The organism is Nocardioides luteus (assembly GCF_014648595.1).
GTDB classification, from domain to species: Bacteria; Actinomycetota; Actinomycetes; order Propionibacteriales; family Nocardioidaceae; genus Nocardioides; species Nocardioides luteus.
In genome coordinates this window covers 110,979-167,771 of record NZ_BMRK01000008.1, presented here as the reverse complement: position 1 = coordinate 167,771, position 56,793 = coordinate 110,979, and the positions used below count along the sequence as shown (strand labels likewise).

Annotated in this window: 54 protein-coding genes, 1 tRNA gene and 1 riboswitch (2 of these 56 running past the window's edge); of the genes, 35 read left to right on the top strand and 20 right to left on the bottom strand. The window is 69.7% G+C overall.

Features of this window, described 5'->3' with window-relative positions:
• Together mshA and IEY81_RS12355 are read left to right on the top strand one after the other, a co-directional pair.
• A protein-coding gene (gene mshA / locus IEY81_RS12360; protein ID WP_189118775.1) for a D-inositol-3-phosphate glycosyltransferase crosses the window boundary here: on the top strand, positions 1-640 show its 3' portion. The gene continues 617 nt to the left of window position 1, outside the view; only the last 640 of its 1,257 coding nucleotides appear in the window; the start codon falls outside the window, past its left edge; it ends in the stop codon at positions 638-640.
• Entirely contained in the window at positions 637-1,173 is a 537-nt protein-coding gene (locus IEY81_RS12355) for a type III secretion system chaperone family protein (RefSeq protein WP_189118774.1), read from the top strand. The genes mshA and IEY81_RS12355 overlap by 4 nt, the downstream gene beginning before the upstream one ends.
• Positions 1,174-1,194: 21 nt before the next feature.
• Here the strand turns inward: IEY81_RS12355 and IEY81_RS12350 are convergent, their stop codons facing one another.
• On the bottom strand, positions 1,195-2,097 hold the full coding sequence (locus IEY81_RS12350) for a DMT family transporter (protein WP_189118773.1): 903 nt from the start codon (positions 2,095-2,097) through the stop codon (positions 1,195-1,197).
• A gap of 240 nt (positions 2,098-2,337) precedes the next feature.
• Entirely contained in the window at positions 2,338-3,321 is a 984-nt protein-coding gene (locus tag IEY81_RS12345; RefSeq protein WP_189118772.1) for a GlxA family transcriptional regulator, read from the bottom strand.
• Positions 3,322-3,392: 71 nt separating this feature from the next.
• Here IEY81_RS12345 and IEY81_RS12340 point away from each other — a divergent pair, with 71 nt between their 5' ends.
• Positions 3,393-4,706, top strand: coding sequence for an MFS transporter (locus IEY81_RS12340; RefSeq protein WP_229787769.1), 1,314 nt, complete (start codon positions 3,393-3,395; stop codon positions 4,704-4,706).
• Positions 4,707-4,710: 4 nt separating this feature from the next.
• Here the strand turns inward: IEY81_RS12340 and IEY81_RS12335 are convergent, their stop codons facing one another.
• The 3 genes from IEY81_RS12335 to IEY81_RS12325 all read right to left on the bottom strand — a co-directional run bounded on the left by IEY81_RS12335 (position 4,711) and on the right by IEY81_RS12325 (position 8,000).
• The gene (locus IEY81_RS12335; RefSeq protein WP_189118771.1) at positions 4,711-6,048 is read right to left on the bottom strand and encodes a hypothetical protein; all 1,338 of its coding nucleotides are present in this window, start codon (positions 6,046-6,048) and stop codon (positions 4,711-4,713) included.
• A gap of 49 nt (positions 6,049-6,097) precedes the next feature.
• Entirely contained in the window at positions 6,098-6,775 is a 678-nt protein-coding gene (locus IEY81_RS12330) for a response regulator (RefSeq protein ID WP_189118770.1), read from the bottom strand.
• 67 nt (positions 6,776-6,842) lie between these two features.
• On the bottom strand, positions 6,843-8,000 hold the full coding sequence (locus tag IEY81_RS12325; RefSeq protein WP_189118769.1) for a sensor histidine kinase: 1,158 nt from the start codon (positions 7,998-8,000) through the stop codon (positions 6,843-6,845).
• 121 nt (positions 8,001-8,121) lie between these two features.
• Between IEY81_RS12325 and phoU the strand changes: the two genes are divergently transcribed.
• Positions 8,122-8,772 (top strand): phosphate signaling complex protein PhoU, encoded by a 651-nt coding sequence (phoU, locus tag IEY81_RS12320; RefSeq protein WP_189118768.1) that lies wholly within the window; start codon positions 8,122-8,124, stop codon positions 8,770-8,772.
• Positions 8,773-8,962: 190 nt separating this feature from the next.
• Here the strand turns inward: phoU and IEY81_RS12315 are convergent, their stop codons facing one another.
• From IEY81_RS12315 to IEY81_RS12305, 3 genes are read right to left on the bottom strand one after another with little or no spacing between them, the layout of a single operon-like run.
• Entirely contained in the window at positions 8,963-9,703 is a 741-nt protein-coding gene (locus tag IEY81_RS12315; RefSeq protein ID WP_189118767.1) for a phosphoglyceromutase, read from the bottom strand.
• Positions 9,703-10,509: a copper chaperone PCu(A)C gene (locus IEY81_RS12310; protein ID WP_189118766.1), complete on the bottom strand. Its 807-nt coding sequence runs from the start codon at positions 10,507-10,509 to the stop codon at positions 9,703-9,705. Before IEY81_RS12310 ends, IEY81_RS12315 begins: the two co-directional genes overlap by 1 nt.
• Before the next feature lie 43 nt (positions 10,510-10,552).
• Positions 10,553-11,398 carry a UbiA family prenyltransferase gene (locus IEY81_RS12305; RefSeq protein WP_189118765.1) on the bottom strand — a complete coding sequence of 282 codons (846 nt, stop codon included), beginning with the start codon at positions 11,396-11,398 and terminating at the stop codon, positions 10,553-10,555.
• Between the two features lie 234 nt (positions 11,399-11,632).
• Here IEY81_RS12305 and IEY81_RS12300 point away from each other — a divergent pair, with 234 nt between their 5' ends.
• Positions 11,633-12,118, top strand: coding sequence for a CarD family transcriptional regulator (locus IEY81_RS12300; RefSeq protein WP_008360791.1), 486 nt, complete (start codon positions 11,633-11,635; stop codon positions 12,116-12,118).
• A gap of 79 nt (positions 12,119-12,197) precedes the next feature.
• Positions 12,198-12,812 carry a 2-C-methyl-D-erythritol 4-phosphate cytidylyltransferase gene (locus IEY81_RS12295; RefSeq protein ID WP_229787767.1) on the top strand — a complete coding sequence of 205 codons (615 nt, stop codon included), beginning with the start codon at positions 12,198-12,200 and terminating at the stop codon, positions 12,810-12,812.
• A gap of 18 nt (positions 12,813-12,830) precedes the next feature.
• On the opposite strand, the gene IEY81_RS12290 is transcribed toward IEY81_RS12295, so the two are convergent.
• Complete coding sequence (locus tag IEY81_RS12290) at positions 12,831-13,523, bottom strand: IspD/TarI family cytidylyltransferase (protein WP_189118763.1); 693 nt, start codon at positions 13,521-13,523, stop codon at positions 12,831-12,833.
• A 185-nt stretch (positions 13,524-13,708) separates the two neighbouring features.
• Here IEY81_RS12290 and nirD point away from each other — a divergent pair, with 185 nt between their 5' ends.
• The 6 genes from nirD to IEY81_RS12260 all read left to right on the top strand — a co-directional run bounded on the left by nirD (position 13,709) and on the right by IEY81_RS12260 (position 20,449).
• Complete coding sequence (gene nirD, locus IEY81_RS12285; protein ID WP_189118762.1) at positions 13,709-14,068, top strand: nitrite reductase small subunit NirD; 360 nt, start codon at positions 13,709-13,711, stop codon at positions 14,066-14,068.
• Positions 14,069-14,119: 51 nt separating this feature from the next.
• The gene (gene ispF / locus IEY81_RS12280; RefSeq protein WP_189118761.1) at positions 14,120-14,602 is read left to right on the top strand and encodes a 2-C-methyl-D-erythritol 2,4-cyclodiphosphate synthase; all 483 of its coding nucleotides are present in this window, start codon (positions 14,120-14,122) and stop codon (positions 14,600-14,602) included.
• Positions 14,603-14,632: 30 nt separating this feature from the next.
• Positions 14,633-16,030 carry a cysteine--tRNA ligase gene (gene cysS / locus IEY81_RS12275; protein ID WP_189118760.1) on the top strand — a complete coding sequence of 466 codons (1,398 nt, stop codon included), beginning with the start codon at positions 14,633-14,635 and terminating at the stop codon, positions 16,028-16,030.
• The gene (rlmB, locus tag IEY81_RS12270; protein WP_189118759.1) at positions 16,030-16,983 is read left to right on the top strand and encodes a 23S rRNA (guanosine(2251)-2'-O)-methyltransferase RlmB; all 954 of its coding nucleotides are present in this window, start codon (positions 16,030-16,032) and stop codon (positions 16,981-16,983) included. The genes cysS and rlmB overlap by 1 nt, the downstream gene beginning before the upstream one ends.
• Positions 16,984-17,033: 50 nt before the next feature.
• Positions 17,034-18,560 carry a metallophosphoesterase gene (locus IEY81_RS12265; RefSeq protein ID WP_189118758.1) on the top strand — a complete coding sequence of 509 codons (1,527 nt, stop codon included), beginning with the start codon at positions 17,034-17,036 and terminating at the stop codon, positions 18,558-18,560.
• Positions 18,561-18,658: 98 nt separating this feature from the next.
• Positions 18,659-20,449: a hypothetical protein gene (locus tag IEY81_RS12260; RefSeq protein ID WP_189118757.1), complete on the top strand. Its 1,791-nt coding sequence runs from the start codon at positions 18,659-18,661 to the stop codon at positions 20,447-20,449.
• Here IEY81_RS12260 and IEY81_RS12255 read toward each other — a convergent pair.
• Entirely contained in the window at positions 20,446-21,975 is a 1,530-nt protein-coding gene (locus IEY81_RS12255) for an alanine/glycine:cation symporter family protein (protein ID WP_189118756.1), read from the bottom strand. The two genes, IEY81_RS12260 and IEY81_RS12255, sit on opposite strands and share 4 nt — an antisense overlap.
• A gap of 159 nt (positions 21,976-22,134) precedes the next feature.
• Between IEY81_RS12255 and IEY81_RS12250 the strand changes: the two genes are divergently transcribed.
• Positions 22,135-22,210, top strand: a tRNA-Thr gene (locus IEY81_RS12250).
• A 10-nt stretch (positions 22,211-22,220) separates the two neighbouring features.
• Here the strand turns inward: IEY81_RS12250 and pdxY are convergent.
• From pdxY to IEY81_RS12230, 4 genes are all read right to left on the bottom strand, one after another.
• Positions 22,221-23,069, bottom strand: a complete 849-nt coding sequence (pdxY, locus tag IEY81_RS12245) for a pyridoxal kinase PdxY (RefSeq protein WP_189118755.1) — start codon at positions 23,067-23,069, stop codon at positions 22,221-22,223.
• A 35-nt stretch (positions 23,070-23,104) separates the two neighbouring features.
• Positions 23,105-23,698, bottom strand: a complete 594-nt coding sequence (locus tag IEY81_RS12240) for a rhomboid family intramembrane serine protease (RefSeq protein ID WP_189118754.1) — start codon at positions 23,696-23,698, stop codon at positions 23,105-23,107.
• 13 nt (positions 23,699-23,711) lie between these two features.
• Complete coding sequence (locus IEY81_RS12235) at positions 23,712-24,263, bottom strand: hypothetical protein (protein WP_189118753.1); 552 nt, start codon at positions 24,261-24,263, stop codon at positions 23,712-23,714.
• Between the two features lie 79 nt (positions 24,264-24,342).
• Entirely contained in the window at positions 24,343-25,032 is a 690-nt protein-coding gene (locus tag IEY81_RS12230; protein ID WP_189118752.1) for a uracil-DNA glycosylase, read from the bottom strand.
• A 76-nt stretch (positions 25,033-25,108) separates the two neighbouring features.
• Between IEY81_RS12230 and IEY81_RS12225 the strand changes: the two genes are divergently transcribed.
• Entirely contained in the window at positions 25,109-26,101 is a 993-nt protein-coding gene (locus tag IEY81_RS12225; protein ID WP_189118751.1) for an LLM class F420-dependent oxidoreductase, read from the top strand.
• A gap of 66 nt (positions 26,102-26,167) precedes the next feature.
• Positions 26,168-27,718: an FMN-binding glutamate synthase family protein gene (locus tag IEY81_RS12220; RefSeq protein ID WP_189118750.1), complete on the top strand. Its 1,551-nt coding sequence runs from the start codon at positions 26,168-26,170 to the stop codon at positions 27,716-27,718.
• A 3-nt stretch (positions 27,719-27,721) separates the two neighbouring features.
• Here IEY81_RS12220 and IEY81_RS12215 read toward each other — a convergent pair whose 3' ends face one another.
• Entirely contained in the window at positions 27,722-28,744 is a 1,023-nt protein-coding gene (locus IEY81_RS12215; protein ID WP_189118749.1) for a Gfo/Idh/MocA family protein, read from the bottom strand.
• 21 nt (positions 28,745-28,765) lie between these two features.
• Positions 28,766-30,193, bottom strand: coding sequence for an alpha,alpha-trehalose-phosphate synthase (UDP-forming) (locus IEY81_RS12210; protein ID WP_373292228.1), 1,428 nt, complete (start codon positions 30,191-30,193; stop codon positions 28,766-28,768).
• 168 nt (positions 30,194-30,361) lie between these two features.
• Between IEY81_RS12210 and IEY81_RS12205 the strand changes: the two genes are divergently transcribed.
• The 7 genes from IEY81_RS12205 (at position 30,362) to thrC (ending at position 37,716) form a co-directional block, all read left to right on the top strand.
• The gene (locus tag IEY81_RS12205) at positions 30,362-30,658 is read left to right on the top strand and encodes a DUF3263 domain-containing protein (RefSeq protein WP_091046051.1); all 297 of its coding nucleotides are present in this window, start codon (positions 30,362-30,364) and stop codon (positions 30,656-30,658) included.
• On the top strand, positions 30,659-31,192 hold the full coding sequence (locus IEY81_RS12200) for a LytR C-terminal domain-containing protein (RefSeq protein WP_189118748.1): 534 nt from the start codon (positions 30,659-30,661) through the stop codon (positions 31,190-31,192).
• 92 nt (positions 31,193-31,284) lie between these two features.
• Positions 31,285-32,133, top strand: coding sequence for a trehalose-phosphatase (gene otsB, locus IEY81_RS12195; protein WP_189118747.1), 849 nt, complete (start codon positions 31,285-31,287; stop codon positions 32,131-32,133).
• A gap of 224 nt (positions 32,134-32,357) precedes the next feature.
• Positions 32,358-34,682, top strand: coding sequence for an endopeptidase La (lon, locus tag IEY81_RS12190; RefSeq protein ID WP_189118746.1), 2,325 nt, complete (start codon positions 32,358-32,360; stop codon positions 34,680-34,682).
• Positions 34,683-34,750: 68 nt separating this feature from the next.
• Positions 34,751-35,302, top strand: coding sequence for an isochorismatase family protein (locus IEY81_RS12185; protein WP_189118745.1), 552 nt, complete (start codon positions 34,751-34,753; stop codon positions 35,300-35,302).
• Positions 35,299-36,210, top strand: a complete 912-nt coding sequence (locus IEY81_RS12180; RefSeq protein ID WP_189118744.1) for a GlxA family transcriptional regulator — start codon at positions 35,299-35,301, stop codon at positions 36,208-36,210. Before IEY81_RS12185 ends, IEY81_RS12180 begins: the two co-directional genes overlap by 4 nt.
• 84 nt (positions 36,211-36,294) lie before the next feature.
• Positions 36,295-36,433, top strand: a riboswitch (SAM riboswitch).
• Between the two features lie 11 nt (positions 36,434-36,444).
• A complete protein-coding gene (gene thrC, locus IEY81_RS12175) occupies positions 36,445-37,716 on the top strand; it encodes a threonine synthase (protein ID WP_189118743.1) in 1,272 nt (423 codons plus the stop codon).
• A gap of 230 nt (positions 37,717-37,946) precedes the next feature.
• On the opposite strand, the gene IEY81_RS12170 is transcribed toward thrC, so the two are convergent.
• The 4 genes from IEY81_RS12170 to IEY81_RS12155 form a co-directional block, all read right to left on the bottom strand.
• Complete coding sequence (locus tag IEY81_RS12170) at positions 37,947-39,188, bottom strand: type II toxin-antitoxin system HipA family toxin (protein WP_189118742.1); 1,242 nt, start codon at positions 39,186-39,188, stop codon at positions 37,947-37,949.
• On the bottom strand, positions 39,188-39,430 hold the full coding sequence (locus tag IEY81_RS12165; protein ID WP_189118741.1) for a helix-turn-helix transcriptional regulator: 243 nt from the start codon (positions 39,428-39,430) through the stop codon (positions 39,188-39,190). The genes IEY81_RS12170 and IEY81_RS12165 overlap by 1 nt, the downstream gene beginning before the upstream one ends.
• Before the next feature lie 92 nt (positions 39,431-39,522).
• Entirely contained in the window at positions 39,523-41,094 is a 1,572-nt protein-coding gene (locus tag IEY81_RS12160) for an AMP-binding protein (RefSeq protein WP_189118740.1), read from the bottom strand.
• Positions 41,095-41,217: 123 nt separating this feature from the next.
• The gene (locus tag IEY81_RS12155; RefSeq protein WP_189118739.1) at positions 41,218-42,786 is read right to left on the bottom strand and encodes an AMP-binding protein; all 1,569 of its coding nucleotides are present in this window, start codon (positions 42,784-42,786) and stop codon (positions 41,218-41,220) included.
• Between the two features lie 77 nt (positions 42,787-42,863).
• Here IEY81_RS12155 and IEY81_RS12150 point away from each other — a divergent pair, with 77 nt between their 5' ends.
• The 13 genes from IEY81_RS12150 to IEY81_RS12090 form a co-directional block, all read left to right on the top strand.
• Positions 42,864-43,397: a GNAT family N-acetyltransferase gene (locus IEY81_RS12150; protein WP_189118738.1), complete on the top strand. Its 534-nt coding sequence runs from the start codon at positions 42,864-42,866 to the stop codon at positions 43,395-43,397.
• Between the two features lie 125 nt (positions 43,398-43,522).
• Positions 43,523-44,203: a hypothetical protein gene (locus IEY81_RS12145; protein ID WP_189118737.1), complete on the top strand. Its 681-nt coding sequence runs from the start codon at positions 43,523-43,525 to the stop codon at positions 44,201-44,203.
• A 217-nt stretch (positions 44,204-44,420) separates the two neighbouring features.
• A complete protein-coding gene (groL, locus tag IEY81_RS12140; protein ID WP_189118736.1) occupies positions 44,421-46,055 on the top strand; it encodes a chaperonin GroEL in 1,635 nt (544 codons plus the stop codon).
• A gap of 189 nt (positions 46,056-46,244) precedes the next feature.
• Positions 46,245-47,303, top strand: a complete 1,059-nt coding sequence (locus tag IEY81_RS12135; protein WP_189118735.1) for an alpha/beta hydrolase family protein — start codon at positions 46,245-46,247, stop codon at positions 47,301-47,303.
• A 285-nt stretch (positions 47,304-47,588) separates the two neighbouring features.
• Entirely contained in the window at positions 47,589-48,158 is a 570-nt protein-coding gene (locus tag IEY81_RS12130) for a hypothetical protein (protein ID WP_189118734.1), read from the top strand.
• A gap of 10 nt (positions 48,159-48,168) precedes the next feature.
• The gene (locus IEY81_RS12125) at positions 48,169-48,903 is read left to right on the top strand and encodes a nucleotidyltransferase family protein (RefSeq protein WP_189118733.1); all 735 of its coding nucleotides are present in this window, start codon (positions 48,169-48,171) and stop codon (positions 48,901-48,903) included.
• Positions 48,904-48,976: 73 nt separating this feature from the next.
• A complete protein-coding gene (locus tag IEY81_RS12120) occupies positions 48,977-49,855 on the top strand; it encodes an AAA family ATPase (protein WP_189118732.1) in 879 nt (292 codons plus the stop codon).
• A 76-nt stretch (positions 49,856-49,931) separates the two neighbouring features.
• The gene (locus tag IEY81_RS12115; protein ID WP_189118731.1) at positions 49,932-51,044 is read left to right on the top strand and encodes a vWA domain-containing protein; all 1,113 of its coding nucleotides are present in this window, start codon (positions 49,932-49,934) and stop codon (positions 51,042-51,044) included.
• The gene (locus IEY81_RS12110; protein ID WP_189118730.1) at positions 51,037-52,167 is read left to right on the top strand and encodes an XdhC family protein; all 1,131 of its coding nucleotides are present in this window, start codon (positions 51,037-51,039) and stop codon (positions 52,165-52,167) included. The genes IEY81_RS12115 and IEY81_RS12110 overlap by 8 nt, the downstream gene beginning before the upstream one ends.
• A 75-nt stretch (positions 52,168-52,242) precedes the next feature.
• Complete coding sequence (locus IEY81_RS12105; protein ID WP_189118729.1) at positions 52,243-53,049, top strand: TspO-related membrane protein; 807 nt, start codon at positions 52,243-52,245, stop codon at positions 53,047-53,049.
• A gap of 110 nt (positions 53,050-53,159) precedes the next feature.
• Complete coding sequence (locus tag IEY81_RS12100; RefSeq protein WP_189118728.1) at positions 53,160-54,389, top strand: sigma-54-dependent transcriptional regulator family protein; 1,230 nt, start codon at positions 53,160-53,162, stop codon at positions 54,387-54,389.
• A gap of 155 nt (positions 54,390-54,544) precedes the next feature.
• Positions 54,545-55,069 carry a (2Fe-2S)-binding protein gene (locus tag IEY81_RS12095; protein ID WP_189118727.1) on the top strand — a complete coding sequence of 175 codons (525 nt, stop codon included), beginning with the start codon at positions 54,545-54,547 and terminating at the stop codon, positions 55,067-55,069.
• Positions 55,066-56,793, top strand: partial view of a xanthine dehydrogenase family protein molybdopterin-binding subunit gene (locus IEY81_RS12090; protein WP_189118726.1) — the 5' portion only. Its footprint extends 750 nt past the window's final position; 1,728 of the gene's 2,478 nt are visible here — the first part of the coding sequence; it begins with the start codon at positions 55,066-55,068; the stop codon falls past the right edge of the window. Before IEY81_RS12095 ends, IEY81_RS12090 begins: the two co-directional genes overlap by 4 nt.

Sequence of the window (56,793 nt, the reverse complement as noted above, 5' to 3'; positions counted from 1 at the left end):
GCCGCGCGGCCGGGCCGCCGCCCGGGCCGCGCTCGGGCTCCCGGCCCGCGCGCACGTGCTCCTCTTCGCCGGCCGCATCCAGCCGCTCAAGGCCCCTGACGTACTCCTCCGGGCGGCCGCCGTCATGCTCGCCCGCGACCCCTCGCTGCGCCGCGACCTCGTGGTGCCGATCGTCGGTGGTCCCTCCGGCTCCGGTCTCGAGCACCCGACCGGTCTCGCCGATCTCGCCGCCGAGCTGGGCATCTCCGACGTGGTCCGGTTCGTTCCGCCGGTCCACCAGGACGAGCTCGCGCGGTGGTACTCCGCCGCCTCCGTCGTCGCCGTCCCCTCCTACAACGAGTCCTTCGGCCTGGTCGCCGTCGAGGCGCAGGCCTGCGGCACCCCCGTGGTCGCAGCCGCCGTCGGCGGGCTGACCACCGCCGTGCACCACGGCCGCAGCGGCCTGCTGGTCGACGGTCACGACCCGGCGCAGTGGGCCGACGCGCTCACCAACGCGATCTCGTCCGAGCCTCGCTGGGCCGCGCTCGCCGAGGGCGCTCGTCGACACGCCCAGGACTTCTCCTGGGATCTCACCGCACGCAATACGCTCGACGTCTACGAAGAGGCCAAGATGCTGATGCGTGAGGAGCTGACGGCATGAGTGAGGACGCTCGGACCGAGCACGAAGAGGTCGTACGCGGCTGGCTGAAGTTTAACGACCTGACCTGGGACGAGCAGTCCCAGCCCGGTGGCGAGGTGGTCTTCTCGTTCGCGCTCCCGGGTGAGCGCAAGCTGCAGACGCCGGTCCGGCTCGACCTCGGGCAGCACGCGCTCGGCGTACACGCCTTCGTCTGCCGCCGCCCCGACGAGAACCACGAGACCGTCTACCGCTGGCTGCTCGAGCGCAACCTGCGCCTCTACGGCGTCGCCTTCGGCATCGACCGCCTCGGCGACATCTACCTCGACGGCCGGCTGCCCCTCGCGATGGTCGACCCCGACGAGCTCGACCGCCTCCTCGGCTCGGTCCTGACCTACGCCGACGAGTCCTTCAACACCATCCTCGAGCTCGGCTTCGCCACCTCCATCCGCAAGGAGTGGGAGTGGCGCAAGCTGCGCGGCGAGTCCACCGCCAACCTCGAAGCCTTCCGAGGCTGGCTGGAGTCCGCCGAGAAGTCAGAAACCGACGCCGAGTAGTCGAATTTCGACGCCGAGTGGTCAGCGCGGTCGGCGTCGAGTGATGAGTACGCCCGCGATGCACATCGCTCCGCCCACGAAGGCGAGCGCCGGAGGCACCTCGTCGAGCAGCAGCCACGCCATCAGCGCGGTGATGAACGGCACCAGGAACGTCGACTGCGCGAACTTGCCCGCGTCGGAGTGGGACAGCGCGTAGGCCCAGGTCACGAAGGCCAGTGCGCTCGTGAAGAGGCCGAGGTAGACGACCCAGCCGAGGTTGGCGACGCTGACGTCGGGGAGGGTCGAGACCAGCTCGCCCGACCAGGGCAGGCAGACGACGAGGCCGACCGCTCCGTACCAGAACGTCAGCAACAGCGCGTTCATCGTCGGCAGCAGCTTCTTCTGGGTGAGCACGCCGATCGCGAAGGTGAGCGCCGCGACGACCGAGAGCGCGACGCCGATCCAGTCGCCGGTGTCGCCGTTGGCCGAGGCGCGACCGATGATCACGACGCCCGCGAACCCGACGCCGGTGCCGATCAGCACCCATCGGTGGATCTGCTCCTTGAGCACCAACCCGGCCAGCAGCGCGACCACGATCGGTCCCACCTGCACGATCAGCGCCGCCGTCGCCGCGTCGATGCGGCGCTCGGACTCGTTGAGCGCGAGGTTGTAGATGCCCAGCCACGACGCCCCGCCGATCGCGACCAGCGGCCATTCCTTCCGGGTCGGCAACCGGAACCCGCCCTTGAGGGCGAGGTAGGCGCCCAGGGCCGCCACCATCACCGCAAGACGGCCCAGCGAGAGGCTGCCGGGCGGCACCGAGTCGCCCAGGTGACGGATCCCGACGAACGCCGACGCCCACAGCACCAGCGTCACGCCGCACGCCAACAGTGGCTTCCAGAGCGGTGTGGTCGTGGAGGGGGTCGGCTCGATCGTCGTCGTCACGGTAAGAGGCTAGGCACCCACACGCCATCCGGCGAGCGGATAAACGTCATCGTTGTGCGACATCCCGCCATCTCGATTCAGCCGAGACGTCACCCCGGTCGGTCGAGACGTCACCGTGCCTATTCGACCGGCGGAGGCGACGTTTCGGCCTGCCTAACCGACGCCTCGGGCGACCAGGCTGACGCTTCGGCCGACGGGCGTGACGCCTGGGGTGACGGGCGTGACGCCTCGGCTGGGTGGTCAGCCACGGAAGGTGCGGCGGTACGCGGTGGGAGTGATGCCGAGGGCGGCGTGGAAGTGGAGGCGGAGCGACTGGGCGGTGTTGAAGCCGCAGCGGGCGGCGACCTGCTCCATGGTGAGGTCGGTCGTCTCGAGAAGGTTGCGGGCGAGCTCGATGCGTTGGCGCTGGAGCCAGCGGCCGGGGGAGTCACCGGTCTCGTCGCGGAACCGGCGGGTGAAGGTGCGCACCGACATCGAGACCTGGGCGGCCATCGCCTCCAGCGTGATCGGCTGGTCGAGGTGGGCGCGCGCCCAGGCGGTGGCCGCGGGGATCCCGCTGTCGCCCGGAGCGGGTGCGTGGTGCCTGATGAACTGCGCCTGGCCGCCGTCTCGGTGGGGAGGTACGACCGTCGCGCGGGCGACGCGGTTGGCGACCGCGGCACCGTGGTCGCTGCGTACGACATGCAGGCAGAGGTCGATGCCGGAGGCCACGCCGGCGGAGGTGAGGATGTCGCCGTCGTCGACGAAGAGTACGTCGGGATTCAGCCTGACCTGCGGAAACAGTGTGCGGAAATGGTCGGTGTGGGCCCAGTGGGTGGTCGCGGGACGGCCGTCGAGAAGCCCTGCGGCGGCGAGGGCGAAGGCGCCCGTGCAGATCGACATGATCCGGGTGCCGGGCCGGATCTGGTCGAGCGCCTCCTTCAACGGCGCCGAGAGCACTCCGTCGGTCGCCTCCGCATAGTCGGAGCCGAACTTCGGGACCACCACGGTGTCGGCCTCGGCCAGGGCCTCGGGCCCGTGCGGGGCGAGCACGACGAGGTCGGAGTCGGACTGCACCGGGCCCGGGCCGCCGGGCGTGCAGGTGACGACCTCGTAGAGGAGTCGGTCCTCGCTGTCGCGGGCCTTGCCGAAGATCCGGTGCGGGATGCCGATCTCGAACGGGATGAACCCGTCCTGGATCAGCACCGCGACGCGGTGCGGCTGTGGAGCTCGTACGTCACCCATGGCTGGATCTTATCGATAGATGTCAATCAGGCCACTGTCGCGCAAGTCGCGCGACCGAAAGGATCACCTCCATGACCCTTCGACAGGCTCAGGACACCGCCCAGACGACGACCCCGCCGCCTGCCCGCCGTGCCTCGGGACGTGGCCCGCTGATCCACCCCGCCTGGTGGGTGGCCGCCATCGCGTTCGTGACGATCGTCGGAGCCGCCGCGTTCACCGCTGCACCCGGCCTCCTGGTCGACCCGCTGCACGGCGAGTTCGGCTGGTCCCGCGGCACGATCGGCGTGGGGATCACGCTGCAGCTCGCCCTCTACGGTCTGACCGCGCCGTTCGCGGCGGCGCTGATGGACCGCTTCGGGATCCGGCCGGTGGTCGCCTTCGCGCTCACCATGATCACGCTCGGCTCGCTCGGGACCGTCTGGATGAGCGAGTCGTGGCAGTTCGTGCTCGGCTGGGGTGTTCTGGTCGGCGGTGGCAGCGGCTGCATGGCGCTCGCCTTCGGCGCCACGATCACCACCCGCTGGTTCGCCAAGCGCCAGGGCCTGGTCAGCGGCCTGCTGACCGCCGGCGGCGCCTCCGGTCAGCTGATCTTCCTGCCGATCCTGGCGGTGCTGATCGGTGAGTTCGGCTGGCGGGCCGCCTCGATCACCATCGCGCTCGTCGCCGCCGCAGTGATCCCGTTCGTGATGCTCCTGCTCCGCGGCTACCCGGCCGACATCGGCCTGGCCCCATATGGGGCCACGGAGATCGTGCCGCGACCCGCGCCAGCCGCCGGCGCCGCGCTACGGACGGTGCGTGTGCTCGGGACGGCGCTGCGTACCAAGGCCTTCTGGCTCCTTGCCGGCGCTTTCGCCATCTGCGGGATCACCACGAACGGCCTGATCCGGACCCACTTCGTACCCGCAGCGCACGATCACGGCATGGAGACCGTCGCGGCCGCGTCGCTGCTCGCGGTGATCGGTCTTTTCGACGTCGCGGGGACGATCTTCTCCGGGTGGCTGACCGACCGGTTCAACCCGGTGGTGCTGCTCGGCGTCTACTACTCGCTGCGCGGGATCTCGCTGATCTTCCTGCCGATGCTGCTGGCTCCCGAGATCCACCTCCCGATGGTCTTCTTCATCGTCTTCTACGGCCTCGACTGGGTCGCCACCGTGCCACCCACGCTCGCACTCTGCCGAGAGGTCTGGCCCGAGGACGCCCCGATCGTCTTCGGCTGGGTCCTCGCCTCCCATCAGGTCGGCGCCGGCCTGGTCGCCTGGGCCGGCGGCGTCGTCCGCGACGTCACCGGCACCTACGACCTGGTCTGGTACGCAGCCGGTGCACTGTGCGCCGCCGCCGCGCTGATGTCGCTCGTCGTGCCGAGGGCGCCGGTGACGGAGTCGTAGCGGCTCACCCGCCGGGGCACTCGTCGCTGTCGCCACCGGAGTAGCAGGCGATCGATCCAGGACGGTCCGATCCGGGAGCAGATGGTTCGGAAGTGGATGGTTCGGGAGCGGATGGTTCTGGAGCGGACGGTTCCGGAGCGGACGGTTCGAGTGCAGGCCGTTCCTGCCAGTCGATCGCCGGCACGGCGAAGAGCACCGCGCTCAGGGCGACGACGAAGGCGACGACCAGGTGCGACATCACCCCGCTCATCGAACGCCGGAGGACAGCCAGCCCAAGGGCAGCGGCTGACGCCAGCACCATCAGGACGAGGAGCACTCGGTAGGCGAGCTCGTGCTCCTCTCCAGGTGGTCCGCAGTACCCCGCCCCGGCGAAGCAGAAGTAGGACGCGAAGACATTCCCCAGGGCGACGGCGACGAAGAGCAGCGAGAGCCCGATGAGGACGATCTCGATCCGGCGGAGCAGGACGGCATGGCGTACCGGCCTGCGTCCCGGGTGTTCCTTCGGCTCCTCAGCGGTCTCTGCCGCGGGCGGCCGCGAGGCGGCCCAGCGGTCGAAGCCGAGTCGTGCGGCGACGATCATCAGCGCGATCCCCACCGACCAGCCGATTAGAGACGGCCGATGGACACCGGGGGTCGTGAAGATCTCGGACGCGTACGCGAGGAACTCCCCGAAGAGCACATCGGGATGCTCTTCGATCCCGTATCCGGGTCGAAGGCTCGGTCCGATCGCGGTGAGCGCGATGACGATCGTCTGGACCAGCCACACTCCCGCCAGCGCGACCGGCCAGGTCAGGAGCGCGACCAGCCCACGTCGGCCACGGCTCAGGCTCAGCACGAGCACGCCGGTCGTCACCACGACGATCAGCCACGGCCACCATGGCGACATCGTCGGCGGCAGGGCTTGGCCGAGCCAGCTGTACGCGGCGCCGACCAGCGGTGCGAGCGCAACGGCCCGCAGCCAGGCCGGCCCGAGCGCGGCCACCAGCCCGAGCGCCACCGAGACGACCCCGCCGATCACCATGAGCAGCTGCAGCCCCCGGAGGACGAGCTCGGGATGGACCGCGCGTTCGCCCAGCACATGGATCGACGCGAGTGCGATCAGCGTGACACCGCCGCTCGCAGCAGCGATGGCCGCCGCCGGTCGGTCGCGCCGGACCGCGGCCGCCGTGCCGCCGAGGGTGCCGGCGACGATGGTGAGAGCGACCAGCTCGCCCATCGCCGCAGGGTTCAGCGGCGATGGGCCGGGGAGCCCGGGCAGCAGTCCGATGATCCAGCCGAGCGCGGCCAGCAGGACGATCGAGATCACCGGAACCGTGGGCCGGTGGCGTTCAGGGAGAGTCACATCGCGCATCCTGCAGGGTCAGCAGGGTGCGGCGCATGAGTTCGGGGACTCACATGTCCAGCTTGTAACCCAACCCTCGGACCGTCACCAGGAACTTCGGCTCCGACGGGTCCGGCTCGAGCTTGGCGCGCAGGCGCTTGACGTGTACGTCGAGGGTCTTGGTGTCGCCGACGTAATCAGATCCCCAGACGCGATCGATGAGCTGACCGCGGGTGAGCACGCGGCCGGGGTTGCGCAGGAACATCTCGAGGAGCTCGAACTCCTTGAGCGGGAGCTTCTGCTCGGTGCCGTCCACGGTCACCACGTGGCGCTCGACGTCCATCCGGACCGGGCCGGCCTCGAGGGTGGCAGGAGCGGTCTCGGGCTCAGCGCCTCGCCGCAGGACGGCGCGGATCCGGGCGACCAGCTCACGCGGGGAGTAGGGCTTGGTGACGTAGTCGTCGGCGCCGAGCTCGAGCCCGACGACCTTGTCGACCTCGTCGTCCTTCGCGGTCACCATGATCACCGGCACCGACGAGGTGGCTCGGATCTGACGGCACACCTCGGTGCCGGGGATGCCGGGGAGCATCAGGTCGAGCAGCACGATGTCGGCGCCGTTGCGGTCGAACTCCTTGAGCGCGTCGGGACCGTCTTCGGCGACGGCGACCTCGAAGCCTTCCTTGCGGAGCATGTAGGACAGCGCCTCGCTGTAGCTGGCTTCGTCTTCGACGACGAGTACCCGGGTCATGCGGGGTCCCCGAGCAGTTGTTCGCCGGAGGAGCGAAGCGGGGAAGACGAAGAACTTGCTGGGGTGCTCAAGGGCGTTCCTCCTTGCTGGTGCCGGGCTGTCCGGCAGTGGGTAGGTGCTGGGGGAGGGTGAGGGTGAACGTCGAGCCCTGACCCTCCTGCGACCAGACCTTGACCTCGCCGCCGTGGGTGGCGGCGACGTGCTTCACGATCGAGAGGCCGAGCCCGGTGCCACCCGTGGAGCGGTGGCGGGCCGGGTCGACCCGGTAGAAGCGTTCGAAGATCCGGTCGATGTCGGTGGACGGGATGCCGATGCCCTGGTCGACCACGGAGATCTCGACCGAGCCGTCGGTGGCGCGGGTCGAGACGGTGACCGTCGAGCCGGGCTCGGAGTAGGCGACGGCGTTGGAGACCAGGTTGGCGACGGCAGTGGAGACCTGCTCCTCGTTGCCGAAGACGTGCAGGCCGGCGGTGCCGGAGCTGACCACGTTGATCGACTTGGCATCGGCGTCGACGGTCGAGCTGTCGACCGCGGCCACGATGACCTTGTCGACATCGACCGCGACCGGGGCCTCCAGCGGCTCGTCGCCCTGGAGCCTCGAGAGCTCGATGATCTGCTGGACGAGCTCGGTCAGCCGCTCGGACTCGGTGATCATCCGGGTGGAGAAGCGACGTACGGCCTCGGGGTCGTCGGACGCCTCGGTGACCGCGTCGGCGAGCACCCGGATGGCGCCGACCGGCGTCTTGAGCTCATGGCTGACGTTGGCGACGAAGTCGCGGCGTACGGCCTCGACCCGGCGCTCGCGGGTGCGGTCCTCGACCAGGACCAGGGCGAGACGAGTGCCGAGCGGGGCGACGCGGGCGGAGACGTGGCGGGAGGCGCCGTTGGCTCGCGAGATCACCAGCTCGGTCTCTCGGATCTGCCCGTCGCGGCGCACGTTGTGGACGAGCTCGGACAGGTCGGGCGAGACCAGCGAGGTGCCGCGCACCAGCCCGAGTGCGTACGCCGGGGCGCTGGCCTTCAGCACCGTGTCGTCCTCGTCGACGACGACCGCGCTGCTGCGCAGGACCGAGAGCACGGCGGCCACCTCGGGCGGGACCTTCGGGGCCTCGACCTCGGGGACCCGGCTGCGCGAACGCTCGCTCATCGCCCAGGCGAAGACCGCTGCGCCGGCGACGACGGCGCCGAGGAGCGCGGCGAGGAAAGCCTGCGTCGTCGAATCCACACGATCAGGGTAAGCCCATCAAACACCCGTTCTTCACCATCGGACGCCGGCGCACCGAACGTTCACCCGGGGTTCACTCAGGACCGATATCCGTACATGTCGGCTACCTACGATGCGGCGCATGCGTGCTGCTTTCCATGACGACCTCGATGCCATCTTCACCGACCTCACCAGCGTCTGCGAGCTGGTCTCCGTGGCCGTACGTGACGCCACCCTCGCCCTCCTCGAGGCCCGCAACGACCTCGCCGAGCAGGTCATCGACAAGGACGTCGAGATCGACGACGCCCGCGAGCGGATCGAGGAGAACGCCCTCGAGCTGCTCAGCCTCCAGTCGCCGGTCGCCGGTGACCTCCGGATCGTCGTCGCCGCGCTGCGGATGATCTCCGACCTCGAGCGGATGGGCGACCTGTCGGTCCATGTCGCCAAGATCGCCAGGCTGCGTACGCCACACCCGGCCGTCCCCGACATCGCTCGGCCGACCATCGAGCGGATGGCCGAGGTGGCCGAGCAGATGGTCGAGCGCACCTGCCAGATCCTGCGCGACCGCGACGTCTCCGCCGCCCAGGACCTGGTCGCCGACGACGACGAGATGGACCGGCTGCGCCGCAAGTCGTTCGCCGAGCTGCTCGGCCAGGAGTGGACCGCCGGCGTCGAGCCCGCCGTCGACGTGGCCCTGCTCGGGCGCTACTACGAGCGCATCGCCGACCACGCCGTCACGGTCGCCAACCGGGTCGTCTTCGTGGTCACGGGGGAGACGCCTTCGGGATCGTGAAAGTTCCAGGGATACCCGGTCGACCGGGTATCCCTGGACTTGACGGGCACTGAAACACCCGACAAGTCCATGAAGTGCCCGTCCAACGCCCGCGCTTGTCTCACCATCCGAGACGTCCCCGGCCCAAAGCTCGGGGCAGATGCGCCGACTCAGCGGCTGAGAGCGGGGCAGATGCGCCGACTCGGCGAAGTTACTGCTTGCCCTGGTTGGCGACGGCCTCGGCGGCAGAGGCGGCGGCCTCGGGGTCGAGGTAGGCGCCGCCGACGGTGACCGGCTTCAGGTCCTCGTCGAGCTCGTAGACCAGCGGCTGAGCGGTGGGGATGTTGAGCTTGGCGATCGCGGTGTCGGAGATGTTGTCGAGGTGCTTGACCAGCGCGCGCAGGCTGTTGCCGTGGGCGGTGACCAGGACGGTCTTGCCGGACTTCAGGTCGGGCACGATCGCCGACTCCCAGTAGGGGATCATCCGGGCGACGACGTCCTTGAGGCACTCGGTGGCGGGCACCTCGATGTCGGCGTAGCGGGCGTCACCGGCCTGGGAGTACTCCGAGTCGGCCTCGATCGGCGGCGGCGGGACGTCGTAGGAACGGCGCCACAGCGTGAACTGCTCCTCGCCGAACTTCTTCAGCGTCTCGGACTTGTTCTTGCCCTGCAGCGCACCGTAGTGACGCTCGTTGAGACGCCAGTCGCGGCGCACCGGGATCCAGTGGCGCTCGGCGGTGTCGAGGGCGATGTTGGCGGTGTTGATCGCACGGCGCAGCAGGCTGGTGTGGACCAGGTCGGGAAGGATCCCGGCCTCGGTGAGCAGCCGGCCGCCGTTGACCGCCTCGGCACGACCCTTGTCGGTCAGGTCGACGTCGACCCAGCCGGTGGAGAGGTTGAGCGCGTTCCACTCGCTCTCGCCGTGACGCAGCAGGACGAGCTTGTAGGTCATCAGTGCTCTTCCTCGGCGCCGGGGAGGGCGGCCGGGGGGAACTCGCAGGAGTAGGGGTCCTCCGAGATGGTGCCGGCGGACTCGCCGTGCGCCTCGTCGGACTCGGCGGCGGTCTCGCCCTCGGCGGGAGCGTCGGCCGGCAGCGTCGAGGCCTCCTCTTCGCCCTCGGTGCCTTCCGAGCCAGCACCCTCGGAACCAGCCTCGGAACCAGTAGCAGCGCCCTCGGACTCGGTGCTCTCGGCGTTCTTGCCCTTCTTGCCGGGCTTGGTTGCCGTCTCGGCCTCGTCAGCCGCGGCGACGACCTCGGCGTACGGACCGCACTGGGTGACGACCGGGACGGAGATGGTCTTCTCCTCACCCTCGGAGAAGGTGAAGGTCATCGGGATGCTGTCGCCGGGCTTGAAGTCGCCGGTGACGGCGATGCCGCCGTTGGCCGGGTCGGCCAGGTTGACGATGCCCGAGGTCGGCAGCTCGATCGGCTTGAACGACTCCGGCGTGACCGTCTTGGCGGAGTCGGCCGACGTCGCGATCGAGGTGACCGACGGCATCGCCGCACCGGTGACCGCGGGGTTCTTCGCCGGGTCGAGCGAGAAGGTGCCGACCAGGATGCCGGAGCCCTCCTGGGACGTCACGATGCGCGCGGCGTTGATCCGGACGGCACCGTCCAGGGTGGAGCCGCCGTGAGCGATCTCGTTGGGCCGGTCGGTCGCGTAGTCGAAGCTGCTGCAGGCGGTGAGCGCCGGAAGGGCGAGGGCCACGAGGGCACCCGTCACTGCGAGCCGCTTCTGCATAACCTTGGTCGTCACGCGCGACACTCTATCCGCCCGATCTGCTGATCTCGGAAAAGGGTCAGGCACGCAGCCCGACAGCGCTCGCGGCGTAGAGCATCCCGGCCACGATCAGGCCGATGTAGACGAACGTGACGAGGAGCAGCTTCCCGGCGCCGAGCTTCAGTCCGGCCTTGAGAGGCAGGTACGTCCAGCCGTCGGCGTTGTCGGCGACCAGACCCCACAGCGCGGTGAGGAAGTGGGCCCCGACCCCGAGCGCTGCGGCGAGCACGACCAACACCCAGTGGGGCGGCCCGCCGGCGGACTCACCGGCCCAGCCGGCGTACGAGAGATAGGCGGGGTAGCAGGCGAACGCCGCCGCCCACGGGACGAAGGAGAAGACGCCCTTGCGGAGCAACACGTTGGCGAGCATCCCGACCACGAGCGAGCCGAGGTAGAAGAGGCCGGCCACGGTGCCCGAGGTGACCGAGAGCGGGATGACGAGGAGTACGCCGCAGCACAGCGCGAACCAGACGCCACCCGGTTCGAGGCGACCGTCGGAGATCGGCTTGCCCTCGCGCTCGTGGCGGCGGTCGGCGCCCTGGTCGACGAGGTCGTTGTGCCAGCCGAGGACGGCCTGGCCGACCAGGACCGTGACGGCTATCAGCGCGACCTCGCGGGTCGCGAGCCCGGCGAGGACCGCGGCACCGGCGAGGCCGATGGCGGTCAGGACCGCCTGACGGGGGTGGGCGGAGCGGATGAGGAGGAGCGGGGCCCAGTTGCCGATCTTGTCCATGACGCTCTGATGGCCGGCCGAGGGCTCGGGAACGGCCGACACGCTGGGCTGCGTCTCTTCCGGGTCCTGGGCCTGGGCGTGCGACGACACGGTGAAGATGGTCTTGGGGGCGCTCTGCGATGCATTCGCCATGGCGGCAGTATCGGGCACAGCGCCGAGCAGCGCAGGACAACAGGCTGGCTGCGGCAAGATTTCGGCGTCGTCTCGAAATCAGCCATGCTGCCACGCTCGACCGGCCTGCGCGCGCGGAACCACACAACTCGTCGATCTGTCAACCCCAGATTGAGCCCTGACCTGCACAAACACGGAAATCGAATTCTAAGATCCGTGGTAGACTTGGGTTCCTAGGAAGGGGTACCTAAAAATATGACTTTCACCGTCGGCGAGACCGTCGTATACCCAAACCATGGCGCGGCCGTCATCGAAGACATCGAGATGCGCACCATCAAGGGCGAGGAGCGACAGTATCTGGTCCTTCGCATCATCGCTCAGCAGGACCTCGTAGTTCGTGTTCCGGCCAACAACCTCGAGCTCGTCGGAGTTCGGGACGTCGTTGACAAGGACGGGCTTGATCGAGTCTTCGAGGTGCTTCGCGCGGAGCACGTCGAAGAGCCGACCAACTGGTCGCGACGTTACAAGGCAAACCTGGAGAAGCTGCACAGCGGCGACGTCATGAAGGTCGCAGAGGTCGTGCGCGACCTGTGGCGTCGTGAGCGTGACCGTGGCCTCTCCGCCGGGGAGAAGCGCATGCTCGCCAAGGCGCGCCAGATCCTCGTCTCGGAGCTCGCCCTGTGCGAGCACACGAACGAAGACAAGGCTGAAGTCCTCCTCGACGAGGTGCTGGCCAGCTGAAGCTGGTTTCGGTCTGCGTTACAGGCTCCGGGGCAACCCGGGGCCTGTTTCGCGTCCTGGCGCGGATACGGTGAGACTCATGGAGGACCCCTACGCCGACTACGACGAGATCGACGAGACCGTCGAGGTCCCGCCCGCGCTCGGGATCGTCGCCGAGGACGACCGCGGCTCGCTGCCGTTCTCGCTGATCCACGGCGAGGCGCTGATCGCCGCCGCCACCTGGTCGCTCGGCGAGTCCGGGGTCACCCCCGTCGACTTCACCACCTCCTGGGAGGGCATCGTCGCGGCCGAGGAGCCCCTGGTGCTCCACGACTCGCTCTGCCCGATGACCCCGCCGGCCTTCATCGCCCACTGTGTCTCGACCGCGCTCGCGCGCGGGGCGGTCGTGGTCGGCGTACGTCCGGTCACCGACACCGTCAAGAACGTCTCCGTCGACGACGGGGTGCCGGTGCTGGGCGAGACCGTCGACCGGTCCTCGCTCGTCTCGGTCGCGGCGCCGATCGTGCTGCCGCCTGAGGTCGTGGCCGCGCTCGACGCCTGGCCCACCGGCGACTTCGCCGACATCGCGAGCTCGCTCGCCCGTCGCTTCCCCGTCGTCTCCGTCGAGGCGCCGCCGGTCGGCCGCCGGGTGACCTCGCCCGACGACGTACGCCTGCTGGAGGCGCTCTCCCGCGACCGCTCCGCCGAGGGGTGACCCGGCCGAGGAACCGGCTCAGCCGAGCAGCGCGGTGACCGCCCGGAGATCGTCGGCGAAGGTCACCTTGAGGTTCAGCGGGCTGCTGGGCACGGCGACGATGCGCACCGAGGTGCCGTAGCGCTCGAGCGTGGCGCCGGTGTCGGTGCCGTCGAACCCGTCGGCCGCGGCCTGGGTGTAGGCCGACAGCAGGTCAGGGGCCCGGAACGCCTGCGGCGTCTGTACGCCGACGAGAGCACCCGCCACCGGCTGCAGGTCCCGCGTCGAGAGGTGGCTGAGCGGCGCCGCGGGGATGGCGCCGCCGTGCTGGCGGGCGACCCCGATGACGACCGAGAAGAGCTCGGGCGAGGCCAGCGGCCGGGCGGTGTCGTGGATCGCGACCACGTCGATCTCGCCGGCTTCGATGTCGGCCCGGAGCACCTCGAGCGCGGCCTGCTCGGAGGCGTGGCGGGTCTCGCCGCCGACGACCATCGCGACCTCGCGCTCGCCGAGCAGGGGCTGTGCCACCTCGGCGACCGCCGGCTCGTCGCCGCTGCGTACGACCAGGACGACGCGGTGCACGTCGGGCACCTCGAGGGCGGTCCGCAGGGAGAGGCCCAGTGCGGAGGATCCCGGGTCCTCGGACCCGTCGAGGGGGAGCAGCACCTTGTTGGTGGCGGCTCCGACGCGGGTGCCGGATCCGGCGGCCAGGAGGACGAGAGCAGCAGGCACCCCAGGAGGCTATCCGTTCGCCCGGGGGGACGGCAGACGGGTCGGGCCGAGGGGTTGGGCGGTGGTGTTTACGCACCCGTAACAGAGCGAAACAGGAGGTGACCGCCACGCGCCATACCGTTTCAGGTCCACCGAAGGGAGGACCCGACGAAAATGTCGACGAAGCGGCTCGGGCCGGCGACGTCATGAGCGCTGGCACCCAGCACGATGCGAGCGACTGGCAGTCCGTCTGCCCGCTCGACGCGCTCGAGGTGAAGCGCGGCGCCACGGCGCTGGTCCACGGACAGGCCATCGCCATCTTCCGGATGCCCGACGGCGCCGTCTACGCGCTGGGCAACCATGATCCCTTCGCCAAGGCGTCGGTGATCGCCAAAGGCATCGTCGGGGTACGCGACGGGGTGCCGTTCGTGGCCTCGCCGGCCCACAAGCACGGCTTCGACCTGCGTACCGGGCGGTGCCTGGACGATCCGCACATCTCGATCCCTGCCTACGAGGTCCTGGTCGTCGACGGGGTCATCCACGTCGGGCACCGCAAGCTGGCCTGACAGGTGGCCTGACCCCGAGCATCACGACGAGCATCTGGGAGACTGCGGAGCGTGCAGCTTCCTCTGGTCGGCATCGGCACCGACGTACACAGCCTCGCCGACGGTGTCCCGATGCATGTCGCCGGTCTGGCCTTCCCGGACGAGAAGCAGGGTCTGGCCGGCCACTCCGACGGTGACGTGGCCGCCCACGCCTGCTGCGACGCGCTCTTCTCCGCCGCCGGGCTCGGCGACCTCGGGTCCAACTTCGGCACCTCCGAGCCGGAGTGGGCCGGCGCCGCCGGGGTCGTCCTGCTGGCCGAGGCGGCCCGCCGGGTCCGCGAGGCCGGCTTCGAGATCGGCAACGTCGCGGTGCAGGTGATCGGCAACCGGCCCAAGATCGGGCCGCGGCGCGAGGAGGCCAACCAGGCGCTCTCCGCGGCGGCCGGGGCGAGCGTGACCGTGACCGCAACGACCACCGACGGTCTCGGCCTCACCGGTCGCGGCGAGGGTGTGGCGGCGATCGCAACTGCTCTCATCGTGCGTCGCGATAGGTAGGGAACACCGCTCCCTCCCTAGACTTGGGGTATGGCACTCAGGCTCTACGACTCGGCGACCCGTGAAGTACGTGACTTCACCCCCTTGCAGCCCGGCAAGGCGTCGCTCTATGTCTGTGGCCTGACCGTGCAGAGCGAGCCCCATGTCGGCCATGTGCGCAGCGGCGTGAACTTCGACGTGCTGCAGCGGTGGCTGCGTGCCTCGGGCTACGAGACCACGTTCATCCGCAACGTGACCGACATCGACGACAAGATCCTGGCGAAGTCCGCCGACCAGGGCCGACCCTGGTACAACCTCGCCTACGACATGCACCGCGAGCTCGACGCCGCGTACGCCTCGCTCAACGTCGCCCGGCCCACCTACGAGCCGCTCGCGACCGGTCACATCCCCGAGATCGTCGAGCTGATCGGGGAGCTGATCGCGAAGGGCCACGCCTACGCGGCCGAGGACGGCTCGGGCGACGTCTACTTCGACGTGCGCTCCTGGCCCGCCTACGGCGAGCTCTCCGGGCAGAAGATCGACGACATGGAGGCGGCCGCCGACGCCGACCCGCGCGGCAAGCGTGACCCGCGCGACTTCGCGCTCTGGAAGGGCCGGAAGGTCTCCGAGCCGGAGACCGCCTCGTGGCCCTCGCCGTGGGGTCCGGGCCGACCAGGGTGGCACATCGAGTGCTCGGCGATGGCCGGGAAATACCTCGGCCCCGCCTTCGACTTCCACGGCGGCGGCCTCGACCTGCGCTTCCCGCACCACGAGAACGAGCAGGCCCAGTCGCGCGCGGCCGGCCGTCCCTTCGCGAGCTACTGGCTCCACAACGCCTGGATCACCACCTCGGGCGAGAAGATGTCGAAGTCGCTCGGCAACTCGCTGGTCATCCCGGAGGTGCTGAAGAAGGTACGCGGCATCGAGCTGCGCTACTACCTGGTCGCGGCTCACTACCGGTCCCATGTCGAGTTCTCCTTCGCCGCGCTGGACGAGGCCGCCTCGGCCTTCCAGCGCATCGAGTCGTTCCTCGACCGGGCCGGAGAGGCCGGAGAGACCGAGGCCGGCGACGTCCCGGATGCGTTCCGGGACGCGATGGACGACGACCTCGGCACCCCCGGTGCGGTCGCGGTCCTTCACGAGACGGTGCGTGTGGGCAACCGTCGGCTCTCCGCCGGCGAGTCCGCGGCCGCCGAGGCGGCAGCGGTCCGGAGGATGCTCGACGTGCTCGGTCTCGACCCCGCCGACCCCGCCTGGGGTCCGGCGAGCGGCGAGGACGCGGCGCTGACCGAGGCACTGGACGTACTGGTTCGCTGGGCTCTCGACGAGCGCGCCGAGGCGCGCGCCGCCAAGGACTGGGCCCGCGCCGATGCCATGCGAGACCGGCTCAAGGACGCCGGCATCGAGATCGAGGACACCCCTGAGGGTCCGAAATGGAGCGTTAACTGATGGCAGGCAACTCCCAGCGCCGCGGAGCGATCGCGAAGGGGCGCAAGAAGGGCGCCACCACGGGGTCCGGCGGCAACCGTCGCCGGGGTCTCGAGGGCAAGGGTCCGACGCCGAAGGCGAAGGACCGGCCCTACCACAAGGCTCACAAGGCGGCGCAGGCCGCGGAGCAGCGCAACAAGGGGCCGCGCAAGCGCGCGGCCGGCGACGCCGAGTGGATCATCGGCCGCAACTCCGTCGTGGAGGCGCTGCGCGAGGACGTACCCGTCAACGGGATCTACGTCGCCGAGGGCGCCGAGCGTGACGGCCGGCTGCGCGAGGCCTTCCAGCTCGCCTCGGAGAAGGGCATCTCGCTGCTCGAGGTGACCAAGCCCGAGCTCGACCGGCTGACCGGGTTCAACGGTCACCAGGGACTCGCCGCGCGCATCCCCGCCTACGACTACGCCCACGCCGACGACCTGCTCGACAAGGCCGCCGAGATCGGTGAGAAGCCGCTGATCGTGGCCCTCGACCAGGTCACCGACCCGCGCAACCTGGGTGCCATCGTGCGCTCGGCTGCGGCCTTCGGCGCCCACGGCGTGGTGATCCCGGAGCGGCGTGCCGCCGGCATGACCGCCGCCGCCTGGAAGACCAGCGCCGGCGCCGCCGCGCGCATCCCGGTCGCCCAGACGGTCAACCTGACCAGGCAGCTGAAGGCCTACCAGGACGCCGGCTGCATGGTCGTCGGGCTGGACATGGACGGCGACATCACGCTGCCCGAGCTCGGCTCGCCCGACGGTCTCGCCGACGGTCCGCTGGTGATCGTCGTCGGCGCCGAGGGCGGCGGGCTCTCCCGCCTGGTCCAGGAGACCTGCGACCAGATCGTCTCGATCCCGATGGCCAACTCGGTCGAGTCCCTCAACGCCGGCGTCGCCGCATCGGTGGTGCTCTACGCGGTGGCGGAGGCGCGTCGCTGATCTCCCGCAACAGACTGCTCCGCGGCCTCGCCCTCTGGGTGGGGCTGGCCGTGCTGTGGCTCGTGCTCGCCGTCGCGGCGAGCACGTGGCTCTTCCTGTCCAGCGAGCGCCAGGTCGTCCTGGCCGGTCACGACGCGGTCCTGCGCCCGACGATGTCGGGGAAGGCGATCATCCACACCGGACCGGTGCTGCCCGACGTACGCCTCGACATCGGCGGCCGGATCGGCGTCGACGTCACCCTCGGCAAGACCGAGCTGCGGTCGATGGACGAGCTCTTCGAGCGCTACGCGGTGCTCGGCTCTGCCCCCGACGGTCAGCGCGCGGTCGTGGTCGAGCAGATCGAGTCCATGCTGGTCGCGGCCGTGGTCCGCGGCGCCGCGGTCTCGCTGGCCGTCGTCACCGGGGGCGTGCTGCTGTGGTGGCTGCCCGGCTCGCAGCGCCGTGCCGACCTCGGGCGACGGCTGAAGGAGGCCGTCCGCACCCGCCACGGTCTCGCCACGGCCGGCGCCGGCGTGGTCACCGTGGCGGTGGTCACGGCCGCGATCTGGCAGCCCTGGGGGGAGGCCGGTGCGCCGCGTACGGACAAGGAGGCCGGCCCGGTCGCCGGCGCCTGGACCCCGCTCGCCGACTTCCTCGGCCCGGAGATCCCCGTGCCCGACGAGCTCGGCGTCGTGGAGGTACGCGGTGACGCCTACGCCAACCAGACCAGGCGTCTCGTGGCCAGCGCCGTCGACACCTACAACGGCAGCCGGACCTTCTACGAGAAGGTCGTCGAGAAGGTGCCCGACCTCGCGCTGCGCGAACCAGCCGAGGACGAGACCGTGGTCGCCCTGGTCTCCGACCGGCACGACAACGTCGGGATGGACTCCGTGGTCCGCGCGATCGCCGACGAGGGCGGCGCGACCGGCATTCTCGACGGGGGCGACGACACCTCGACCGGCTCCGACTGGGAGACCTTCTCCCTCGACTCGCTGACCGACGCCAGCGACGGGCTGGACAAGTGGGCGGTCACCGGCAACCACGACCACGGCCCGACGGTCGGTGACTACCTGGCCAAGCAGGGCTGGACCATGCTCGACGGCAAGGTCGTCGAGGGCCCCGGCGGATCGACGCTGCTCGGCGTACCCGACCCGCGCACCAGCGGTCTCGGCAACTGGATCGACGAGAAGGGCGTCAGCTTCGAGGAGGCCGGTTCGAAGCTGGCCGACATCGCCTGCGACTCGATGGAGGAGGGCGAGCCGGTCGCGACCCTCCTCGTCCACGACCCGGCCCTCGGGCGCGAGTCCCTCGACCGCGGGTGCGTGACCCTCGTCGTCGGTGGACACCGCCACGTGCACTCGGGCCCCACCGAGGTGGTCGGCGAGAACGACCAGGTCGGCTGGACCTACACCAACGGCACCACGGGCGGTGCTGCGTACGCCTTCGCGATGGGCAAGATCCGCCGCACCGCCGAGGTCACGCTGATCACGTACGCCGACGGCCTCCCGGTCGGTGTCCAGTCGGTCGAACTGGAGACCAACGGTGTCCTCACCGCCCACGAGTACGTCCCGCTGGAGCCCCCGACCACGAGCGAGTGAGCCGGCGAGATTCTCGTCGAGGACGACGCCGTCTTTACGATGAGGCAGTGATCGGTGACCGGCTTTCTTCACGGCGCCCGACGACGAACCTGCGCGTCATGCGTGTCCTGGCAGCGTCCCTGAGCGTTGCGGTGCTGGCCGGCTGTCTCGAGCGGCTGCACGCGAACGTCGGCTACTGGGGCGTGTTCGTGTTCTGGGCCGTAGCAGGCATTGTGGCGGTGGCCTGGCCCGTGGCGTTCCTCGTGGCCGGATTCGGTGCGACGCCGCGGCAGCGTCGGGCCGTCTTCGTGACCCCCGCCGTCCTGACGGTGTCGAGCCCCGGGCTTCTGCTGGTCGGCTGGGGCCTGGTCATGGTGCTGAATCCGGAGTACGCGATCGGGTGGTACATCCCGGCCCGGAGCGGAGGCTCCGAGATCGACACCGCTGCCGATGCGGCCGGGACCGGCAGGTTCATGGTCGCTGCGGGGGCGCTGCTCTCCATCGGCATCATGGTGAGTCTCGGCCGGATGGCGAGTCACGTCGGGGAGCCGGAAGAGTCGCAGCCGAAGAAGAGCAAGCAGAAGAAGTCGAAGCGGAAGAAGTCACAGCCCGAGGATGAGGCGTTGAGCCTCCGTGACCAGTTGAGCACAGCAGCGCTGGCGCTGTGGGTCTGCGGGGCGCTCTTCTGGCTCGTCGCGTTCGGCATCGGGCTGATCGCGATGATCCAGTACGACGGGGTGCGAGCGGAGCTGGCCGCGTGCGCCCACGCATCCGCGTCGTGCGCGACGGATGTCTGGGTGGCGAACGAGCTGCCCTGGATCCTAGCGGTAGCGAGCGGGATCGCTCTGCTGCCGCTGATCGCCGCCATCGTGGCGCGGAGATCGCTGTCACGGATCGTGGCGGGCTGGGACGACCTCCCGCCGGCGCTGATGCTGGCGACCGGATGGCTCTATCAGGCCGGCTCGGTCGTGGCCTTGGCCAGCGGCGTCCTCTACGCACGATGGTCCCAGGCGACCTGCATCGGTGGCGGTAGCCTCCGCCGTTGTGGCGTGGAGACTCCGTGGTTCTCCTTCACCGACGAGTGGCTGCACTGGGTGATCGTGTGGGCACTCGTCGCGTACGCCGTGCTGGCCTATCTGATCGTGTTCCCGCTCCTCGCGATCGCCGAGTCGGAGCGGTCCGCGCGTGAGACCGGAGCAACCGGGGCGGCGCGACGTCACGTACTGATCTATCTGGTCAGCCTGGCGATCGTGATCGGACTTGCCGGTTCAGCGGTCGGCTGGTGGCAACGCGCTTCGACCCCGGGCGCGACCTCGGGCACCTGGGAGGAGTACGCCGCCGAGAACATGAGCCCGTCGGCGCACCCGCACCTGGAGAAGGCCGAGCTCGAGGTTCCCCACGGCCGGGACCGGGGCATCCCAGTCGTCGCGAACATCGTTCTCGGGGGCGACGAACCGGAGATGCCGTCGGCGGAGGTCGCGGCGCTCGTCAAGAGCGCCTGCTCCTACCGGTCCGCTCGGTGGCGAGCCGGCATGCCGCAGACGTGGGTGCGGCTCGCCTACGGCACCGATAGCGACAGATCGCGCTTCGTGCAGCTCGACTGCGAGGCCGGCCACCTGCAGGCTGTCACCGACCTGCTCGCCTGGATGGAGAAGAACCCGGCCGACGGCACTGCTGTCGAGGTCGTCCTCAGGTCCCGGGATGACGGCGTGCTCGAGACGGAGCTCTATCTACCGGACAGGTCGGCCACGAGCTTCCGCAAGGCGCTGACCTACCTGTGCGCCTTGCCCGCCACCACGGACGTCCAGCGGTCGGGCACCATCTCCGACATCGCTGCGGACAACAGCATCGGCGACGTCGGCTGCGGCGACCCCGATGCCGAGGTCGCCGCCTGGCGGGACCTCGTCTAGACCCGCTCGCGCTCCGGCTCGTAGGTCTCCCAGTACGTCGCTCCGACGATGTCCAGCGCGTGCGGGTCGAAGACCGGGTCGAGGCCCTGCTTCTTCTGCTTCTCGTAGTCACGCAGCGCGGCGAACGCGGGCTGCTGGAGAACGAGGATGCCGATGATGTTCAGCCACGCCATCAGGCCGACGCCGATGTCGCCGAGCGTCCAGGCGTCGCTGGCCGTCGAGACACAGCCGTACGCGGAGGCGGCCAGGATGATCGCCTGCAGCAGCAGCGTGGTGACCCGGCCGATCGAGACGCCGCGCGCACCGCCCAGCAGGGTGGTGGAGTGGCGCCCGACGATGAAGCGCAGGTTGGTCTCGGCCATGTAGTAGTAGGCCACCATCGTGGTGAAGCAGAAGAACGCCAGCGAGATCGCGATGAAGGACGCACCCACCCCCGGGAAGACCGTGTCGAACGCGGTCTGCGTGTAGGCCGGACCGACCTCGACGTTGGCTGCGAGGGAGCCGCCGTCGGCGAGCACGCCGCTGGTCTCGCTGCCGTCCTCGAAGACGCGGTAGGCGCCGGTGGAGAGGATCAGGAACCCGGTGGCCGAGCAGACGAAGAGGGTGTCGACGTAGACCGCGAAGGCCTGCACGAGGCCTTGCTTCGCCGGGTGGGAGACCTCGGCCGCGGCGGCCGCGTGCGGGCCGGTGCCCTGCCCGGCCTCGTTGGAGTAGACGCCGCGCTTGACGCCCCACATCACGGCCAGACCGAGCACGGCGCCGAAGGCCGAGTGCATGCCGAAGGCGCTGGAGAAGACGTCGCTGATCACCGAGGGGATCTGCGAGGAGTTCACCACGACGACGACCAGAGCAGCGGCGACGTACGCGACCGCCATGAACGGGACCACCAGCGTGGCGAAGGAGGCGATGCGCTTGACGCCGCCCACGACGACGAACGCGAAGACGATGACGGTCGCGATCGCGACGCCCCAGGCCGGGAGGCCCCAGGCGTTGGTCATGCTGGCGGTCATCGAGTTGGCCTGGACACCGGGGAGGAGCACGCCGCACGCGAGCACGGTCACGGCCGCGAAGACGAACCCGTACACGGTGAAGAGCTTCTTCGCCCGGGTGTGGGCGAAGGCTCGGCTGAAGTAGTAGGCCGGACCGCCGCGGTACTCACCGGTCAGCGGGTCGCGGGTCTTGTAGACCTGGCCGAGGGTGCTCTCGACGAACGACGTCGAGGCGCCGAGGAAGGCCACCGCCCACATCCAGAACATCGCGCCCGGGCCACCGAATGCGATCGCGGTCGCGACACCGGCGATGTTGCCCGTCCCGACGCGACCCGCCAGCGACATGGCGAGCGCCTGGAACGAGGAGACCCCCGACGAGGACTTCTCCCCGCGCGCGAGCAGCCGGATCATCTCGGGGAAGTGGCGGACCTGGAGGAACCGCGACCGCACCGAGAAGAACACCCCCACCGCGAGGCAGAGATACACCAGCCAGTCGCTCCAGATGACCCCGTTGATGGAGCCCAAGATGTCTGTCATCCGCTTTCCCTTCGTGTACCCGTAGTCGTCGGATGAGACGAAACCATCTCAGATGGAGGTCACGCGCATGTCTCCGAGGGTTTGGTTGGGCCCGTCGGCTGCGTGTATCGCGAGGCGGATGGCTACGATTGTCCAGCCGTCACGGATGACGTACGGCATGCCGGTGTAGCTCAGTTGGTAGAGCGCCTCACTTGTAATGAGGATGTCGCGGGTTCGACTCCTGTCACCGGCTCCATTTATCTGTTTCAGCGGAGTTGGGTGACCTCGTACGTCGTCGGCGGGTCGGCGATGTCGTCCTGGGAGGCGACGAGCTCGAGCTCACGGCGACCTGACTTCAGCGTCCGGTCGAGGATGGCGAAGAGGGTGTTCGCGGTGCGGCCGAGGGCGGTCGGCGTGGAGCCGGTCGAGAGCAGGTGGGAGAGGTAGACCGCTGCGGTGACGTCGCCGCCGCCGTTGGGGGAGATCGGGAGCAGGGGAGTGGTGACCGACCAGGCGCCCTCGTCGGAGACAGCGACCAGGTCGAGGTGGTTCGGGTCGTCGGTGATCACCGAGGTCACCAGCACGTTGGAGGGGCCGGACTGGCGGACCACGTCGACCGCGGCGAGCACCTCCTGCACCGTGCTCGTCGACTCGACGCCGGCGAGGAAGTTGAGCTCGAAGTGGTTCGGCGTGATCACGTCGGCGGCGGGGACGACCTCGTCGCGCATGAACTCCGGGATGCCCTCGCGGACGAACATCCCGCGCCCGACGTCGCCCATCACCGGGTCGCAGCAGTAGAGGGCTCGCGGGTTGAGCTCCTTCACCCGGCGTACGGAGTCGAGGACGATCGCGCCCACGGCCGGGTCGCCCTGGTAGCCCGAGAGCACCGCGGAGACGGTGGAGAGGCCGTCGCGCTCGGAGATCCCCTCGATGACCGCGGCCACCTCGTCGGCCGCCACGACCGGTCCGCGCCAAGCGCCGTAGCCGGTGTGATTGGAGAAGTTGACCGTGAGCACCGGCCAAACCTCGTGGCCGAGGCGCTGGATCGGGAAGACGGCGGCCGAGTTGCCGACGTAGCCGAACGCCACGTGCGACTGGATGGAGAGGATCTGCATGGTGCCAGTCTCCACCAGCCCGCGGGGCAGAGCGGTTATCGGGCCTTCTTCTGTGGCGGGTCGTTGAGCAGCCAGGCCGCGATCGCCCCGCCGATCGCGCCGAAGAGGTGGCCCTGCCAGGAGACGCCGGTCTGCCCGGGGAGCACGCCGAGGAGCAGGCTGCCGTAGGCCAGGAAGATCAGTACGCCGATGACGATCTGGCTGACCTTGTGACTGAAGAGCCCGCGCATGATCAGGTAGACGAGCCAGCCGAAGATCAGCATCGAGGTGCCGGCGGTGATGCTGCCCGGGGGCGAGAACACCCAGACGCCGACACCACCGACGACCCAGATGATGAGGGTCGCCACGATCCCGCGCCCCACGCCGGAGGCGAGCACCAGGAAGCCGAGGATGAGCGCGGGCAGCGTGTTGCCGTAGAGGTGGGCCCAGCCGAAGTGGAGCACGGGAGCGAAGACGATGCCGATGAGGCCGGCGTCGGTGCGCGGCATGATGCCGAGCGAGTCGAGCTGGTGGCCGCTGACGTAGTCGGTCGCCTCGAGGATCCAGAGCACCGCGACGAAACCGAGCGACCAGATGCCGGCCCGGAGCCAGCTGGCGCGCTGGGGCCGTGTAGGGGAGTCCTGGCTCACGCCAGAATCCTACCTAGCGCTCCACAGCGGCGAGACGTTGCTCGAGACTCTCGTAGAGGTGGGGCACCGCGGCCGGATACGGGCCGGTCTCGTAGAGCTCGGCGGCCAGCGCGCGCGGCGACTTCCCGGTGATGTCGCCGACCCAGGTCTCGTGGCCCGCATCGATCCGCCCACCGTCGATCGGGACGACCGCCTCGGGGGCCAGCGCCACCCAGCGGCCGTCGTCGCCGCCGGTCCAGGCCACCGGCACCGCGTACGCCGCGCCGGCGCTCAGCTCCGCCTCGAACGAGACTCGCCGACCGATCGGATGAGCGCCCTGACGGCTCCACAGCACGGCGGTGATCTCCAGGCCGTCGTCCTCCGCCGTGCCCAGGACGAGGTGGTCGGCGAAGGTCGCCCAGTCGCGTACGTCCTCGGCCGGATACTCGGGCGGTCCGGTCCGGTCCATCAGGAGCCGGGCGCCGAGCAAGGCGGCCCAGACCGCGAGCAGGACGACGAGGATGGTGCCGCCGACCTTGAGGCGGCCCGAGACCGACAGCGCCGGACCGGCCGAGTTCTCGCCCACGTGACCCCCGTTCACCGCGCCGACGAACCGATGCGCCGATCCTAGTCCGCCTGGCCGGCAGAGATCACACCGGCCGAGATCACTCCGGCAGGGACCAGTCGAGCGGCGACCCACCCTGCTCGACCAGCAGCGCGTTGGCGCGGGAGAACGGCCGGGAGCCGAAGAAGCCGCGGCGCGCGGACAACGGTGAGGGGTGGACCGACTTGATCGCGGGGACACCGTTGAGCCTCGGCTCGAGGTTCTGCGCGTGCCGGCCCCACAAGATCGCGACCAGCGGCCCGCCGCGGCGGCCGAGGACGTCGATAGCCCGACCGGTGACCTCCTCCCAGCCCTTCTTCGAGTGGGACGCCGGGGCGCCCGGCCGCACGGTCAGCGAGGTGTTGAGCAGCATCACCCCGCGGTCGGCCCAGGCCGAGAGGTCGCCGTGCTCGGGCATCTTCAGGTCGAGGTCGGTGGTCAGCTCGGCGTAGATGTTGCGCAGCGAGGCGGGCAGGGGGCGTACGTCCTTCTCGACCGCGAAGCTGAGCCCGATCGGGTGGCCGATGGTCGGGTAGGGGTCCTGGCCGACGATCAGGACGCGTACGTCGCGCAGCGGGCGCCGGAAGGCGTTGAAGATGCGGTCGCCGTCGGGGAGGTAGGGGCGCCGGGCCGCGAGCTCCTCGCGCAGGAAGCGGCCCATCTGCTCGATCTGCGGCTCGGCCGGCGCCAGCGCCTCGGCCCAGTCGGCAGCCATCAGGCCCTTGTCCACGAGTCCGGCGAGTGCGCTCATAAATCATGAGGGTATCGGCTGGCGCCGGCGGATAGGTTGTCCGTGGCACCCAGGTTGGACTCATCAAGGAGTAGACATGAAGTTCGGTTTCTTCGTCCCGCAGGGATGGCGCTTCGACCTCGTCGGGATCGACCCGGCCGACCAGTGGACGACGATGAAGGACCTGGCGACCCACGCGGACTCCGGGCCCTGGGAGAGCATCTGGGTCTACGACCACTTCCACACCACCCCGGAGCCGTCCGACCAGGCGACCCACGAGGCCTGGTCGTTGATGGCCGGACTGGGTGCGGTGACCTCACGCGTACGCCTGGGGCAGATGTGCTCGTGCATGTCCTACCGCAACCCCGCCTACCTCGCGAAGGTCGCCGCGACCGCCGACCACATCAGCGGTGGCCGCATCGAGATGGGCATCGGCGCCGGCTGGTACGAGCACGAGTGGCGCGCCTACGGCTACGGTTTCCCGGCTGCTCGCGACCGCCTCGGCATGCTGCGCGAGGGCGTCCAGATCTTCCAGCAGGCCTGGACCAAGGGCGTCTCGTCGCTGGACGGGAAGTACTACCAGGTCGACGGCGCCATCTGTCAGCCGCTGCCGCTGCAGCAGGGTCGCTCCGGCATCCCGCTGTGGATCGCCGGCGGTGGCGAGAAGGTGACCCTGAAGATCGCGGCGCAGTACGCCGACTACACCAACTTCGCCGGCGACCCGGAGACGTTCAAGACCAAGTCCGACATCCTCGCGGCTCACTGCGAGAACCTCGGCCGCGACTTCGGCGAGATCACCCGCTCCTCCAACTACAACGTCTTCATCGGTGAGAACGAGGCGGAGGTCGAGCGCAAGATGAGCGAGGCGGCCGCCCGGCTGACTCCCCACCTGGGCGAGGCGAAGGTCGCCGAGATGTCCGAGGGCTGGCGCAGCGCGGGTCTCAACGGCACGCCCGAGCAGATCGTGGAGGCGCTCAAGGAGCGTGAGGCGCTCGGCATGACGTACGCCATCACCTACTTCGCCGACGCGGCCTACGACCGTTCGTCGATCGAGCTCTTCGAGTCGAAGGTCATCCCCGAGCTGGCCTAGCGGTGGCACGCGCGCGGCGCGTTGCGGACGTTTACAAGCAGGTGGGTGACGGGTAGGAAGTCCTATATGAAGATGACGACCCTGCTCGGTGGAGCGGTGGTGGCCGCCGGCGTGGTCGCCGCCCGCGACCTGACCCAGCGCAAGCACGCGATCCTGCGGAACTTCCCGGTGGTCGGGCATGCGCGCTACCTGATGGAGAAGATCGGTCCGGAGCTGCGGCAGTACATCGTCACCAGCAACGACGAGGAGCGGCCGTTCAGCCGCGACCAGCGCCGCTGGGTGTACGCCTCCGCCAAGGAGCAGAACAACTACTTCGGCTTCGGCACCGACAACGACATCGAGCACACCCAGGGCCACATCCACATCAAGCACCGCACCTTCGCCGACAAGCTGCCCGACGACCACGACCCGGCCGCCAAGCTGCCCGCGGCGAAGGTGCTCGGTGGTCCGCGCGGACGGGCGAAGGCTTTCCGGCCCGAGTCGATCGTCAACATCTCGGCGATGTCCTTCGGGTCACTGTCGGGGCCGGCGATCACCGCGCTCAACCTGGGTGCCCACAAGGCCGGGGCGATGCACAACACCGGCGAGGGCGGCATCTCGCCCTACCACCTCGAGGGCGGTGCCGACCTGATCATGCAGATCGGCACGGCCTACTTCGGGTGCCGTGACCTCGACGGCACCTTCTCGCTCGAGCGGCTGAAGGAGCGGGTCGCGACGGCGCCGGTCAAGGCGATCGAGATCAAGCTCTCCCAAGGCGCCAAGCCGGGGCTCGGCGGTCTGCTGCCGGCGCCCAAGGTGACCCCGGAGATCGCCGAGATCCGTGGCATCGAGGTCGGCAAGGACTGCGCGTCTCCGTCGCGACACACCGCCTTCCACGACGTCGACTCGATGCTCGACTTCGTCGAGATGATCGCCACCGAGACCGGACTCCCGGTCGGCATCAAGTCGGCGGTCGGCGAGATGGGCTTCTGGCAGGAGCTCGCCGCCAAGATGCTCTCCGGCGAGCGGGGCGTCGACTTCATCACCATCGACGGCGCCGAGGGCGGCACCGGCGCGGCGCCGCTGATCTTCTCCGACGCGATCGCGATGCCATACCGGATCGGCTTCTCCCGGGTCTACGGCACCTTCGCCGAGCTCGGCCTGACCGACGCGGTGACCTTCATCGGCTCGGCCAAGCTGGGCCTGCCGGAGAACGCCGCGGTCGCGTTCGCCCTCGGTGCCGACATGATCAACGTCGGCCGGGAGGCGATGATGTCGGTCGGCTGCATCCAGGCGCAGAGGTGTCACGACGACACCTGCCCGACCGGGGTCGCGACGCAGAACAAGTGGCTCACCGGCGGGCTCGACCCGCAGGACAAGGGCGACCGCTGCGCCAGCTACCTCAAGACCCTGCGCCGGGAGCTGATGAAGGTCTCCGCGGCGGTCGGCGTCGCTCACCCCGGCCTGATCACGCCCCATGACATCGAGGTCATGAACGGCGACTACGAGTCACGCACCCTCGCCGGCGTCTACGGCTACAAGGACCACTGGGGGAGCCTGGGCAGCCAGGTCACCCAGGAGCTCCTCGACGTGGTGCACCCGCAGCGCTCGTTCGACGAGAAACCGAGGACGGCCTGACCCTCAGGCCTCGCCGGCGTAGCGAGCGCCGACCGACTGGCGGATCATGTCCATCTGCCGCATCAGGCTGAGCGTCTGGCTGTGCGGCACCAGCGGGGACTCCAGGAGCCCCTCGCGCAGGCATCGCTGCACCTCGACGATCTCGTTGCCGTACGCAGCCCCGATGACGGGCTCGTCGCCGACGATCTCGACGGGCTCACCGCCGTCGGCCGGCTTGAAGACGGCCGAGGACGGGTGGTGGAAGTCGGTCAGCTCGACGCGGCCCTGGTCGGTGGCGATCGCGGCCGAGCGCGACGAGTAGGAGGTGACCGAGGCGACCATGGTGGACAGCTCGTTGCCGGCGTACTTCCCGGTCATGACCAGGTCGAGGTCGAAGGTGCCGCCGTCCTCACCGGTGCCGATGTTGGCCTGGGCGGTCAGCGCGCGGGCCTCACCGAAGAGCAGGTGGGCGAAGGTGAGGGGGTAGATGCCCATGTCGAGCAGCGCGCTCGCGCCCAGGGCCGGGTCGAGCAGGCGCTGGTTGGCCTCGGGCGTGGCGACGAAGCCGAGCTCGGCGTGGGCGTGACGCGGCACCCCGAAGCGGCCCGACTGCACGTCGGCGACCAGGCGCCGGATGATCGGGTTGGTGGCCATCCACATGGCCTCCATCAGGAACAGCTTCTTGGAGGTCGCCAGGTCGACCATCGTCTGGGAGTCGGCGGCGTTGAGCGTCAGCGCCTTCTCGCACAGCACGTGCTTGCCGGCCTCGAGCATCAGGGTGGCGTGCTCGAGGTGGTGGGAGTGCGGGGTGGCGACGTAGACGACGTCGACGTCCGGGTCGGCGGCCAGCTCCTCGTAGGAGCCGTGCGCGCGGACCGGCTCGTTTGCTGCGTACGTCTTCGCGAAGGTCTCCGCGGACTCCGTGCTCCGTGAGCCCACCGCCACGAGTCGGCCGTCGGGGACGAGCATCAGGTCGGTCGCGAGGGAGTGGGCGATCCGGCCGGTGCCGAGGATTCCCCACCTGATCGGGTCAGAGTTGGTGGTCACGCTCCGACTCTAGTGGCACGCTCAGTGGCTGTTGGGCGGGAGCACGTTCTTGTTGTGCACACCCGGGACCGCGGCGAGCTCCTCGAGGAACGACTCGGCCCAGTGGCGCACGTCCTTGGAGGCGACCTGCTTGCGCATCGCCTTCATCCGGCGGGTGAGCTCCTTCGGCTCCGCCTCGTACGCCTCGAGCAGCGCGGCCTTCATGCCGTTGATGTCGTAGGGGTTCACGAGCCAGGCCTGGCGCAGCTCCTCGGCGGCTCCGGCGAACTCGGAGAGCACCAGGGCGCCGTCGTTGTCGTAGCGGCAGGCGACGTACTCCTTCGCGACCAGGTTCATGCCGTCGCGGTAGGGGGTGACGACCATGATGTCGGCGGCGCGGTAGAGCGCGGCCATCTCGGCGCGCGGGAGACTCGTGTGGAGGTAGGAGATCGCCGGGCGGCCGATGCGGCCGAGGTCGCCGTTGAGGCGGCCGACGAGGCGGTCGATGTCGTCGCGGAGCTTGCGGTACTGCTCCACGCGCTCGCGCGAGGGCACCGCGACCTGGACGAAGATCGCGTCCTCGACGTCGAGCTTGGTGTCGCGCAGCAGCTCGCCGAAGGCACGCAGCCGGGCGTGGATGCCCTTGGTGTAGTCGAGCCGGTCGACGCCGAGCAGGATCTTCTTCGGGTCCCCGAGCTGCTGGCGGATCTCCTTGGCGCGCTGGTTGACGCTCTCGTCGTGGGCCAGCTCGTCGAAGCTGACGAAGTCGATCGAGATCGGGAACGCGGCCGCGTGCACGCTACGGCCGTCGGGGAGGTAGACCAGGTCGCGATGGGTCTTGTGGCCGACGCGCTGGCGGACCAGGCGGACGAAGTTCTGAGCGGCCTGGGGGAGCTGGAAGCCGACCAGGTCGGCGCCGAGGAGGCCCTCGAGGAGCTGCCGGCGCCAGGGGACCTGCTGGAAGAGCTCGGCCGGCGGGAACGGGATGTGCAGGTAGAAGCCGATGCGCAGGTCCGGGCGGAGCTCGCGCAGCATCTGCGGGACCAGCTGGAGCTGGTAGTCCTGCACCCACACGGTGGCGCCCTTCGAGGCGACCTCCGCGCACTTCTCGGCGAACCTCTTGTTGACCCGCTGATAGCCGTCCCACCACTCGCGGTGGAACTCCGGCTTGGCGACGACGTCGTGGTAGAGCGGCCACAGGGTGCCGTTGGAGAAGCCCTCGTAGTGCTCCTCGATGTCCTGGGCGGACATCGTCATCGGCAGCAGTTGGAGCCCGTCGTCCTCGAACGGCTCGAGGTCCTCGTCGGTGCCACCCGGCCATCCGATCCAGACGCCGTCGTTGGCTCGCAGCACGGGCTCGAGGGCGCTGACCAGGCCTCCTGGCGAGCGACGCCATGCCTTCGTGCCGTCCGGCATCTCCACGCGGTCCACGGGGAGCCGGTTGGCCACGATCACCAGGTCAGCCTGCACATCCCCGACTCTAATGGACAGAACCCAGGTTCCGGGCGGCGTCGTGCCACTTGTGACTTCGGGCACGTTCCGAATACCTGTCGAGCAACACGCGCAAGGGTGAACCACAGCGGTGTAGTTCGGCGGGTTACTCTGTCGTCAGATGCAGACGACCCCGGGGGACGAGGAATGAGCGCTGTAAACGTGCAGGTCACAGGCCCAGGTGAGGACCCCGCGAGCCTCAGCGAGCGTGACAAGCAGATCCTTGACTTCGAGCGTCAGTGGTGGAAGTACGCCGGCGCCAAGGAGGCTGCTGTGCGCGAGGCATTCAACATGTCCGCCACCCGCTACTACCAGGTGCTGAACGCCCTGATCGACAAGCCGGAGGCCCTCGAGGCCGACCCGCTGCTGGTACGCCGTCTGCGGCGGCTCCGTGCGGCCCGGCAGCGGCAGCGTTCGGCGAGACGGCTCGGTTTCGAGGTCTGAATGACCGGCTGCGTACGTCCTTCGAAGGGGGAGCGTGGCGTCGCGCTCCCCACACCTGTCATCGCGCTGAGCGTGCTGACCGTCGTCGCCGCGGTGGTCATCTTCTGGGTCACCGGTGGCGACGACCGGGGCGACGAGATCGCCAAGGCCGGTGCCGGCCCGTCCGCCTCGGCCTCCGCCTCGCCGAAGGCGGCCAAGGCCGAGAAGTCCGCGGCGCCCGAGAAGAAGAAGCCGACCAAACCGGCTCCGCCGCCGGTCGACCGGAGCAAGGTCAGCGTCGAGGTCTACAACAACACCAACATCGCCGGCCTGGCCGGTGAGGTCGCGGGCAAGGCGACCACGGTCGGCTGGAACGTCGTCGGTGAGGACAACTGGATGGGCTCCATCCCGGCCAACACCGTCTACTTCCCGGCCGGCATGGAGCGCGAGGGCAAGCAGCTCGCCGACGACCTCGGCATCAAACGCACCCATCTCTCGGTCGAGGGGTCCATGAAGGGCGACCGGCTGACGGTCATCCTGACCGGTGCACTCTGAGGGCTTCCGGCCCTTCTCCGCGGCGTGTGATCTGACGCACGGCGATACCCTCCTCGTCGGTTCCGAGGGGCCTGTCATGACAGAGTTGGGGCATGGCTGAAACCCTGCCTGACGGCATCGCAGGTGAGCAGAAGTACGCCGCGGTCGCCGCCGCTGCCGCCGACGCACTCGTCGGGCTCGACTTCGACGGGACGCTCTCGCCGATCGTCGAGGACCCCGCCTCCGCGCGGATCCATCCCGACGCCGCCGCGACGCTCATCGCCCTCGCCTCCGGCGTGAAGGCGCTGGCCGTCGTCACGGGCCGCCCCGCGGGTCAGGTCGTCGAGCTCGGCGGGCTGGCTGCGATTGCCGACGCGCTCGCGGAGGTCGGCACCGAGCTCTACGTCTTCGGCCAGTACGGCAACCAGCGCTGGAGCGGCTCCGACCGGGTGGTCGTCGGCCCGCCACCGCCCGAGGGGCTGGCCGCCTTCGAGGCTGCGCTTCCGGCGGTGCTGGAGGAGCACGGGGCCTCGGGCGCGTACCTGGAGGAGAAGGGGCTCGCCGTCGGCGTCCACACCCGGCAGCTCCCCGAGGGCACGGCTCACCGCCTCCTTCCTGCGATCACCGAGCTGGCCGCCGAGCACGGGCTCGTGATCGAGCCCGGCAAGCAGGTCATCGAGGTCCGCGCCCCCGGCATGCACAAGGGCAACGCCATCGAGACGCTGGTCGCCGAGGTCGCCCCCGGCGCGATCCTCTTCGGCGGTGACGACCTGGGCGACATCGAGGCCTTCGAGGCGGTCAAGGCGTGGGGCAGGTCGACCGGCTCCCCGACCCTGCTCGTCTACTCTCACGCCGGCTCCGACCGCGGCCCGCTCGCCGACCTGGCCGACCTCGAGGTCGACGGTCCCGACGGTGTGCTCGAGCTGCTCCGGCGGCTGACGGCCGACGCTGCGCAGTTGTAGCTCGCGGGGGAGGGGCTGGGCTGCGTACGCGGCGTACGCGGCGTACGCGGCGGGTAACACGTCGTTCGTAGGACTACTCGCCCTAAATGAACGACCGGATAGTCGGTGTAACAGCGTGTTACACCTCGCGCCGTCCGCTCACAGCGAACAGATTAACCGGAGGGAACATCCGGTTGCTCCCGGAAGTTGAGTCGGTATCACTCAACTCTTCTAGGAGGGTCCGCATGGACAAGCTTCCTGTGCTGTTCGTCTCGGATGCCGTGGTGCTGCCGGGGATGGTCGTGCCGATCGGTCTCGACGAGGCGGCGCAGGCTGCCGTCGACGCCGCCCGGGCAGGCTCGGAGAGCCGGCTGCTGGTCGCGCCGCGGCTGGGGGACCGGTATGCGACGTACGGTGCCGTGGCCACCATCGAGCGCGTCGGCCGCTTCCGGGGCGGTGAGCCCGCGGCGGTGCTGAGGGCCGTCGGCCGCGCGAAGATCGGCTCCGGCGTGACCGGGCCGGGTGCGGCGCTGTGGGTCGAGGTCGAGGAGGCCGAGGAGACGACCTCGGAGCACGCGAAGGAGCTGGCCGAGGAGTACAAGCGGCTGGTCGTCGCAGTGCTGCAGCGTCGCGAGGCCTGGCCGGTCATCGACCAGATCAACCGGCTCACCGAGCCGTCCGAGATCGCCGACACCGCCGGCTACGCGCCCTACCTCGACGACGAGGCCAAGCGCGATCTGCTCGAGACACCGGACGTCGCCGAGCGCCTCGAGAAGGTGATCGCCTGGGCCAAGGACCACATCGCAGAGTCCGAGGTCAGCGACAAGATCGCCGAGGACGTACGCGAGGGCATGGAGAAGACGCAGCGGGAGTTCCTGCTGCGCCAGCAGCTCGCCGCGATCCGCAAGGAGCTCGGCGAGGGCGAGCCCGAGGGCTCCGAGGACTACCGCGCCCGGGTGGAGGCCGCCGACCTCCCCGAGGCCGTACGCGAGGCCGCGCTGCGCGAGGTCGACAAGCTCGAGCGGGGTTCCGAGCAGAACCCCGAGACCGCCTGGATCCGCACCTGGCTGGACACGGTGCTGGAGCTGCCCTGGGGTGTCACGACCGAGGACTCCACCGACGTGACCGCCGCGCGCGAGGTCCTCGACGCCGACCACCACGGTCTCGAGGAGGTCAAGGACCGGATCGTCGAGTACCTGGCGGTCCGCGCCCGTCGCGCCGAGCGCAACCTGCAGGTGATCGGCGGCCGTGGCTCGGGCGCCGTGGTGCTGCTCGCCGGTCCGCCGGGAGTCGGCAAGACCTCGCTCGGCGAGTCCGTGGCGCGCTCGCTCGGGCGGAAGTTCGTGCGGGTCGCGCTGGGCGGTGTACGTGACGAGGCCGAGATCCGCGGTCACCGCCGCACCTACGTCGGTGCGCTCCCGGGCCGGATCGTGCGGGCCATCAAGGAGGCCGGCTCGATGAACCCGGTCGTGCTCCTCGACGAGGTCGACAAGGTCGGCAGCGACTACCGGGGCGACCCGGCGGCCGCGCTGCTGGAGGTGCTCGACCCGGCGCAGAACCACACCTTCCGCGACCACTACCTCGAGCTCGACCTCGACCTCTCCGACGTCCTCTTCATCGCGACGGCCAACGTCGTCGAGCAGATCCCGAGCGCTCTGCTGGACCGGATGGAGCTGGTCACCATCGACGGCTACACCGAGGACGACAAGGTCGCCATCGCCCGCGACTTCCTGCTGCCCCGCCAGCTCGAGCGTGCCGCGGTGACCGCCGAGGAGGCCACGATCTCCGACGACGCCCTGCGTGAGCTGGCCGCGAACTACACCCGCGAGGCCGGCGTACGCCAGCTCGAGCGGCTGATCGCCAAGGCGCTGCGCAAGGCGGCGACGAAGCTGGCCACCGGCGCCGAGCACGTCGAGATCGACCTCGACAACCTCAAGGACCTCGTCGGGCGACCGCGGTTCACGCCGGAGTCGGCGGAGCGTACGTCGGTGCCCGGTGTCGCCACCGGGCTGGCCGTCACCGGCCTCGGCGGGGACGTGCTCTTCATCGAGGCGTCCGCGGCCGACGGGCAGACCGGGTTGAACATCACCGGTCAGCTCGGCGAGGTGATGAAGGAGTCCGCGCAGATCGCGCTCTCCTTCGTCCGCTCGCACGCGGCCGAGCTGGGCGTCGACCCCGAGGTGCTGGACCGCTCGCTCCACGTCCACGTGCCCGCGGGCGCGGTCCCCAAGGACGGTCCGAGCGCCGGCATCACCATGGTCACCGCGCTCGCCTCGCTGGCCACCGGTCGCCCGGTGCGCAGCGAGGTCGGCATGACCGGTGAGGTCTCGCTATCCGGCCGGGTGCTGCCCATCGGCGGTCTCAAGCAGAAGCTGCTCGCGGCCCAGCGGGCCGGTCTGACCGAGGTCTTCGTGCCCCAGCGCAACGAGCCCGACCTCGACGAGGTGCCGGACGAGGTCAAGCAGGCGCTGCAGATCAACCTGGTCAGCGACGTCCGGGATGTCGTACGTGGCGCCCTCGCGCCCGCCGAAGCGGCTGCGACGCCGCAGAGCTCGGTCGCCGCTGCCTGACCGGATCGTTCCGGATGCTGCCCGCTTGATGCCTCGTGCATCGAGCGGGCAGCTCGCACACTGGTGACATGAGCAATCGAGCCCTTCTCGTCATCGACATCCAAGAGTCCTTCCGTCAGCTGGACGCCTGGGAGCAGACCCTCCACCCCGACATCGCCGAGCGTGCCGACCGGCTGGTGAGCCTGGCCCGTGCCAACGGCGACCTCGTCGTCTGGGTGCTGCACACCGAGCCCGGCAGCGGCGGAGCCTTCGACCCGGACTCGGGTCACGTGCGCTACCTCGACGGCCTCAGCGGTCCGAGGCCCGGCGACGTCGAGGTGCGCAAGACCGCGCACAACGCCTTCACCACGACCAACCTGCAGCAGGTGCTGACCGAGCGCGGTGTCACCGAGCTCGTGGTCTGCGGGATCCGCGCCGAGCAGTGCGTCGAGACCAACGCGCGCCTCGGTTTCGATCTCGGCTACCGGGTCACCTACGTCGCCGACGCCGTCACCACCGAGCCCCTGGGCGGACTGTCTGCCGCGGAGGTGGTGGAGCGTACGAAGCTCGTGCTCAGCGGCCGGTTCGCCGAGATCGCCACCATCGCCGAGCTGGAGGCTGTGGCAGCATCTGCGGCATGAGCGCCGTCGTGTTCGTGCTGCTTCCCGGCGTACATCTGCTCGACCTCGCCGGGCCCGCACAGGCGTTCCACACGGCGGGCAACCTGGGGCACCCCTACGACCTGGCGTACGTCGCGGGCGCCGAGTCGGGGGAGGTGCCCTCGGCGCAGGGCCTGCCCCTCGTGCCCACCGGGGAGTGGCGGGACCTCGAACCGGACGACCTGCTCCTCGTGCCGGGCTGGCAGGCGGCGTACGACCTCGTCGCCGGCCCCCGGCTCAGCCGCGAGACCGCCGAGCGACTGCGCGCCCACCATGCGGCCGGGGGTGAGGTGGCCAGCGTCTGTGCCGGCGCCGACGCCCTCGGTCAGGCGGGTCTTCTCGACGGGCGCCGCTGCACCACCCATCACGACCTGCAGGACGCGCTGTCGAGGCGCTATCCGAAGGCGCGGGTGGTGCGTGACGTCCTCTTCACCAGCGATGACCGGATCGTGACCTCTGCAGGCATCGCCAGCGGCATCGACCTGAGTCTGCACCTCCTCGCCATGCGCCACGGACCCGCGCTGGCCGCTCGGGTCGCCCGCGACATGGTCGTCTACGCGCGCCGCAACGGCGACCAGCCGCAGGAGAGCGTCCTGCTGCGCCATCGCAACCATCTCGACGACACCGTTCATCACGTGCAGGACGTCATCGACGCCCGGTTCGCCGAGCAGCTTCCGCTCTCCGGTCTGGCGGAGGGCGCCGGGGTGAGCGAGCGCACCCTGACCCGCGCCTTCGTGAGCGCGACGGGCCTCACCCCGCTCCGCTACCAGCAGGCGCTGCGTCGGGAGCGCGCCGATCACCTGCTCGCGGCCGGGAACACGATGGAGTCGGCGGCCCGGGCGGTGGGTTTCGACGACGCCCGGATGCTGCGCCGCCTCCGTGCTCGCTGACCTGGTGTCCGGATGGTGGACATGTAGTCCGCGGAGTGGAACCCGGGTGTGTTCGACACCGGATACCTGCCGTACGATCGCTACTGCTCATCGAGAGGGACTGAGGGAACGGCCCAGTGAAGTCCCGGCAACCGACCGCGAGCCTCCTCCCATGCCAGGGCGGGTAGCGGAGCAGGTGCTAATTCCGGCCCGGCGCGAGAGACGTGATCGGGGAAGATGAGGAGGAGGTTTCTCATGAGCGCTGCGACCACGGAGACGAAGGGCCTGCGCGAGGGCGCTTTCGGGAACGCCTCGGCCCTGTCGTGCCGCGAGTGCGGTCACCAGATCGACCTCGGTCCGCACTACGCCTGTCCGGAGTGTTTCGGGCCACTGGAGGTGGCCTACGACTTCCCGGCCGTGACCCGCGAGGAGATCGAGTCCGGGCCCCGCAACATCTGGCGCTACAAGGCGCTCCTCCCGGTGCCTGCCGACATCGAGCAGAGCCCCAACACCGAGCCCGGCTTCACCCGGCTCCTCGACGCGCGGAACCTCGCCAAGGAGCTCGGCGTCGAGAAGCTCTGGGTCAAGGACGACTCCACCAACCCGACCAACTCCTTCAAGGACCGCGTCGTCGCCTGCGCACTGAGCGCCGCCCGCGAGCTCGACGCCAAGGTCTTCGCCTGCCCCTCGACCGGCAACCTGGCCAACGCGGTCGCCGCCGCCGGAGCCCGCGCCGGCATCCCCACCGCGGTCTTCATCCCCAGCAACCTCGAGCAGCCGAAGCAGGTCAACTCGGCCGTCTTCACCGACAACCTGATCGCCGTCGACGGCAACTACGACGACGTCAACAAGCTCGCCCAGGAGATCGCCGCGGAAGAGGACGGCTGGGCGTTCGTGAACGTCAACGTACGTCCCTTCTACGCCGAGGGCTCCAAGACCCTCGGCTTCGAGATCGCCGAGCAGCTCGGCTGGCGCCTGCCCGACCAGATCGTCATCCCGGTCGCCTCCGGCTCCCAGCTGACCAAGGTCGACAAGGCGTTCAAGGAGCTGATCAAGCTCGGCCTCGTCGAGGAGAAGCCCTACCGGATCTTCGGTGCCCAGGCCACCGGCTGCAACCCCGTCGCGACCGCCTTCAAGGCCGGCGTCGACGCCATCCGCCCGGTCAAGCCCGACACCATCGCCAAGTCCCTGGCCATCGGCAACCCCGCCGACGGCATCTACGTCCTCGACGCCACCCGCTCCTCCGGCGGCGCCGTCGAAGAGGTCACCGACGACGAGATCCGCCAGGCGATCGTCCTCCTCGCCCGCACCGAGGGCATCTTCACCGAGACCGCCGGCGGCACCACCCTCGCGGTCACCAAGAAGCTCGTCGAGAACGGCGCCCTGGACCCGAGCCTGGAGACGGTGATCATCAACACCGGCCACGGCCTCAAGACCCTCGACGCGGTCAGCGGCATCGTCGGCCCCCGCGCCACCATCGCCCCCAACTACGACGCCTTCGAGGACGCTGGGCTCTCGCAGGCGTAGGGCCCTGGGCCTTCGCCAAGGTATGCAGCCGAAGGTCCGCTTCCCGCGTGGAGCTCCACCCGGGAAGCGGGCATGCCTGCATACCTTGATGGAGGAACCGGATGCCCAACTCAGCGAAGCAGCTCGTCGGCGCGCCGGGGATCGTAAGCCGCGTGCCAGCCTCATGACACGCCCGGCTCGGCGAGTTCTCTCATTGTCTTGGGGCGGTCAGGCCTGCTGCGACCCAGGTCCTAGACCAGTGCGTCGAGGGTGCGCTTCTCGATCAGGTCCCAGGCCTCGGCGCTCACACCAGAATGGGCGGAGCGGTCGATGGTGTCGAGGGCTCGGGCGACCTGGGAGAGAGTGCGGTTCACGACGCGGATGGCGCGTCGCTCCGGCAGGCCCCACGAGCGGCCCTCGTCGACGACGTCGTCGATGGTGACCTCGTCGACGAGGAACTTTCCGTTGACGTCCAACGCGAACCGCCGATTGTCGCGGCGATGGTGGAGGTGCATCGAGACGTCATAGGCCGGGCTCAGGGTCACGCTCCCGTCGGCCCGACGGATGAACGAGATGTTTTTCGCGTGCATGTCGGTGTTGCCGACGAGGTGGGAGAAGGTGACCAGTCGCAGGAGGTCGTCCGGGTTGCCCCCGTCGAGGCGGAGTACGTCGGCGGCGTGCAGCAGGGAGGGCATCTTCGACCCCCACTGGAACTTCCGGTTGGGATCCAACGTGTTCAGCCCGATCGCCTGAGCGAGATCCTCCTGGTGGATCCGGGGGTGCGCCCCGTCGAGATCCCTGTCGTAGCGGGAGACCGCGATGGCACGTACGTCCTCGAACTGCAGGATCTTCGCGTCGATGTTGGTCAGGCCGACCATGCGAGCCAGCGTCAGACAGGCGACCTCGGTGTCGACGACATCGGCGATGCCGGACTCCGCCGAGCTGCCTCGTTTGACGATCCAGGTCGATGGTGCCCCGTCCTTGCAGGCGAACCAGCCGCCGTCCTCGTGGTGGACGGCGATCTTCGGGACCATCCCGGGAAGACTGATCGACTCTGCCGCCGTCCCGAATGCGCTCGCCGGGGAGTGCTCGTCCGCGCGTCGGACCCGTTCGGCGAGCTGGTCCTGCGTCAGGGGTACATACCGCCCTTCGGCGGTGGGATCAGGTGTCCCCGCGGTGACGAAGATGGCCGCGCCGGTCGTGTCGCGACCGTACGATCGGATCATCGCGAACGAGTCGTCCGGCGGGACGCCCGCGCTCATCGCATGGTTGGTCCGGGCGTTCCCTTCTGGGAGAAGTCCGTCCAGATAGTTCTTCACCAGTGCGGGAGCCGGCACGTCGCCGACCGTCAGCTTTGCCGACAGCACACGCGTCCCTTCTGGCCAACGTTCTTGCGACTCAGCGGTCCAAGACAGGGTGAGGCGGCCGTCGTGCGCCTCGGACACGGTGGCGATCCGTGTGCCGTAGAGCCAGATGTCGAGGGGATCGCGCATCAGTGCTGACCCTCGTCGACCCGGGCGTGGATCTCGATGTGGGCACCAAGCTCTCGGAGCAGCTCGAAGATGCGTGTGGCGTACAGGTTCGGCTTACCGGACTCGAGCTCGTAGATGTATCGCCGCGAGATGCCGAGCGCCTCCGCGAGCTCGTCCTGCGTGACGCCGCGCTTTGCCCTTAGGCGTGCGAGGGCCTGGCCAAGTGCTTCTGGTGACCTTGCGGTGAGGTGATAGTCCGCCACGACCGGCTCCTATGGGCTGATATCGACTCATGCGATAGATGCGAGGATATCAGCCCATAGGAGCTACGGGTCGATATCAGCCCGAAGTACGACTACGGGCCGGTGGCGGGGTTGTCATCGTCCGAACCCTTGCCGCCGGTGCTGAGCATGTCGGCGGTGAGCCCGGCGGCGGCGCGGTAGTCGACGGTCCCCGCAGGCGTACGCGGCACCGACTCGACGAGCAGGACGAGCTTGGGCTCGTAGGAGTCACCGAGGATCTCGCGGGCGTGCCTGCGGAGGTCGGCGGCGGTGATCTCGCTGGCGTCGGCGAGCTGGACCAGGGCGGCGACCTGCTGGCCCCAGCGCGGGTGGGGCATGCCGAAGACGGCGGCGTCAACGACGTCGTCGTGGGCCAGCAGGACGCCCTCGATGCGCTCGGGGTGGATCTGCAGGTCGCCGGTGCGTACCAGCGTGGCGGCCCGGCCGAGCAGGGTGATCGAGCCGTCCTGCTCGCGGCGGGCGAGGTCGCCGGGGAAGGTCCAGCGGCGGTTGTCGATCACCTTGATCGCGGTGGCCGAGCGGGCGTTGTCGTTGTAGTAGCCGAGCGCGGAGGGGCCGGAGCGGGCCAGCAGGCCCTCGACGCCGGGGGCCGCGGGAGTGAGGTCGGGGCTGAACACCTCGACCTCGGGACCGACCATGAAACGCGCCTCGCCGGGGACGAGCGGAGAGCCGTCGTCGGCGCGGGACCCGGTGACGCCGGTCTCGAGGGTGCCGTAGGAGTCGACGATCACGCGGCGGTTGAACGCGTTGCGCAGGACGTCGAGGACACCGCTGGAGAGCGGGGCAGCGGTGTTGGAGACGCCGGCGAGCGAGCGCAGCGGCCAGCGCTTCTTCCCGACGAGCCGGGCCGCGGCGACGGGCCGTGCCTGGGCGTCGCCGAGCAGCGTGATCGCGGTGGCACCGGCGCGCTCGGCGAGGTCGAGGAAGGACTCCGCCGAGAACGTGGGCGAGGTGTCGAGGACCGCGGTGCCGCCGGCGACCAGGGCGCGCAGGAGCAGCATCTGGCTCTGTCCGTGGAGCAGCGGCCCGCCGGCGAGCAGGACCACGCCGGACTCGCGCGCGGCCGCCTCGGCGGCGAGGCCCTCGACGGACGGGATCGGCGCGTTGCGGCGCACCGTGTTCAGCGCCGCCCAGATCAGGTCCTCCTGGCGCCAGACGGCGCCCTTCGGGGTGCCGGTGGTGCCGGTGGTGAAGATGATGTGCCAGTCACCGGGCGTTCGCGCGACCGTCGGCCGCTCCTTCGACGCCGCAGCGACCTTGGCGTCGTAGTCGGGCCCGAGGACGACCTTGTGCTCCAGCTTCAGGTCGAGCTCGTCGAGGTCGTCGGTGAACTCGGGGGAGACGATGGCCGCGACGCAGTCGGTGGCGGCGTACGTCCGGGCGAGCTCGTCACGCCGGTAGGCGTGGTTGATGTTGACCGGGATGGTGCGGGCCTTGAGGCATCCATAGAGGGCGTCGACCCACTCGATGCGGTTGGTGGCGTGCACGGCGACCTGGGCACCCGGCTCGAGCCCGACGCTCAGCAGGTGGTTGGCCAGGCGGGTGGCGCGCTCGTCGATCTCGGCGTACGTGTAGGCGCGCTCGGTGGTGACGAGGGCCGTGCGATCCGGGATCGCATCGGCCATAGCTTCCAGGATGTCGGGCAGTGTGAGGGGGATCACGGCGGACACAGGGACGTCTGCGCCTTCCTTGGTAGGGCCAGGGGTAGGGCCGTACGGCACCGAACCGTACGTCCGATCAGCAGGTCGTCACGTACGCGCCTCGAGCAGCTCGGCGGCGACCGCAGCGCTCGCACGATAGTCCACCTTGCTCACGGGCGTGCGAGGGACTCGCTCCACGAGCAGGATGTCCTTGGGCACCTTGTAGGCCGAGATCAGGCTCCGGCAGTGCTCCCGGAGGGCGTCCTTCGAGGTCGTGGCGCCCTCGCGCAGCTGCACGAGGGCGGTGACCTGCTGGCCCCAGCGCTCGTGCGGGGTGCCGACGACAGCGGTGTCGAAGACGTCCGCGTGGCGCAGCAGCACCGCCTCGACCTCCTCGGGGAAGATCTTCTCGCCGCCGCTGTTGATGCAGCCCGAGCCGCGGCCCAGCACGGTGATCGAACCGTCCTCCTCGCGGCGCGCGAAGTCACCGGGCACCGACCAGCGCTGCCCGTCGATCTCCTTGAACGTCGCGGCGGTCTTGACCGGGTCGTTGTAGTAGCCCAGCGGGATCGATCCGGTGCGCGCCAGCATCCCGGTCTCACCGGGCGCGCACGGTTTCAGGTCGGTGTCGAAGACCTGTACGTCGATCCCGACCTGGAACCTCGGCGCGGCCTGCGGCCCGTCGTTGCCGTCGTCGACGTGCATCCCGGTCGCGCCCGACTCGGAGGCGCCGTAGGTGTCGAGGAGGTAGCGGCCGGGCAGCGCCTCCTGGAGCTGTGCGCGGACGCCGGCCGAGATTGGCGCCGCGCCGTTGGAGACCGCGAAGAGGCTGCTCAGGTCCCAGCGCTCGGGCTCGCGCAGGATCGCCTCGGCGACCGGACGGCCCATCGCATCGCCGAGGAAGGTGAGCGAGTTGACCCCGGCGGCCTGGACGAGGTCGAGGATCGTCTCGGCCGACCAGGCCGGCTCGGTGTAGAGCGCGACCGTGCAGCCACCGACGTGCCCGTTGCCCATGATCCACTGGCTGCCGCCGTGCATCATCGGACCGCAGGCGAGCAGCACCATCGGCGTCTCCTGCGCTGCCGCCTCCTGCGCGAGCTGCTCGACGGTGTCGAACGGCGCTCCGAACCGGCTCGCGTTCATCGCGGCCCGGATGATGTCCTCCTGGCGCCACTCGACGCCCTTCGGCATCCCGGTGGTGCCGCCGGTGTAGATGACGTAGCGGTCGGCGGGGCTGCGCTCGATGTCGGGCCGTTCCTTCGAAGCGGCGGAGACCGCCTCGTCGTACTCCTCGCCCAGCACCAGCGTCGGGATCCCCAGGCCGAGCGCCTCGACCGCCTCGACGTGCTCGGGACCGATGATCGCGGCCACGGCGTCGGAGTTGCGATAGAGGTGGTCGAGCTCGTCGTGGAGGTACTTGTGGTTGATGTTGATCGGCACCGCGCGCGCCTTCATGCACCCGTAGAACGCGTCGACCCACTCGATCCGGTTGCGGGAGTGGACGGCGACGTGGTCGCCCGGCTCGATGCCCTGCCCGAGCAGGTGGTTGGCCAGCCGGGTCGCGCGCTCATCGACCTCGGCGAAGCTGTAGGCGTGCTCCATGGTGAACACGGCGGTACGGTCGGGGACGGCGTCGGCCATCGCCTCGAGGATGTCGGGAAGAGTGATCGGAGTCACATCCCGAGTGTGGCAACTAGAACGTGTTCTCGTCTAGCGAATCCGATTCAAATCCTGTGGTGCCGTATTTTGGGCGCGTGCCCCAGCTGACCTTCCGTGACGCGACCCTCTCCGACGTCGAGGCCCTGGTCGCGCTGATCGAGTCCGCCTATCGCGGCGACGCCTCGCGGGCCGGCTGGACCACCGAGGCGGACCTGCTGGCCGGCCAGCGGACGGATGCCGAGGGCGTACGCGACGTCATCACCGGGCCGGGTGCGCGACTGCTGGTCGCGGAGCAGCCGGCGGATCGGCCGGGGGTGATCGTCGCCTGCTGCCAGCTCGAGAAGCGGGATGCGTACGTCTATTTCGGGATGTTCTCGGTGTCGCCGCGGCTGCAGGGCGCTGGTGTCGGCAAAGAGGTCATCGCCGAGGCGGAGCGGATCGCGCGGGCGTGGGGTGCGCGCGAGATCCGGATGACGGTGATCCGCCAGCGCGAGGAGCTGATCGCGTTCTACGAGCGGCGCGGGTTCGAGCGGACGGGCCGATTCGAGCCCTTCCCCTACGGCGACGAGCGCTTCGGTCTGCCGCTGCGCGACGACCTCGAGTTCGCCGAGCTCGCGAAGCGTCTCTGACCGGCGTTGCGCTGCCCCGGGCCGCGACGGACCCGGCATGATGAAGGTAAAGACAACGGCCTGACATCTCTCGGGGGATACCTGTGGCACTTCATTTCCGTAAGCCCGTCGCTCGTCGCAGCAGCGTGATCGGAGCGCTCGCGCTCGTCGCCGTCACCGGCCCGCTCGCCGCCTGCGGCTCCGACGACTCCGGCTCCGACGACGGCGAGGACACATCGACGGCCGAGACCACCGAGTCCGAGACGGCTGACGCCTCGCCCTCTGCCGAGGAGGGTGCTGCGAGCGGCGACTTCAAGGCGCCGGCATGGGCCAAGCCGACGTACGAGACCGGCAAGAAGCTGATCACCATCCAGGCCGGCGACATCTCCGTCGACGTCTACGACGCCGGCACCGCCAAGGCGCCCAAGGACGGCAACGTCGTCGACAACAAGACGAAGAAGCCGCTGATCGTCAAGGGCGACGACCTGCTGTTCCTCAACTACGTCATCACCAACAACGGGAGCTCGCCGGTGGACCTCGAGGAGGACGACGTCGAGGTCGACGCCAAGTGGGACGACTGGGCCTACCTCGGCGGCATGCCCGGCATCACCGACAACGAGCTCTACACGAAGTTCAAGATCAACGGCGGCGACGAGAGCGACATGGCCGACTTCACCAAGTACGACCCCGACCAGCCGATGCCGCTCGCGCCTGGTGAGACCGTGTCCTACGGGACCAACTTCAAGAACCAGCCCGGCCACCAGCTCACGCTCGAGGTCGAGGTCGGCGACGCCGAGCCGGTCGAGAAGAGCGTCAAGGTCGGCTGACCTCCTCCGTCACCGGTCCCGAATTTCTTGCACTCTCGGGGGTCGAGTGCTAAACATGAGGCTGGCACTCTTACCATGAGAGTGACAACAACCGGACCGGTGACGTTGAGGCGTTGCGAGCGGCAGTGAAGGGTTCTGCCGGGAGCGGCGTCGTCCGTCGCGGGCAACCCATCGGACCGGATCCAACGAACTTCCCAAGTGAAGGATCGCAGGAGCAATGCCGAAGCTCATCGCTTTCAACGAGGAGGCCCGCCGGGGTCTGGAGAAGGGTCTCAACACCCTCGCCGACGCCGTCAAGGTCACCCTCGGTCCCAAGGGCCGCAACGTCGTGCTCGAGAAGAAGTGGGGCGCCCCCACGATCACCAACGATGGTGTGTCCATCGCCAAGGAGATCGAGCTCGAGGACCCCTACGAGAAGATCGGCGCCGAGCTGGTCAAGGAGGTCGCGAAGAAGACCGACGACGTCGCCGGTGACGGCACGACGACCGCGACCGTTCTCGCCCAGGCGCTGGTCCGCGAGGGCCTGCGCAACGTCGCCGCGGGTGCCAACCCCGCCGGCCTGAAGCGTGGCATCGAGGCGGCCGTCGACGCCGTCTCCGAGCAGCTGCTCTCGCAGGCCAAGGAGATCGAGACCAAGGAGCAGATCGCTGCCACCGCGTCCATCTCCGCTGCTGACACCACCGTCGGCGAGATCATCGCCGAGGCGATGGACAAGGTCGGCAAGGAAGGCGTCATCACCGTCGAGGAGTCGAACACCTTCGGGCTCGACCTCGAGCTGACCGAGGGTATGCGCTTCGACAAGGGCTACATCTCGGCCTACTTCGTGACCGACCCGGAGCGTATGGAGACCGTCCTCGACGACCCGTACATCCTGATCGTCAACTCGAAGATCTCCAGCGTGAAGGACCTGATCCCGGTCCTGGAGAAGGTCATGCAGACCGGCAAGCCGCTGGTCATCCTGGCCGAGGACGTCGACGGCGAGGCCCTCTCGACGCTGGTCGTCAACAAGATCAAGGGCACCTTCAAGTCCGTCGCCGTCAAGGCTCCGGGCTTCGGTGACCGCCGCAAGGCCATGCTGCAGGACATCGCGATCCTCACCGGTGGCCAGGTCATCTCCGAGGAGGTCGGCCTCTCCCTGGAGACCGCCGGCATCGAGCTGCTCGGCCAGGCCCGCAAGGTCGTCATCACCAAGGACGAGACCACCATCGTCGAGGGTTCGGGCGACCAGGGTCAGATCGAGGGCCGGGTCAACCAGATCCGCGCCGAGATCGAGAAGTCGGACTCCGACTACGACCGCGAGAAGCTCCAGGAGCGCCTCGCCAAGCTGGCCGGCGGCGTGGCCGTCATCAAGGTCGGCGCGGCCACCGAGGTCGAGCTCAAGGAGCGCAAGCACCGCATCGAGGACGCCGTCCGCAACGCGAAGGCTGCTGTCGAGGAGGGCATCCTCCCCGGTGGTGGTGTCGCGCTGATCCAGGCCGCGACCACCGCGTTCGAGAAGCTCGAGCTCGACGGTGACGAGGCCACCGGTGCCGCGATCGTCAAGGCTGCCATCTCGGCTCCGCTGAAGCAGATCGCCGTCAACGCCGGCCTCGAGGGCGGCGTCGTGGCGGAGAAGGTCGCGGGTCTCCCGATCGGCCAGGGCCTCAACGCGGCCACGGGCGAGTACGTCGACCTGCTCCAGGCCGGCATCATCGACCCCGCCAAGGTGACCCGCTCCGCGCTGCAGAACGCTGCGTCGATCGCCGCGCTGTTCCTCACCACCGAGGCCGTCGTGGCCGACAAGCCGGAGAAGGCCGCCGCTGGTGGCGACCCGACCGGTGGCATGGGCGACATGGGCGGCATGGGCTTCTGATCCCAGCTCGCTAGCCTCACCAAAGAGGGCCTCTCCTTCGGGAGGGGCCCTCTTTCGTTGTTCGGGTTATGTCAGGTGATTCGGATAGTCCAGGGAGTTCTGGCCGGTTACTGGCGAGTAAACCGACCGAAACTCCCTGGACTACCGCCCCAGCCCCGACAGCCCAGGAATCGGACTACCCTCAGCGACATGAGCCCGAAGGCGCTGGCGGGGGTGGTCGTCTCGGCCGTGCTGCTTGTCGGATGCGGTGGTGAGCCGGTCGGTGCGCCGGCGTCTCGGGCACCGAGCCCGACGAGCCCGACGAGCCCGCCTACCTCGACGGCCTCGTCGTCACCCGCGTCGCCCTCGCAGAGTCCGTCCGAGACGCTCCCGCCGGTCACCGACAAGGTCTCGCTCGCGCAGCTGATGCGGGAGGACTTCCCGGGCGGGCGGGTGAAGGTGCTGCGGGAGGCGGGGAGCACCGATGCCTACCGCCGCTTCGAGGTCAGCTACCCGAGCGGACGGCTGACCATCACCGGTGTGCTCTTCCGGCCGCGCGGGCAGGGGCCGTTCCCCGGCGTCGTCTTCGCCCACGGCCACATCGACACCGACATCTACGTCACCGGCCAGGGGCTGCGGCGCGAGCAGGACCGGCTGGCCCGGGAGGGTTACGTGGTCCTGCACACCGACTACCGCGGCCACGCCGGCTCCTCGCCCATCCCGGAGGGCACCGAGGAGGACGAGAGCCGCCTCGGCTACACGCGCGACACCATCAACGCCGTCCAGGCGATGAAGAGGCTTCCGTACGTCGACCCGGAGCGCACCGCGCTGCTCGGCCGGTCCATGGGTGGGGGAGTGGTGATGAACGTGCTCGTCGCCCAACCGGACCTGGTTCGGGCCGGAGTGACGTACGCGTCGGTCTCCTCGGACATCGTCGACAACATCAACCGGTGGGCGGTGCCGTCGCGCCCCGACGAGGTGGCTCGGCTCTATCGCAAGCACGGCGATCCGAGGACGGCGCCCGAGTTCTGGGAGGGACTCTCGGCGCGGACGTACTTCGACCGCATCGCGGTGCCGCTGCAGATGCACCACGGGACCAACGACGAGTCCTGCCCGATCAGGTGGGCCTACACGACCCGGGACCTGATGGCGGAGGCTGGCGTGCAGCAGCGGCTGTGGGTCTACGAGGGCGAGCAGCACGCCTTCGGTCCGCAGTGGGACCTGTCCATCCGGAGGGTCGTCAGGTTCCTCGATCGCCATCTGGGATGACCTGATCAGGCGATACGGGTGGGGCCCACAGGCCCCAGGAGAAGAGGACTTTCGACACTGTCTCGACAACAGATCGGTAACGCAGCATAGGTGCTCCACACACAGTGGCCGACTGCGGGGAAGCGTCTGGATCTGGGGAGCTCGGCTCCTCAAGCAGAGTCCGGGTGAGGTTCTGCAGCGGCTGGCGGGGTCCGGGTTCACGAAATCCAGGCCTCGCCTGTGTGTGTCAACCGGGCCGTCACAGGGGTCCAAGGATCGCAGCCGACGATGGGGCATGATGTTGGCATGAGCGTCGATGCCGGATCTGAGACCAAGAAGTCGCCATGGCGCTGGGTCGCGGCCGTCGTCGCTGCCGCGGTCGTGCTGGTCGCCGTCGTCGCCTCGTTCGGCATCCTCGGCACCGACGACGACGCCGAGGACCCTGCTGCCGGGCCCGCTTCGCCGACGGCCACGGTGACCGAGACCGCTGCGCCTCCGTCGGAGTCGGCGTCCGCCCCTGCCCAGGGCGACGGAGCGACCGAGCTGACGGTGGTTGCCGACGCCGCGCGCTGCATCCCGCCGACCGCGAAGTGGTTGGCGAAGAACGCGGCGCTGGCCTTCGAGGGCACCGTCGAGAGCGTCGACAGGAGCGCGGCCGTGCTGCGGGTGAAGACGTGGATGTACGCCGACGGCTTCGGTGGCACCGACACCGTCCGGGTCGTGCTGCCGGCGCCCAGCACGATCCCGATGCCCGAGTTCGAGAAGGGCAAGACCTATCTGGTCGCGGCCAAGGGCGACGCGAAGGTCATCGGCTGCGGCTACAGCGAGGTCAAGAGCCCGAAGCTGCAGAAGCTCTACACCAACGCCTTCAAGTGATCCTCGGCGGATGATCGCGGGAGTGCTGCTGGCCGCCGGTGCCGGCCGGCGGATGGGCACCCCGAAGGCGCTCGTCGACGACTGGTTGGTCCGGTCTGTCGAGGTGCTGCGCGAGGGTGGTTGTGACGAGGTGCTCGTCGTGCTCGGCGCTGCGGCCGAGGAGGCACGCGCGCTGCTGCCGGGTGATCAGCGGGTCGTGGTCGCGCAGGACTGGGACGAGGGGATGGGGGCGTCTTTGCGGGTCGGGCTCTCGGGGCTCTCGTCCGAGGTCGAGGCGGCACTTGTGCATCTGGTGGATCTGCCGGATGTGGGGAGCGATGTTGTTGCGAGGGTGGTCTCGACAAGCTCGACCACCGATTCGAGCACGGACAGTGGGGTTGTGGGGCGGGTGGTCTCGACAAGCTCGACCACCGATTCGAGCACGGACAGTGGGGTTGTGGGGCGGGTGGTCTCGACAAGCTCGACCACCGGCTCGACCACCGGCTCGACCACCGGCTCGACCACCGGATCGACCTTCGGCTCGACCACCGGATCGACCTTCGGCTCGACCACCGGATCCAGCTTGGCGCGGGCGGCTTATCGAGGGGTGCCGGGGCATCCGGTGCTGATCGGGCGGGAGCACTGGGCCGGGGTCATCGAGGCTGCCGTCGGTGACCAGGGTGCGCGTGGTTATCTGGGCACCCACGGCGTACGTCTGGTGGAGTGCGGCGACCTGGCCGGCGGCCACGACGTCGACCGCCGGTGAACGAGTTCTCGTTCCTACCCTCCTTCGAGGTCGTCCAACCGCTTACCAACGCTTCGCGTTCTAGGCTCGGGTCATGGACCTGACGCCCCGGGAGATCGCTGAGCGGCTGGCCGCGACCGGATACCTGGCCGACCCCGAGCTGGCGACGGTGACCTTCCTCGGGCTGAAGATGCAGCGGCCGCTGCTGCTCGAGGGTGAGCCCGGCACCGGCAAGACCGCGCTCGCGGAGGCGGTCGCGCAGGCGCTGGACCTGCCCCTGGTGCGGATGCAGTGCTACGAGGGGATCGACGCCACCCAGGCGCTCTACGACTGGGACTTCGCCCGCCAGATCCTGCACCTGCGCGCGCTCGAGGCGGCCGGCACAGCAGCGGATGTGGAGGAGGCCGAGAAGTCGCTCTACGACGAGCGCTTCCTGCTCGCCCGGCCGGTGCTGGCAGCGCTGAGGCAGTCGCCGTCGGTGCTGCTCGTCGACGAGGTCGACCGGGCCGACGACGAGTTCGAGGCGTTCCTGCTGGAGGTGCTGTCCACCTACCAGGTCACGATCCCGGAGTTCGGCACGGTCGCCGCGAGCGTGCCACCGGTCGTCGTGCTCACCTCCAACCGCACCCGCGAGCTCCACGACGCCCTCAAGCGCCGCTGCCTCTACCACTGGATCGACCACCCGGGCCTGGACCGCGAGATCGAGATCGTACGCAGCCGAGCCCCCGAGGTCGCCGAGCAGCTCGCCCGCCAGGTGGTCACGGTGGTCCAGCAGCTGCGCAGCGCCGAGGGGGCGAGCGCGCTGCTCAAGCCGCCCGGGGTCGCCGAGACCCTCGACTGGGCCCGCGCCCTGCACCACCTCGGCACGACCGAGATGCACCTGGAGAGCGCTGCCGCGACGCTCGGCGCGCTCGTCAAGCACCGCGAGGACGCCGACCGCGTCCGGGCCGCGCTGGATCGGCTGCTGGTATGAGCGATCGTCAGCGAGCGACGATCGGCCTCAGGCCGCCATTTCCGTACTCTTCGCCCCGCCCTACGGAAGTGGCGGCATGAGCGACGGCCCCGAGATCCTGCTCGGCTTCACCCGGGCGCTCAGGTCGGCCGGAGTGCAGGTGACCCAGGACCGCGCCCACGGCTTCCTGCAGGCGACCGCGATCGTCGGCGCCGACGACCCGGTGGCGACCTACACCGCGGGCCGGGCGACGCTGTGTGCCGGCCCCGACGACCTGCGCCGTTTCGACCAGGTCTTCGAGGCCTGGTTCGACACGACCGCCAAGATGCCGATGCCGCAGGGGCCACCGCGTACGGTCACGACCACCTCCACGCTGCCTGAGACCGAGCCGCAGCCGGGCGAGGGGGAGGGTGAGGACGTCGAGGACGTCATCCGCGCGCGTGCCAGCGAGCTCGAGACGCTGCGCCACCGCGACGTCGCCGGTCTCGACCCGGTCGAGCAGGAGCGGCTCGCGGCGCTGATCGCGCGCCTCCGTCCGCGGACGCCTCGGCGGCGCACCCCGCGCCAGGACCCCTGGCGGCGCGGACGCGTCGACGCCCACCGCACCCTGCGCGCCAGCCTGCAGCACCTCGGCGAACCGGCCGGGATCCACTACCGGCGACGTGGCGACCGGCCGCGGCGCGTGGTGTGGCTGATCGACGTGTCCGGGTCGATGAGCTCCTACGCGGACGTGCTGCTGAGGGTCGCCCACCGAGTGACCTCAGGAGGCTCGACGAGCTCGACCACCACGGGGGCGGTGTTCACGATGGGCACCCGGCTGACCAACGTCACCCGGGCGATGCGTCACCGCGACCCGGACCGCGCGCTGGTCGCCGCGGGCGACACCGTGCCCGACTGGTCGGGCGGCACCCGGCTCGGCGAGGACCTGCAGGCGTTCCTGCAGCGACACCAAGGCCTCGCAAGAGGCGCGGTCGTGGTCATCGCGAGCGACGGCTGGGAGCGTGGCGACCCCACGCTTCTCGCAGAGCAGACCGCGAGGCTGCACCGCCTCGCCCATCGCACGGTGTGGGTCAACCCGCATCGTGGCAAAATTGGCTATGAGCCGCTGCAGCGAGGCATCGTCGCCGTGCTGCCGCACGTGGACGACTTCGTCGCCGGACATTCGCTGGCGACGTACGAGGATCTGGTGGAGGTGATCGCGCGTGCGTGACGTGCTCGACGATCTGATGAAGTGGTGGGAGGCCGGCGACACCGTCGCGGTCGCCACCGTGGTCGCGACCTTCCAGTCGGCGCCGCGCCCACCAGGGGCCTCGATGCTCGTCGGCCCCGACGAGACCGCCGTCGGCTCCGTCTCCGGCGGCTGTGTCGAGGGAGCCGTCTACGAGGTCGCCCGCGAGGTGGCCGAGACCGGCACCCCCGAGCTCAACCGCTACGGCGTCTCCGACGACGACGCGTTCTCGGTCGGCCTGACCTGCGGCGGCATCCTCGACGTCTTCGTGGAGAAGGTGTCGAAGGAGACCTTCCCCGAGCTCGGCGAGCTCGCCGAGGACGTACGCAGCGGCAGCCCGATCGCGCTCGCGACCGTCATCGAGCACCCCGACCCCGAGATCCTCGGGCGCCGAGTCCTGATCCGCCCCGAAGGGGTCAAGGGCTCGCTGGGCAGCTCGCGGATGGACGACGCCGTGCACGACGACGCGCTCGGCCTGCTCGCCCATGGCACCAACCAGACGCTGTCCTACGGCATCGACGGTGAGCGCCGCGGCGAGGGGATGCGCGTCTTCGTCTGGTCCTTCGCGCCCAAGCCCCGCATGCTCGTCTTCGGTGCGATCGACTTCGCCGCCGCGGTGGCCCGGGTCGGGGCGTTCCTCGGCTACCACGTCACCGTCTGCGACGCCCGCCCCGTCTTCGCGACCAACTCCCGTTTCCCCGAGGCCGACGAGGTCGTCGTCGACTGGCCCCACCGCTACCTGAACGCCGAGGTCGAGGCCGGCCGCATCGACCAGCGCACCGTCATCGCCGTCCTCACCCACGACCCGAAGTTCGACGTACCTCTCCTCGAGGTCGCCCTCCGCCTCCCCGACATCGCCTACGTCGGCGCGATGGGCTCCCGCCGCACCCACGACGACCGCCTCGCCCGCCTGCGCGAAGCCGGCCTCACCGAGGAGGAGATCGCCCGCCTGAGCAGCCCCATCGGCCTCGACCTCGGCGCGCGCACCCCGGAGGAGACCGCCATCTCCATCGCCGCCGAGATCATCGCCGGCCGCTGGGGCGGCTCCGGCGAGCGCCTGGCCAGCACCGAGGGCCGGATCCACCAGGACGTGGAGTACCGCTGACGCGGGAGCTCACGGGCCGCCTCGCCGTAGAGCGATCTGGCCGATGGACGGGCAGTGCCTTGCTACGGTCGCAGAGTGAAGAGAACATGGCAGATCAGCAATATTCTCGCCCTGGTCTTCGCGCTGGTCGCCAACTTCCTGACCGGCGCACAGATCCTCGATCTGCCGGCTATCGGCGACATCTCGGACAAGTACGCCACCTATCTGACCCCGGCCGGATACGCGTTCTCGATCTGGACGCCGATCTACGTGCTGCTGGTCGTCTTCGCGATCTACCAGGCGAGAGACATCCGGGAGCCGCGTGACGACAACGACGTGCCGCAGCGGCTCGGTCCGCTCTTCGTCATCGCCAGCATCTGCAACGGGCTGTGGACCTTCGTCTTCGTCAACGAGTGGGTCGGCCTCTCCGTGGTCATCCTGCTGGTCCTCACCGCGTCGCTCTACGCCTCGCTGTGGCGGCTCGGGATCGGCGCGGCCCGGCCGACGATCAAGGACTTCCTCATGGTGGGGCTGCCGCTGATGCTCTACACGGGCTGGGTGACCGCGGCGAGCATCGTCAACGTCGCGACCTACCTCGAGTCGAAGGACGTCACGGTCAGCCCGCTGGCCGCGATCGTGGTCATCGTCGTGCTCACCGTCGCCCTGCTCGCGCTGCTGCTCAGGCGCAACCTGCGTGAGGTGCTGATCTCCTGCGCCTGGGCGCTGATCGCGATCGCGGTCCGTCAGCTCCAGGAGTCGCAGAGCACGTCGGTGGCGGTCGTCGCGCTGGTCTGCGCCGGCATCCTGATCGTCGCGATGCTCTTCCACCTGGTCACCAGGGGTCTGGCGTATGACGGGTCGGCCGGGAGACGCTCCGGCCCGGCCCTCGGCGCGACCGGCTGAGCAGGTTCCGCGAGGCGGGGATCGAGTACCGCCAAGGGGATCGTGAGGCACGCCACAGGGTGCTACCTTGGCAGCACCCAGCCTCAGGGCCGAGCTCCAAAGGGGGAGTGATGGTTCGTAGCGATCTGCAGGAGCGCCGCATCAGCGCGGCGCGGGCCTGGACCGCGTTCGTGGAGAGCGGCGATGCCGCCGAGGACTTCGTGCGACCGGAGATCCTCTCGAGCTGGACGCGCTCGGCGTCGACGGTGAAGCCCGACGTACGCGAGGCGCCCCTGGCCGACGAGGACGAGACCCGGGAGATGTGGCGCGACTCGCCGCTCCAGGTCGCAGTCGAGCGGGTCGAGGAGGAGCTGCGCTGCACCGCCGACGACGGCGACCTGGTCATCGCGATCACCGACCCCGACACCCGCGTGCTGTGGACCTACGGCGGCCGGGTGATGCGCCACAAGGCGGAGTCGGTCAACTTCGTGCCGGGCGGCCGGTGGGACGACGAGAGCGCGGGCACCAACGCGCTCGACCTCGCCAACCGCAACAACACGCCGTCGATGGTCTTCGGGCCCGAGCACTACGCCGAGGTCGTCCACAACTGGGTCTGCTGGGCCGCGCCGCTGCACGACCCGACCACCGGCAAGCATCTCGGTGTCATCGACCTCTCCACGACCTGGGACCGCACCCACCCGATCGGGATGGCGACGGCTCGGGTGATGGCCCGCCTCATCGAAGGAGCGCTGCCCAGGCTCCCCACCCAGCGCGCCAGCGATGACGGGATCGAGCAGCCCGGACTGGTGCTGACCCTGCTCGGCACCGCCGAGACCTGGCTCGACGGGCAGCGGCTGCTGCTCAACCGCCGCCAGACCGAGATCCTCGCCCTGCTCGCGCTGCACCCCGAAGGGCTCTCCCTGGAGCGGCTGCACGCGATGGTCTACGGCGACCAGGCGGTGACCTTCTCGACGCTCAAGGCCGAGGTCTCCCACCTGCGCCACGCGCTCGGCGGCCAGGTCGCCTCACGTCCCTACCGGCTGCTGATGCCGGTCGCGACCGACGTCGACCAGGTGCTCGCGCTGATCCGCCACGGCCGGGTGGCGGCTGCCGTCGAGGCGTACGGCGGGGATCTCCTGCCCGGCACCAACAGCCCGGCGCTGGCCGAGATGGCCGAGTACGTCGCGGTGGCGCTGCGCGAGGCGCTGATCGCCGACCCGCAGCCCGACGCGGTGCTCACCTACAGCGAGCTGGCGCCCTACGACACCGAGGTCGTCGACGTCTGCGTGCGGCGGTTGGGCGGGACTGCGCATCCGGCGCTGCCGTTGCTGCGGGCGCGGCTGGCTGCTGCGCGCACGTAGGGGTCTCGACAGGCTCGACCTCCGGTGGGTCTCGACAGGATCGACCACCTTGGGTACGCATCTGCGAAGCCAACCAGGGCCCAACCCTGCGCGTCCTACTGTGATCTGGCCCACACGGTATGGCCAAGAACAATGACGTCTGGCAGGGAGACAACATGACCCGGATCAGCATGCGCGTCGACGGTATGAAGGTCGCCGACGACGTCGAACCGCGGACACTGCTCGTGCAGTATCTGCGCGAAGGACTCGGCAAGACCGGCACGGTGATCGGTTGCGACACCAGCAACTGTGGAGCCTGCACGGTCCATCTCGACGGTGAGTCGGTGAAGTCGTGCAACGTGCTCGCGGTGCAGGCCGACGGGTGCGAGGTGACCACGATCGAAGGTCTCGCCGAGGTCTCGACGGGCTCGACCACCGAATCAGGACTTCACCCGGTGCAGGAGGCCTTCCGTGAGTGTCACGGTCTGCAGTGCGGCTTCTGCACCCCCGGCATGATCATGCAGTCCGTCGACCTGCTCAACCGCAACCCGCAGCCCAGCGAGGAAGAGATCCGCGAGGGCATCGAGGGCAACCTGTGCCGCTGCACCGGCTACCACAACATCGTTCGCGCGGTGCAGTACGCCAGCAGGAACGCGACCGGCCAGAGCGGAGCGAGGAGCGAGGAGGTGGACGCGCTGTGACCGCAGTGGAGGCACGACCCGACAACGCGACCGAGATCGGTCGCGACCGGCGCCGCAAGGAGGACGCCCGGCTGATCACCGGCCGGACCCGGTGGACCGACAACATCAACCTGCCCGGGATGCTGCACCTCGCGATGGTGCGCAGCCCGTTCGCCCACGCGAACATCACCGGCATCGACACCAGCGCTGCCGAGAGCTCCGAAGGGGTCGTCGCGGTGCTCTCCGCGAAGGACTTCGACGAGAGCCTCGGTGCCTGCATCAACGCCTGGCCGATCACCCCGGACCAGAAGACGCCGGACCACCCGCCGATCGCCGGCGACCGGGTTTCCTTCGCCGGTGAGATCGTCGCCGTCGTGGCCGCCCGTTCCGCGGCCGCCGCCCGCGACGCCGCCGAGATGGTCGAGGTCGACTACGAAGAGCTGCCTGCCGTCGTCTCCCTCGAGGAGGCGGTCAAGGACGAGGTGCTCGCCCACCCCGACCTCGGCACCAACAAGTCCGCGCTGTGGGTCTTCGACAGCGCCCAGGCCGGCACCGGCGGGTCGGTCGACGACGCGATCTCCACCGCGCGGCAGGACGGCATCGTCATCGAGCGCACCTACCGCCAGCAGCGCCTGATCCCCGCCTTCATGGAGCCGCGCAGCGTGGTGTGCGACCCGACCGGCGAGCAGATCACGGTGTGGAGCGCCACCCAGATCCCGCACATCCTGCGGTTCGCGCTCGCCGCGACCACCGGGGTGCCGGAGTCGAAGATCCGGGTGATCGCGCCCGACGTCGGCGGTGGTTTCGGCGGCAAGCTGCAGCAGACGCCCGAGGAGATGCTCGTCTTCGCGATGGCCCGCAGGCTCGGCAAGCCGGTCAAGTACACCGAGACCCGCTCCGAGTCGCTGATGGCCGCCCACCACGGTCGCGACCAGATCCAGAAGCTGACGCTCTCGGCGACCAAGGACGGCCAGGTCACCGGGCTCAAGGTCGAGCTCGACGCCAACCTCGGTGCGTACGTCGCGATCGTCGGCGGCGGTGTGCCGGTGCTCGGCGCGTTCATGTTCAACGCGATCTACAAGTTCCCGGCCTACCAGTTCAACTGCCAGACGGTGCTCACCAACACCGCCTGGACCGACGCCTACCGCGGCGCGGGGCGGCCGGAGGCGACGTACGCCATCGAGCGGCTGATGGACGAGCTGGCCGTCGAGGTCGGGGTCGACCCGCTCGAGATCCGGGAGAAGAACTGGATCAACCACGAGGAGTTCCCGTTCACGACCGTCGCCGGCCTGACCTACGACTCGGGCGACTACGCGACGGCGACCGCCAAGGCGAAGGAGATGTTCGGCTACGACGAGCTCCGACGCGAGCAGGCCGAGCGGCGTGCCAACAACGACCCGGTCCAGCTCGGCATCGGCGTCTCGACGTTCACCGAGATGTGCGGCCTGGCCCCGTCCCGTGTCCTCGGCAGCCTCGACTACGGCGCCGGCGGCTGGGAGCACGCCCAGGTGCGGCTCACCCCGACCGGCAAGGTCGAGGTCATCACCGGCGCGAGCGCTCACGGTCAGGGACACGAGACGGCGTTCAGCCAGATCGTGGCCGACCGTCTCGGCGTACCCTTCGAGGACGTCGAGGTGCTCCACGGCGACACCCAGATCGCGGCCAAGGGATATGACACCTACGGCTCCAGGTCGCTGGTCGTCGGTGGCGAGGCGCTGGTCCGGGCGGCCGACAAGGTGCTCGAG

Excerpts from the sequence above, each read along its gene's own strand:
- IEY81_RS12355 (WP_189118774.1), top strand. The coding sequence starts at position 637 with ATGAGTGAGGACGCTCGGACCGAGCACGAAGAGGTCGTACGCGGCTGG.
- IEY81_RS12345 (WP_189118772.1), bottom strand. The coding sequence starts at position 3,321 with ATGGGTGACGTACGAGCTCCACAGCCGCACCGCGTCGCGGTGCTGATC.
- IEY81_RS12340 (WP_229787769.1), top strand. The coding sequence starts at position 3,393 with ATGACCCTTCGACAGGCTCAGGACACCGCCCAGACGACGACCCCGCCG.
- IEY81_RS12330 (WP_189118770.1), bottom strand. The coding sequence starts at position 6,775 with ATGACCCGGGTACTCGTCGTCGAAGACGAAGCCAGCTACAGCGAGGCG.
- phoU (WP_189118768.1), top strand. The coding sequence starts at position 8,122 with ATGCGTGCTGCTTTCCATGACGACCTCGATGCCATCTTCACCGACCTC.
- IEY81_RS12315 (WP_189118767.1), bottom strand. The coding sequence starts at position 9,703 with ATGACCTACAAGCTCGTCCTGCTGCGTCACGGCGAGAGCGAGTGGAAC.
- IEY81_RS12305 (WP_189118765.1), bottom strand. The coding sequence starts at position 11,398 with ATGGCGAATGCATCGCAGAGCGCCCCCAAGACCATCTTCACCGTGTCG.
- IEY81_RS12300 (WP_008360791.1), top strand. The coding sequence starts at position 11,633 with ATGACTTTCACCGTCGGCGAGACCGTCGTATACCCAAACCATGGCGCG.
- IEY81_RS12295 (WP_229787767.1), top strand. The coding sequence starts at position 12,198 with ATGGAGGACCCCTACGCCGACTACGACGAGATCGACGAGACCGTCGAG.
- nirD (WP_189118762.1), top strand. The coding sequence starts at position 13,709 with ATGAGCGCTGGCACCCAGCACGATGCGAGCGACTGGCAGTCCGTCTGC.
- cysS (WP_189118760.1), top strand. The coding sequence starts at position 14,633 with ATGGCACTCAGGCTCTACGACTCGGCGACCCGTGAAGTACGTGACTTC.
- rlmB (WP_189118759.1), top strand. The coding sequence starts at position 16,030 with ATGGCAGGCAACTCCCAGCGCCGCGGAGCGATCGCGAAGGGGCGCAAG.
- IEY81_RS12260 (WP_189118757.1), top strand. The coding sequence starts at position 18,659 with ATGCGTGTCCTGGCAGCGTCCCTGAGCGTTGCGGTGCTGGCCGGCTGT.
- IEY81_RS12255 (WP_189118756.1), bottom strand. The coding sequence starts at position 21,975 with ATGACAGACATCTTGGGCTCCATCAACGGGGTCATCTGGAGCGACTGG.
- pdxY (WP_189118755.1), bottom strand. The coding sequence starts at position 23,069 with ATGCAGATCCTCTCCATCCAGTCGCACGTGGCGTTCGGCTACGTCGGC.
- IEY81_RS12230 (WP_189118752.1), bottom strand. The coding sequence starts at position 25,032 with ATGAGCGCACTCGCCGGACTCGTGGACAAGGGCCTGATGGCTGCCGAC.
- IEY81_RS12225 (WP_189118751.1), top strand. The coding sequence starts at position 25,109 with ATGAAGTTCGGTTTCTTCGTCCCGCAGGGATGGCGCTTCGACCTCGTC.
- IEY81_RS12220 (WP_189118750.1), top strand. The coding sequence starts at position 26,168 with ATGAAGATGACGACCCTGCTCGGTGGAGCGGTGGTGGCCGCCGGCGTG.
- IEY81_RS12205 (WP_091046051.1), top strand. The coding sequence starts at position 30,362 with ATGAGCGCTGTAAACGTGCAGGTCACAGGCCCAGGTGAGGACCCCGCG.
- IEY81_RS12200 (WP_189118748.1), top strand. The coding sequence starts at position 30,659 with ATGACCGGCTGCGTACGTCCTTCGAAGGGGGAGCGTGGCGTCGCGCTC.
- otsB (WP_189118747.1), top strand. The coding sequence starts at position 31,285 with ATGGCTGAAACCCTGCCTGACGGCATCGCAGGTGAGCAGAAGTACGCC.
- lon (WP_189118746.1), top strand. The coding sequence starts at position 32,358 with ATGGACAAGCTTCCTGTGCTGTTCGTCTCGGATGCCGTGGTGCTGCCG.
- IEY81_RS12185 (WP_189118745.1), top strand. The coding sequence starts at position 34,751 with ATGAGCAATCGAGCCCTTCTCGTCATCGACATCCAAGAGTCCTTCCGT.
- IEY81_RS12180 (WP_189118744.1), top strand. The coding sequence starts at position 35,299 with ATGAGCGCCGTCGTGTTCGTGCTGCTTCCCGGCGTACATCTGCTCGAC.
- thrC (WP_189118743.1), top strand. The coding sequence starts at position 36,445 with ATGAGCGCTGCGACCACGGAGACGAAGGGCCTGCGCGAGGGCGCTTTC.
- IEY81_RS12170 (WP_189118742.1), bottom strand. The coding sequence starts at position 39,188 with ATGCGCGATCCCCTCGACATCTGGCTCTACGGCACACGGATCGCCACC.
- IEY81_RS12160 (WP_189118740.1), bottom strand. The coding sequence starts at position 41,094 with ATGGCCGATGCGATCCCGGATCGCACGGCCCTCGTCACCACCGAGCGC.
- groL (WP_189118736.1), top strand. The coding sequence starts at position 44,421 with ATGCCGAAGCTCATCGCTTTCAACGAGGAGGCCCGCCGGGGTCTGGAG.
- IEY81_RS12135 (WP_189118735.1), top strand. The coding sequence starts at position 46,245 with ATGAGCCCGAAGGCGCTGGCGGGGGTGGTCGTCTCGGCCGTGCTGCTT.
- IEY81_RS12130 (WP_189118734.1), top strand. The coding sequence starts at position 47,589 with ATGAGCGTCGATGCCGGATCTGAGACCAAGAAGTCGCCATGGCGCTGG.
- IEY81_RS12125 (WP_189118733.1), top strand. The coding sequence starts at position 48,169 with ATGATCGCGGGAGTGCTGCTGGCCGCCGGTGCCGGCCGGCGGATGGGC.
- IEY81_RS12120 (WP_189118732.1), top strand. The coding sequence starts at position 48,977 with ATGGACCTGACGCCCCGGGAGATCGCTGAGCGGCTGGCCGCGACCGGA.
- IEY81_RS12115 (WP_189118731.1), top strand. The coding sequence starts at position 49,932 with ATGAGCGACGGCCCCGAGATCCTGCTCGGCTTCACCCGGGCGCTCAGG.
- IEY81_RS12100 (WP_189118728.1), top strand. The coding sequence starts at position 53,160 with ATGGTTCGTAGCGATCTGCAGGAGCGCCGCATCAGCGCGGCGCGGGCC.
- IEY81_RS12095 (WP_189118727.1), top strand. The coding sequence starts at position 54,545 with ATGACCCGGATCAGCATGCGCGTCGACGGTATGAAGGTCGCCGACGAC.